Source organism: bacterium (assembly GCA_021372615.1).
Taxonomy (GTDB): Bacteria; Armatimonadota; Zipacnadia; order Zipacnadales; family UBA11051; genus JAJFUB01.
This window is the reverse complement of the sequence record JAJFUB010000028.1, coordinates 1-53,012: the sequence shown is the minus strand read 5'-3', so window position 1 is coordinate 53,012 and position 53,012 is coordinate 1. Positions and strand designations below refer to the sequence as shown.

The following is a 53,012-nucleotide window of genomic DNA, read 5'->3' as shown; positions in this document are numbered from 1 at the left end:
CCACGGCGGGGACCTGCGCCTCAAGCCCGGCACGGCGGCGCGCCTGTCGGCGTGGGTGCGGACGCACGAGCTGCAGGGCCGGGCCTACCTGCTGCTCTACAGCCTCGACGCCAAGGGTGAGGTCCTGGCCCAGCCGTCCTCGCAGTCGCTCACCGGTACGGCCGACTGGACCGAACTGCAGGTCCAGGCCACGGTGCCTGCCGGGGCCGCATACGTGATGCCATACCTGGAGGTGAAGGGCGTGGGCACGGCGGCCTTCGATGATGTGGTGCTGACGGGCGAGGCGACCGGGGAGGCGCCAGCGATTGCGGCCCCGCCCATCGTCTTCGGCCCGGAGGACTTCTGGCGTCTCCAGGGCTACGAGGTGGTCAGCCGCGACGGTCGCAGCATGCTGCAGATCCCGACCGGCGGCGGCGCGGCCGCCGGCGAGGCGCTGCTGTATGTCACGCTGCCCTCGGCCCGCTACACCGTGACCGTGGAGTATCTCGACGAGCCCGACGGCGCCGCCACGCTCGAAGTCCTCCTCAACGGCCAATCGGTCGGGCAGAGGGCCTTCGACACCACGCCGGCGACCGACAAGGACACCGTGCGCCCGTGGACGCTCCCGGCCCTGGACATCCAGCGCAACTCGCGGCTGGTGCTGCGCGGCAAGGCCGACGCGGGCGAGTACTGCCGCATTGTGTCGGTGAGCTTCCGGCCGGCGGGCGGCTTCCGGGGGACGCTTCTGCCCGCCGAGCAGCTGCCTCCGCCGCCGAGCCTGCGCGTCTGGCAGCTCCCGCCCGAGCGCAGCGCTGCCCGCGCGATGCTGTCGGCGTTCGTGTACCGTGGCGTCGCTGCCGCCAACGCCCGGCGTGAGGAGCGCCTGGCGGCCCTGCAGACCCCGGCGCAATGGCGCGCCTACCAGGACGGCATTCGCGCCCGTCTGGCCGACTTCTTCGGCCCGTTCCCGGAGAAGACCCCGCTCAACCCCAAGACCGTGGGAACGATCCACGCCGAGGGCTACGCGATCGAGAAGGTCATCTTCCAGAGCCGCCCGCGCTACTACGTCACCGCCAACTTCTACCGCCCCGTCCCGTGCCTCCGGCCTGTGCCGGGGATCGCCCTGTTCTGCGGGCACGCCGCCGAGGGCAAGGGCTACCACCTGTACCACGAGACGGCGCTGGGGCTGGTGCTGAAGGGCTACGCGGTGCTGGCCATGGACCCGCATGGCCAGGGGGAGCGCTCGGAGTACTTCGACCCGGAGACGCTGGCGCACCTCGTGCCACTCACCGTGGCCCAGCACCACCAGTTCGGCCGCCCGGCGTATCTGGTCGGGCAGACGCTGTCGGGACACCGCACCTGGGACGCCATCCGCGCGGTGGACTACCTGGCCTCGCGGCCCGAGGTAGACCCGCAGCGCCTGGGGGCGACGGGCAACTCCGGCGGCGGGCAGATGGCGCTGCTCATCACGGCTGTGGATGAGCGCATCCAGGTCTGCGCGGCCGGACATCCGGGCGGCTCGCAGGAGAACACCTACCTCGTCGGCGGCTACCGCGACCCGGACCTGCTGTGCCTCATCGCGCCGCGCCCGTGCCGCTTCATCGTCGGCAAGGACTCCGGCGAGGTCGGCCACGAGAGCCGCATGAAGGACATGCGACGCTTCTATCGCGGCCTCGGCGTGGCCGAGGACCGCTGCGACCTGGCCTGGGTGGACGGCGTGCACAACATGGAGAGACCCAAGCGCGTCGCGGCCTACGCGTGGTTCAACCGCTGGTTCGGCAAGCCCGAGGCCGGCGCCGACGAGCCCCCGCTGCACGTGCTGACCGCCCAGGAGCTGTGGTGTACCGACAGCGGCTTCACCCTCAAGTCGCTGGGGGGCGAGAGCGGCGTCAGCCTCAACACGGCGCGCCTGCACGCCATGCTGCCAACGCGGAAGCAACCGACCTCGGCGGCCGAGGCCGAGGCGCAGGTGACGGCCCTGCGGCAGGCGGTCGCGCAACGGGCGGGGGCCAGGTTGCTTCCCGACGGGGCGGTGCCGGCGGCTCAGCCGGCGGGCACGTTTGACGGCGAGGGCTTCACGGCGGAGATGCTGGTCCTGAGCACGGAGGAGGGCGTTCGTTGTCCGGCGGCGCTGTTGCGCCCGGCGCAGCCGGGCGGGCCGCTCGTGCTGCACGTGTCGGACCGCGGCAAGCCCACACGCGCGGACCAACCTTCACTGCCGCTGGAGCTGTGCCGTGCCGGCGCGACGGTGCTGTCCCTGGACGTGCGCGGTGTGGGAGAGACCGACCCGCGCGACGGGCGCTTTGCGGCAACCGCCAATGGCTATGACGCGGACAACTGGGCCCGCGACAGCCTCGCCATCACGGCGTGGGCGGCCCTGCGCCGGACGATGGCAGCCATGCGGGCCGAGGACGTGGCCGCCGCCGCCCGGTATCTGCACGCGCGCGGCGACCTGGGCTCGACGGAACTCACCGCGTTGGGCGAGGGCGAGGGGGGCCTGTGGGCGCTACTGGCGGCGGCGGGCGAGCCGCAGATTGGGCGCGCCGTCACACTCGGCACGCTCGCGTCGTATCGCACCCTCATCGAGAACCCCTACTACGAGCTGCGGGGCTACTTCTGGATTCCCGAGGCCCCGCGTGACTTCGACGTGGTCGAGCTGTCGGCGCTGGCCGCGCCGCGGCCCGTGGCGTGGCTCCAGCCCGTGGATCAGATGGCCTGCCCGCTGAGGACGGAGGCGTGGGGGAAGCTGGCCGCGTGGACTGCGAGCGCGTGCCGGGCGCGTGGGGGACGGCTCGACATGCAGTCGCAGATCGGCGACGGCCCGGCCGTGCAGGCGGCAGCGGTGTTGGCGGAGATCACGAGGGCGCGATGAGGCACGCCGCGGCGCTCAGTCGTGCCCGGGCGTCGTCGTGAGGCACACCTCGCGTAGCTGCTCCATGAAGTACCGGTAGCTGGCGAAGGCGACATTCGACAGGACGAAGTGATCCGGGCCGGGGATGAAGTGCCCCAGCTCGATGAGGCGCCGGGCGCGCGCGATCTCGGCGTCTATCGCCTCCTGTCCCCACGCCATGGCCTCCTTGTTCAGCCCCCCGACGCAGCCCATCCCCGGGAAGCGCTCGCGCACCCGCGCCACGTCATTGCCCGATTGCACCTCGTACGGGTACATCGCGTTGACGCCGGCTTCGAACATGACCTCCGACAGGTCCTCGATGTACCCGTCACTGTCCACGAGGATGATCGGGATGTTGTGGGCGTCGGCGAACTGCCGCAGCTTGCGGTAGTTGGGAGTCATGAACTCGCGGAAGGTCGCCGGCGAGATCAGCGAGCCGCTGCGGTAGGCCATGTCCTCCCAGCACTCGATGAGGTCGAAGTCCACCTCGGCCACCATCTTCTCATAGACGGCGAGGGCGAAGTCCGTGTAGTCGTCCATGATGGTGTGCATCAGCTCGGGGTCGTCGTAGAAGGCATAGGCCATGGCCTCGTCGCCCATGCGGTTGCGCGGGAAGCCGTAGACGCCCCGGTGGGTGAGCTGCAGCGGGTAGTCGCGCTGCTGGTACTGCTTGACGAGTTCGTCCCAGTTGGTCGGGAAGCGCGAGGGGTCGTCGGGCTGCATGTGGCGGGCTTTGTACTCGCGCCAGTCGGCCAGCGTCTTGATGGGCCAGCCGACATCATGCCGGCGGTAGTCGCCGGTCTTGTACACCATCTCGACGGTACCGTCGCCCCGACGGCGGATCTGCTTGTCCAGCGTGTCCTCCAACACCTCGACCGGCAGGAGTTGCGAGGGGTCCATGTTCACCGGCGTGGTGCGCCAGCCCCGATAGCCGCCCTCAAACTGCAGCAACTCATCAATGCACTGGCCGAGGCCGGGATGCTCCTGCTCCCAGTGCGGCAAGATGGCGTTGTCGCCGCCGAAGACCTTCATGAAGGGCACGCGGTCGACCGGCTTGCCGGTCAGGACATTGACGAAGCGTTCGCGGGTGGTCATGGGATGGTTCCTCACTCGGTTGTCCAATGGATGCCTTCAAGACCCCACCAGGAGGGGGGAGGGCGGAGTGGGACGGGGGCTTCCGCCCCCGCCTAGATTGAGTCGGCCCTCCGGGCCTCAACGGCAACGGCATCCGGGCGCCGGTAGATGGCAATGCAACGGCATCGGGGCACGAGCCGATGGCGACGACATTCGGACATTTGGCGATGGCAACGGCACCGGGCATGGGCCAATGACCGTGGGCGGGGGCCGTTGCCGTCAGCGCCGGAGGCGCGCCTCATGCTAGGCGGGGGGCGGAAGCCCCCGTCGCATCGCGCCCCCTCATCCTCCCCCTCCGCCAAGAGCCCCGGAGGGGCGGTACTGCCGAGGCCGGAGGAGGCCATGGGCGCCCATCGGTCGTGGGGCGCCCGACTACCGCAGGGCCCCCTCCAGCCGGCTCATCTTGTCCGCGCTCAGATACACCAGGTTGTCCCCCAGCCTCTCCCCCGCCTTCACGGCGTTGCCGAACAGGTCCGTAGCCATCACTCCGTCCGCCTTCGGCACGGCATAGGCCGCGTGGCCGGGCTTGCTCGATAGCACGGCCACCGCACGTCCATTGCCGGCGAACAGGTAGGCGTAGACGCCCGACGCGGGCTCCACGAGCTTGACGTACTGCGTGTCCTCCAGTAGCCATGCCAGGTGCGAGTGCGCCGCCGCGCACGGGTGCGGGAAGCCGTCGTCTTCCACCAACACGCGCCAGTTGGCGGCCTGTGCGGTGAAGGGGCCGTGGCCGTGCATCGTGTACAGGAAGAAGCGCGTCACGCCCCGGGACAGCATGCTCACCATGTAGCGTCCCAGGCGGTTGGCGATGTCCCAGTTGTCATCGGTCTCCTGCCCGCACACCGTCTGCCGGTAGAAGCCATTGTTCAGCGAGGTGCTGACGGGGTTGCCCTCGGTCATCCACAGCGGCTTGCCCACGCGCTGCTGCTGCTTGATGAGGGGCTCGACGGCCAGATCGAGGGCCACGCTCACATCATCGCCGGGCATGCCGTTGTAGGCGCTGGAGTAGTGGTGGTAGCACACGACATCGCATGCGGGCAAGGCGCCGAACTTGAGCAGGTCGGCGGTCCAGTCGCGCCCGCCCTGGGAGCCGTAGGTGTTGAAGCCCAGGATCGTCAGCTTCGGGTCCACGGCCTTGGCCGCCGCGAAGGCCGCCTGCTGGAGCTTCGTGTAGTCCTCCGAGGCCGTCGGGCTGCGTTTCCACTCCTTCTTCTCCTCATCCCAGCCCATGGACCAGAAGCTCGTGCCCCACGGCTCGTTCCACACGTCGTAGGTGTCAATGAGCCCCTTGTACCGCGCGGTCACCACCTTGACGTAGTTCGCGAACTGGCTGAAGTCCTTCGGCTCGATGTAGCGATCGAAGTAGCCGTTGCGTGGCTTGTCGCCATAGTTGGCCCACAACGGCGAGGTGGACAGCAGGCCCAGGATCTTGAGCCCGTACTTGCCGAAGCGCTGCAGCTCGGCGTCGCGGAAGGCCCACGTCCCCGGCTCGGGCTCCAGGTGCGCCCAGCCGATATACTGCGTGCCCGCGTCGTGCAGCCGCGTCCAGTTCGCCCCGACAGCCTTGGCCAGGAGAATGTGGCGGGTGGTGGAGTTGGTGTGGATGCCGAAGGCGGAGTTCGGGGCCGACTTGTTCCAGTAGTGCGGGCGGCGCATGCGCTGCACGACGACCTCGTCAGTCGGGCTGAGCGCCTGGCCCTGCGCGTTCGTCACGGTGGCCTCCACGCGGAAGCTGCCGAGGGGGTGCGCGGCGGGGGGCGCGAGCTGCACCGTGCCCTGACCCGCGGGGCTGTTCACGTCCGGCAGCGCCACTGTGCCGCCGTACAGGTCGTGCTGTGTGAGCTTCAGGACGCTCCCGGCCGGCGCGCCGGTGACGGCGTAGCGAATCACGGCGGGCTCGTCGCTGAACTGAATGCGCGCGGCCGAGGCGGCCGACTCGGGCACCGCCAGCACGACCTGGCAGGCCTGCTGGGGCGCGTAGTCGGTCGCGGCGCTACCGCGCTCGATCTGGAAGCCGTCCAGCCAGGCCTCGCCGGCGCCGTCAACCGTGATCTGGTGCAGCCGCCCCAGCAGCAGGGGGCTGAAGGTCAGCGTGACGCGCTGCCAGCCGTCGGGCGTCAGGTCCTGCTCGCGCGAGGCGAGCTGCCGCGCGTCGCCGAAGGCCGTCAGGCGCAGCTTGCCCGAGCCACGCGCGTACAGGCTGGCAGTGTGCGGCTCGAAGCTGCGGCCGATGAAGACGGGGGCGGTCCACAGGCGCCACTTGTCGGCGCTCTTGACGGACAGTGCGGAGCCCCCGGCGGGGCTCTGCGCCTGCGGATCGGCGGCGACCACCACCTGGTCGCCGTCCGAGCAGTCGCGGTCCAGCGACCAGCCGGTGGGCAGACCCAATGGGAAGGCCGAGACGCGCACGAGGTTATTGGGGCCGCTCTCGGGGTACCGCTCCTGCAGCTCCGCGATGATGTCCTCGCGGGTCTTGGCGATCAGCTTGAAGTGGGCGAGGTCATAGCTGGCGTTGTCGCCGAGGTTGATCCAGATGCCGACACGCTGAGACTTGCGGTCCAGGCGGAACTCGTAGGTGAAGTCCTGCCACTGCGTGGTCAGGGCGGGCTGGACGGACCAGTGGAAGCTGTATGGCGCCCCGGCATCGCGGAGGCCGACCATCACGCCCGCCTTCACGGGGCTGCGGGCAGTCAGCTCGACCCGGTAGAAGGTCTCCTGGGGGATGTCGCCGAGGTGGAACGCCAGTTGGTCGTTGCCGCCGCTGGTCTTGGTGACACGCAGGAAGCGCCGACCGTTCTCCTCGGTGGGCTGGTAGGTAACGACGATCTCCTTGTTCCAGCCGGAGTTCTCCGTCCAGCCCTCGGGGAGGCTCCCGGTCAGCTTCTTGGCGCCGTCGGGGCTGACGTCATTGACGGGGACGGTGCAGTTGCCGAAGTCCGTGTCAATGATGGTCTGGGGGGCCGCCGCCGCCATCGCGACCGCCAGAGCGAGGGTCAGGATCGTCGCGTGGAACCACATAGGATGCCTCCCTGGAGAGCCGCGCTCCCCCCTACAGCCCCTCCACCTGCTCCCACTGCTCGTATGTCTGCGCCAGCTGCGCCGACAGCTTCTCATGTTCGGCGTTGAGGGCGGCAACCCTCTGCGGCGTCTGGTAGGTCTCGGGGTCGGCCAGGATCTTCTCGACCAGGGCCAACTGCCCCTCGAGCGCGTGGATGCGCTCCTCCAGCTCCTCGGCAGTGGGCAGGGCCTGGCCATTGGCGGCGCGCAGGCGCGCGCGCTTGGCCTGCCGGGCCAGCTTCTCCTGCAGCAGCCGCTCGCGCTTCTCGGCTTCCGCCTGTTCGCGCGCCAGCCGTTCCTCCTCCTCGCGCAGGGCCCGCATCCTGGCCGCGTACGACCCGTAGTTGCCCTCGTGTACCGTCACCCCCCCGTCGTGGAACACCACCAGGCGGTTCACCACGCTGTCGAGGAAGTAGCGGTCGTGGCTGACGACGACGATCGTGCCGGCATATTCGCGCAGGGCGTTCTCGAGCGCATTGCACGAGTCGATGTCCAGATGGTTGGTCGGCTCGTCGAGCACCAGCAACGTGGGGCGCGTCATGACGAGCTTGGCCAGCGCCAGACGGCTCTTCTCGCCGCCAGACAGATCGTCCACGCGCTTGCTCACGTCATCCTCGACGAACAGGAAGCGGGCCAGGAGGCTACGCAGCTCGCCGGGCTCCGCGTCGGGCATGACCGTGGCGAACTCCTCCATCACGGTGTTGCGGGAGGTGAAGTCGAACTGCTCCTGGCGGTAGTAGCCGACTTCGACACTCGTGCCCAGACGCGCGGTGCCCTCGCTGGGCTCTTCCAGGCCCAGGGCCATGCGCAGCAGCGTCGTCTTGCCCGAGCCGTTGGGGCCGACGATGCCGACCCGCTCCTGCCGGCGGACGAACAGGTCCAGCCCGGCGAAGAGCTGCCGGTCACCGAAGCGCTTGCCTACGCCCTGCAGGTGCAGGATCTCCTGGCCGCCGCGGATGCGCGGGTGGAAGCGCAGGTTCATCTTGCGGCGCTGCCCCACGGGCGGGTCGAGGTACTCGGTCTTGGCGATGAGCTTCATCCGGCTCTTGGCGGCCCGGACGCGCTTCTCCTGCTGCGTGCCCAGGGCCCAGCGGATGAACGACATCTGCTTCTTGAGTTCCTGCTGCTGGCGCTCGTACGTGCGCTCGTAGACCAGCAGGCGCTCCTCCTTCTGCTTGACGTAGTCGGAGTAGCCGCCCCGGTACTCGGCGAGGTCGCACGCCTCCAATTCCAGAATGCGCTGGGCGATGTTGTCCAGGAAGCGCCGGTCGTGGGAGATGGCGATGACGGCCCCGGCGTAGGACTTCAGGTACTGCTCGAGCCACTCGATGCCGGCGACGTCGAGGTGATTGGTGGGCTCGTCCAGTAGCAGCAGGTCGGGCTGCTGCAGCAGCAGCCGGGCCAGAGCCGCGCGGCGTTGCTCGCCGCCGCTGAAGCTGCTGAGGGGCCGATGGAAGTCGGCCGCGGGCACGCCGACGCGGGTCAGCACGCGGGCCGCCTCGCGCTCGTACTCGTGCCCGCCCCCCGCCGCGAACTGCTCCAGGAGCGTCGCATGCTGCTGGAGCAACCCCTGCATGACCTCCTCGCTCACGTCCTCGGCCATGCGTTCGGTCAGGACGGCGATCTCGCGCTCCTGGCGACGCAGTCTCTGGTGTACCGACATGACCATGTCCCACGGCGTCAGCGACAGGTCCTGGTCCACTTCCTGCGACAGATAGCCGATGGTGGCCCCGCGCGCGATGTGGATCTCGGCGTCGTCCTCGTACGGCTCGCGCCCAAGCAGGATGCGGCACAGGGTCGTCTTGCCGGTCCCGTTGGCCCCGATGAACCCCAGGCGCTCGCGGTGGTCAATGGCAAACGCGACGTGGTCGAGGATCAGCTCGGTGCCGTAGTACTTGGTGAGGTTGTCTACAGTAAGCAGTGGCATGGGCGAGCGTGCATCATAGCACGGAACCTCGTCCGGGAGAAGCCGGGGCCCGCGTCCTTCCGGGGCAGGGACCACGTGTGGGGCGTGGGCCAGCCCTATTGTGAGCGCCAGCCTCCCGCCGCAGTCATCTCGTCCATCATCGTCCGGCGGCTGGTGGGCGCCACGTTGCCGGTCAGGGCGCTGGCGTTGGCGAAGGCCAGCATCTCCCCCTGGAACGCGGCCACGAAGAGCAGGTTGGCGTCGGGGAACACGCACAGGCTGATCGGGTCGTTGCGGCCGCGGTCGCCGGCCGGCGCCTGTAGCCCGGTCGCGTCGCCGCGGAGAGTGAGGAACGCGGCGTTGCCCTCGGCGGTTGCCGCCTGGGGAACGATGGCTACGGCATGGTTGCCGTTGGTCAAGTCCTCCCGCTGGACATACAGGATGTCCCGCTGGTAGTCATAGGCCAGACCGTAGCTGCCCCAGGCTACGCCGGTGATGGTCCGTGAGGCGGCCGCTACGCCCTGCCGCACACTGAAGCTGTCCAGTACGCCGATATGGAAGCCCTTCGTGCCGCTGAACTGCATGGTGAAGCAGCGGTCGCCCGCCCCCGGGTCTCCGGCCAGAGCGGTCACCTCCGTGGCATCGGAGACGACGATCTGCCGATCGGGGGGGCGGTTGGCGACGATCGCCGAGGCGCCCTGCCATGCCAGGATACGGTTGGTGTTCGGCTGCGTCCGGGTCAGGCGGTAGGCGGCATAGAGGATGTCGCGGCTGGTGTCCAGCCACAGGGCAGTCGGGCAGAAGGTGTCGCCGACCGCGCCCGTATGTGTCAGGGTGAGATCCGGGGCGCGGTCGCCGCCGGTGACGAAACTGCGGTAGAGACGGATGCCGGAGTTCTCGTTTGCCACCCACAGGTCACGCCCGTTGGCGCTGGTGACCATGGACTGGCCTGGATAGGCCCGGATGGGGTTGGTGGGGCCGCCCAGGCGCGGTGCGAGCGACCGGGGCGCGGTGCCTTGCACAAACGCCGTCTCGATCACGATGCCCTGGCTGGGGGTGGAACTGGCCGTCGTGGTGCCGTAGGCCGGGGTGGTAGGGCCACACGGGCTGCCGGCCTCGCCGGCAACGCCATCCCTGGCACTCTCCGTTCCCTGCGGGCTGCCCCCACCCTTGAAGGCCCATGCGTTCCCGCCCTTACCCCCCCCGCCGGGAGGGCTGCCATCGCCGCCCCTACCACCGTTGCCGCCGAGAGCGGCCGCGTTGCCACCCTTCGCCAACTGGTTGGCCAGGCCGGTATTGCCGCCCTTGGCCAGCGCTGCCCCACCGTCGCCCCCCGCGCCGCCCTGGCCGGGGGGAGTGCAGTTGGCCCCGCCAGCGCCCCCCATGCCGCCGGCGGCGTAGGCGTTCCCTCCTTCCCCGGCAATAGTGTTACCCTCTACCCAGGCGAACGCGCTGCCTCCCTCGCCCCCTTCTGCGGTGGCGTCGCCCCCCTTGCCTCCTGCCTGGCCGGGCCCGCCGGAGCCACCGTTCACCCCGATGGCGCGCGCGTTGCCGCCGCGGCCGCCCCGCGATGGAAGTAGCGCCACCAGCCCGAGTGCCTCTGCTCCGCGCACCAGGGCGCAACGCTCCAGCGCGTGTCCACCGCCCCCCCCGTCCACGATCACATTGAAGCCCTCTCGGCCGCTTCCGGCAGGCATCCCAAAGCCGCTGGGCAGTGTCACGTTGCCGCCATCGCCGCCGTACTGGCGGCCATCGCCGCCGCGAGCCCCCTCAAACCGCGCCGGCGGCAGCGTCTGAGCGGTGTCGGCCTCCGCAATGTGTTGGAGTCCCGATCGCAACAATCCGAGCGCTGTGGTGACCGGAGCGCTGCCTTCGACGTCGCCGGCATTGCCCCCCTTGCCGCCGACGATGGTATCGTCGTCCATGACCACCGTCTGCAGGGGGCGTCCCTCGTAGACCACGCCGGTGGGCTGTGGCGTGGGGCCGCTGAAGGCCCCGATCTCCCCGGTGAGCGTGCCGCCGGCACCGCCGCTGTTGGGCATCTGTTCGGGAACGCCAGGTGCGCCGCCTTCGCTGATCGGGAAGGAGCCCTGCCCGCCGGCTCCACCGTCACCCAGTTGCAGCAGTCCCGGGCTCTCATGGATAGCCAGCGTGCCCTCCGGGCAGTGGAAGGTCAGGGAGCCGCCGTTCCCGCCCGCGCCGCCGAGACGCCCGTTGCCGCCGGCCGCGCCGTTGCCTGACGAGATGGTGCAGCCTCCGGCCTGCGCCAGCCGCGCCCCGCGCCCCGCGGCGGCGGCCGCCGCCCCGAGAGTGATGCCCCCGGCCGCCGAGGCCAGCGTGATACTGCCGCCGGCGCCACCGGCGCCACCGTCGCCGGCACTGCTGCCTGCGATCCCGTCTGCGGCCACGAGGCGACCGGTCACGACGATGTCATTCTGGGCGTTGATGTTGAGGCTGCCACCAGCCGCTCCGGACCCGCTGGCATCCTGGGCTGCCAGTTGCCCGGCGATGGACGCGGTCTCGCAGTTGATCGTGACGTCTCCGCGCCACGCCACTGTCTCACCCGCCTCGACCACGAACTGAGTGACATTGACCACCCCGGAGAGCACTGGATTGCGACCCCGCCCCGACGAGCCGCCGCAGCCTGCAAGCCACAACACGATCAGGAGCACCGCCGCCACCGCCAGAAGCGTCTTCACGAACGTGCGCATCGTTCCGCCCTCCTGGGATTCTGGTCGCCCTCTTCACCATCATTGCCCACTACCGTGCCAGAATCCTGCCTCTGCGCCCGCGCTTCTCCGGGCTGTGGATGTGGGCCAAGGCCGAGTTCGGTAACGTGGCGGTGTGTGTCGGCAGGTAGAGTCTAGGCCGGGTCCTCCCACGGTTCGGCCACGGCCACCGCCTCACCGGTCTCGATGGATCGCAGCGCTGCCAGCGAGGTCTGCAGGGCCCACAGGCCGTCCTCGCCCGAGGCGGCCACGGGCCGGCCCTCGCGGATCGCGGCAGCGAAGGCGTTCAGTTGCCCCGGGTGCATGTCCGTATTCAGGTTCTCGAAGGCTTCCTTCTCCCCGCCCGCGCCCAGCCGCTCGACCTTCGCGTTCTCGATCTTCAGCAGCCCGAGCGGCCCCAGGCAATCCTCCAGCGTCTGGCCCGTCACGCCCTTGGGCAGGCCCCAGGTCATCGAGAGCACGCCGATGTCGCCGGACGCATACTCGACGGTCATCGCGAAGCTGTCCACCTGCGGGTCAATGTCCGGCTTGTCCGGCGAGTCCTGCATGATCGTCAGGCCGGAGGCCTTCACGCGCACGGGGTCGCTGCCGAAGATGACCCGCCACTGGTCGGTGTAGTGGCAACTGATGTCGAAGATTGGGCCCCCGCCGAGGTTCCGGTCCATGATCCACGGCTTGGGCCGGATTTCCCAGGCGCTGACATGGCGGTACATCACCGGCCGGCCCAGCTGGCCGCCCTGCACCAGGTCCCGCACGGTCTGCACCTGCCCCATGAAGCGCTTGCAGAAGCCGAAGGCGAGGGTCAGGCCCCGCTGCTGCGCCAGGCGGATCATCGCCCGCCCGTCGTCCAGCGACAGCGCGATGGGCTTCTCGCAGATCACATGGCAGCCGGCTTCCAGGGCCGCCACGGTGCACTGGCGATGGACCGCCGATGGTACGGCCACGGAGGCGGCGTTGACGCCGTCGACGCCCAGCGCCTCCTCAGCGCTGGCGAACCAGGGGCAGCCCAACTCCTCGCCCAGGGCGCGGGCGCGCTCCTCCCACGGGTCGGCCACCGCCACGACGCGAGCGCTCGGGACGTGCGGCCAGTTGCGGGCGTGGACCTGCCCGAGCTGCCCGCAGCCGATGACACAGACTCGGAGTTCCTCCATGCTGACCACCTCGCGCGTTATCGCTGTGCTGGGTATGTTCGCGTCCTGTCAGCGCAGCCCTCCTGCAGGTCAGGCGCCGGGCAGCGACGAAGTCGCCTGTGCCCATGTCTGAAGTCACCCGCTACGTCATCGTCGGCCTCATCGTCCTGCTTGGCAACTTCCAACAAGGTGTGACGGGGTTCGGCTCCAATGTCCTCGCTCTGCCCTTCGTGATCCTGCTGCTGGGCCTGCACCGCGCGGTGCCGCTGCTGGTGGTGCAGGCGTGGGTGCTGGCGGCGCTGATGGTGTGGGAGTCGCACCGTCACATCGACTGGCGCGAGTGCGGGAAGATACTGCTGTTGGGGGCGGCGGGGCAGCCGGTGGGGCTGTGGCTGGCGGGCACGCTGCCCGAGCACGCCCTGCGCTGGACCCTGGTGGCCTTCATGGGCAGCGTCGGCGCCGAGGGGCTGGTGCGGGAAAGCCGCCGCGCGACCGCGGAGGTCCCGGACGCACAGCGCGTGGGCGCGGACGCCCCGGACGCGCCGACCGCGGCGCGCCGCCCGGCCCGCTGGTTCACCTTCCTGGTCCCCGTGGGCGGCATCATGAACGGGGCCTTCGGCACCGGTGGCCCGCCCATTGTCGTCTATGCCGACCGCGCCATGCGCGACAAGAGCGTCTTCCGCGCCACGCTGTCCATGGTCTGGCTGGTTCTCGACACCATCCTCGTGGGGGTCTTCCTCGCCACGGGCCGCCTCGACCAGACGCAACTGTGGCTCAATCTCCTGTGTCTGCCTGCCACGCTCGTGGGCATGTGGATCGGGACGCACACACACTACCGGATGAACGAGCATGCCTTCCGCCTGTCGGTCTATGCCGTCCTCGTGATGGCCGCCGGAGTCCTGGCCTGGTCTCTGCTCAAGTAGCGGCGCGGCTCATCGCGCCCACCACACGTTCCGCGCCATGAGTGGCGCGACTACCGGAACTGCCATGTACGCACTACAGCAACACAACCTGCGCGAGATCGAGAGTCTCAACCAGCGGGGCGGACGCACCCTCAGCTTCGTGGACCTGATCTCCGCCGGCACGATGTCGGCGGAGATGGTCGCCCACTGCTGGACGGCCATCGCCCATGGCGCGTCCTTCCTGACGGCCGCCCGCCCCGGCGGGGCGGGCAAGAGCACCGTGCTGGCCAACCTGCTCATGCTCCTGCCGTGCGCCGAGCGCATCGTCACCTGGCAGCCGGGGACGGTCGGGATCCAGGGCGCGCCCCGGTGTCACCTGGCCCACGAGATCGGCGCGGGCCACTGGTACGGCTACATCTGGGGGAGCGACGTGCCGGACTTCCTGGCCCTGCGGAGCGCCGGCGACCGCGTGGCCTCGTGCCTCCATGCCGATACGCTGGAGGAGCTGCAGGACATCCTGTGCGCGCCGCCGCTGCAGGTGACGCCGGAGACGCTCAACGGTGTCGGCCTGATCCTGTTCATCCACCTCCTGCCCGGCCGGCAGCGCCGCGTGGCGTTGCTGTACGAGGCGACGGAGGAGGGCCATCGGCTGGCCTTCGCCCTCAACGGGCAGGGCACGATCGTGCGGCAGGGGCCGTCGTGCCTGCTGCCGCTGCTGGGCGTCGGAGAGGCCGAGTACGAGCAGCGCCTGGCGGCCGTCCAGCAGATCGCGCGCGAGGGTGAGAGCGACTTCGCGGCGGTGCGGGAGAGGGTGCTGGAACACAACGACATCTGAGTCCCGGAGGACCTCACGGTGAGATACCCGATGGCTCTGCTGCTCTGCGTGTGCGCCTGTAGCCCCGCCTGGTCCGCCCCGCCCGCCGGCATGTTGTGCGAGTGGCGCACGGACAACATGGCCGTGCCGGACATCTGCCCGGAGTTCTTCTGGCAGGCCCCGGGGCAGACGGCCTATCGCGTCATCGTCGCCACGACCGAGGGCCTCATCCGGCAGGGCCGCGGGGACCTGTGGGATACGGGACGGGTCGCGACGGCGCTGCCCATTGCCGAATACGCGGGGACGCCGCTGCCGCCGGGGCAGACGCTCTGGTGGGCCGTGCAGACCTGGGAGGGACAGGACGCCAGTTCCTTCTGCGTCCCGCAACGGTTTGCTCTCAAGCCGCGCGTCCTCCCCCGCAAGCGTCCCCACCTGCGCGCCTTCCTCAACTTTGGCAGCGACCTCGAGGTCGTGGCACAGCGCTATGACCTGACGTTTCTGGCGGCGGCGCGCGAGCGCGACCCGAACATCATCACGGTCAGCTACTGCCTCGTCGCCACCCTCGTCGTCCCCTCCCAGAAGGCGAAGGACCTCGAGCAGTTCTGCGTCGAGAAGGGCCTCACCCGGGCCGGCATCCCCGAGCGCATGTTCGCCCACTACGCCCAGGACACACCGTGCAAGTTGCACGTCGGGGCGGAGCGAGCCGACCGGCCCATCGAGGAGCGGATGGTCCCCGGCTGGGACCCGGCCAACGACCGCAACGGCGACGGCCGCGTGGACGACGCCGAGTTCGCCCAACGGGCCAACCCGCAGGCCAGCGCCCGCGAGCTGCGCCAGGCCCGCATCCCCATCTACTACTGGGGGCCGCCCGCGGATGACTTCGTAGTGAATGTGGCGGACCCCGACTACCAGGAGTTCATCGCCACCCGCTATGTCAGTGCGTTCCTGGAGAAGTCGAGTGGCCTCTTCATTGATACGACGCCCGCGACGGTGCCCGCCGGGCGCGGCAGCCCGCTGGTGGAGTTCTCGCTGGCGGCGCAGGCCGATGGCGCGTGGCTGCGGGCCATGCAGATGATCCTGGCGCGCATCAAGATCGCGCACCCCGATGCGCTCGTCACCGCCAACGGCTGGTCGGCTACGCCCTTCGTGATTGACGGCGTGGAATGGGAGAACTGGCTGAACATCAGTCTCAGCGAGTCGCAGTTGCTCCAGCGGCTGGAGACCGTCACCAGCCTGGACCGGCGGGGCAAGGTCCAGATGTGCCAGGTCAACGGCATCTACGACCCGGAGTTCGGGGAGTTCGGCGTCAAGGTGCCCGTCAGCCCGGAGCGCGACCAGTTGTTCGGTCTCGCGGCGTACTATCTGGCGGCTGGCGACTACACGTACTTCGGCCGCGGGCAGCACCCGTACACCAAGTCGGAGCGGCAGTGGGTCGGCGCGGCCGACACCGACCTGGGCCGGCCGCAGGGCCCCCTGCGCCTGTTCCACCACGAGGAGCCGCGCGAGGCCCCCGGCGCCAATGTGCTCACCAACGGTAGCTTCGAGCAGGACGCCGACGGCGACGGCAAGCCCGACGGCTGGGAGATCGTCGAGCCGGTGGCGCTGGATTCGCAGGTCAGGCACGGCGGCCGCCAGTCGGCGCGGATTGCCAGCGACTCCGACACGATCAACAACTTCAGCAAGCTCTGGGTGGACCTCAAGCCCCGGACGACCTACACGCTGTCGGCATGGATCAGGACCGAGGGGATCGGCGGGCAGGGGGCGCAGGTGTACCCATACGGCTTCGAGGGCATGACCGGCGGGGGCTTCATCGTCGCGACGGGGACCAGCGACTGGCGCCGCCACAGCGTGAGCTTCACCACCGGCGCCGGCACCCATGGCCGCATCAACTTCCGCCTCTACGGCACGAAGGGCACGGCCTGGTTCGACGACCTGGCGCTGGTGGAGGGGGCGGACGCCACCTGTTCGGTGTACGGGCGCGACTTCGAGCGCGGGCTGGTGCTGCTGCGGCCGTTCGCGGGGGACTGGGGCGATGACACGGCCCGGGAGGTGCCCCTGCCCGCGCCGCTCCGCCCGCTCAGCGCCGACGGGACGCCAGGGGAGGCCGTGACGACGGTGCGGTTGCGCAGCGGCGAGGCGGCGGTGCTGGTGCGGTAGGCCACACGGGCTCTCCCGGTCGGGGCGGCTACGCCTTCCGCTTCCCCACCTGCTCCCGCCGGAAGCGGCGGTACTCCTCCAGCGCCGACGGGAACGGCCCCAGCGCGCGCTCGAAGATCCCCAGGCTATACGCGATCGTGACCCCGTAGTTGGTGATCGGTACGCCCTGCTGGCGGCAGCGTAGAATGCGCGACAGCATCTCGCGCCGGTTCCACATGCATGACCCACAGTGGACGATGAGCCGATAGGGTGTCACGTCATCGGGGAAGTCGTGCCCCTGCACATTGTCGAACTCCAGCTTGCCGCCGACGTACTGGGTCAGCCAGCGCGGGATCTTGACGGTGCCGATGTCCTCGCCAATGGGGTGGTGCGAGCAGGCCTCGGCGATCAGAATGCGGTCGCCGGGCTTGAGGCGGTCTATGGTCAGCGCGCCCCGCACGAACTCGAACAGATCGCCCCGGTAGCGGGCGAAGAGGATCGAGAACGAGGTCATGGGGATCTCGGGCGGGGTGTCGCCGGCGACCTTCAGGAAGCCCTGGCTGTCGGTGACAACGATGGCCGGCGGGCGGTTGAGGCGCTCCAGCGCGTCGCGCAGCTCGCGCTCCTTGACGACCATGCAGTAGGCGTCCACATCCAGCACGTCGCGGATGGCGTTGACCTGCGGCAGAATCAGCCGGCCTTTGGGGGCCTCCAGATCAATGGGCACGACCAGCACCGCCAACTCCCCGGCCGGCAGCAGGTCGCCCATGATCGAGGGCATGTTGATGAAGTCCTCGGGCGCGTGTTTGATGAGCGCCTCGCGCAGCTCGGGGAGGCCCTGGCCCTGCACCGCGACGGTCTGCACCACCGGGATCTTGGCGGCCTTGAAGCGGTCCAGCAGGGCCTGGTCGGGCGCGCCGAGGTCCGCCTTGTTGAGCACGATGATGACGGGGATCTGGCGTTGCTGCAGCTCCTTGAGGATCTCCTCCTCGAAGGGGCCGAAGTCACTGGACCGCGGCTCTCCAGAGCCGCAGGCCGGCGAAGGCGGCTCTGGAGAGCCGCGCTCCATGCCGACGATGATGACGCCGAGGTCGCACCGGTCGAAGATCTGCTTCGTCCGCGCCACGCGCATCTCGCCGAGCGCGCCGACATCGTCAATGCCGGCGGTGTCAATGAACAGCACGGGCCCGAGCGGCAGCAGCTCCATGGGCTTCTCGACGGGGTCGGTGGTCGTGCCGGCCACGTCGGAGACGATGGAGACATCCTGCCGGGTGAGGGCATTGAGGATGGACGACTTGCCGACATTACGCCGGCCAAAGAGGCCGATGTGAAGGCGGAAGCCTTTGGGGGTGGATAGCATGGCCATTACTCCGTGTCAGCCCGGGCCCCGGGCACCTGCTCCTCTTCCGCCCGAATCGCCGCGATGATGCCGTCGGCGCGGAAGCGGCGATTGCGCCGTCGTCGCCCGGTGTACTCGATCACGAGGCCCATCCGCTCGAGACTGCGCAACGCCAACTGCGCGGTGGGGTATGTGACGTCCAGACGCTGGGCGGCCACCGGGACACTCGTGTAGGGGTTCTCGAACAGCAGATCCAGCAGTCTCATCGCCGTGGCTGAGACGCGGGCTTGTGTCAGGGCCGCCCGCAGCGAGTCGCGGAGGGCGATGAGGTTGCGGCACACCTCCACGGTGTGCTGAGCCTGCGCCGCGATGCCTCGGAGCAGGAAGCTAGTCCATCCCTGCCAGTCGGCGCGACGACTTACTGCCTGCAGCCGCGTGTAGTACTCCGCCCGGTTGCGCTCCAGGTAGCCACTCAGATAGAGCAACGGCTGGCTCAGATAGCCTCGCTGCACCAGGTACAGGCTCATGATGAGCCTCCCGGTACGGCCGTTCCCGTCGCTGAAGGGGTGGATCATCTCGAACTGCACATGCAGCAGAGCGCACTTCAGCAGCGGCGGCAGGTTGTCATCCTGCAGGAGGAACCGCTCCCAGTCCGCCAGGAGTCCGGGCAGGCGTTCAGGCGGGGGCGGGACGTAGCTCAGTCGCCCGACCCGCGGGTTCCCGATGTAGACCTGCCGCTGTCGGTACTCGCCCGGCGTGCGGTCGTGGCCGCGCGCGCTCTTCAGCAGTTCCCGGTGCAGTTCACGGACGAGGTCGAGGTTGAGCGGCCGACGGCGGAGTGCCGCCATTCCCAGTTCCAGCGCGTCGAGGTAGTTGAGGACCTCGACGGTTCCGGACGCCACGTCGGTCCTGTCGCCGCTGAGTGCTCGCAGGATCTCCTCAAGGGTCGTGACCGTGCCCTCGATCCGCGAACTGGATAGTGCCTCCAGCTGCAGCAGGGGTGACAGCAGCAGTCGAGGGCCGGGCATGTACTGCGAGAAGTCCGACACGTGGCTGAAGCCTTCCAGCACTCCCAGCGACCGCGCCGCTTCGGCCAGGTCATTCAGCAGGCCGGGCGACCAAACCAGGCGCGGCGGCAGCGCATAGGGCACAAACGCTGGCTCGCGTCCGCCGATGGAGACATACTCGCCGGCAGGCCCGCCTTCCTCACGCATGGGAAAGGTCCTTGCCCTCTGAGTTCACTACCACGGCTAGATCCATGCCTGTATTAAAGCACATGCCGCATTGCTTTATCAAGAGATAGAGGCGAGACTGGTTAGGAAACACCTGTCTCCTGTGCGGCTGCCACCCGCTTGCAGTACACCCGTGGGCCTTGCGGCGTGTCCCGATAGAAGAACCCCCACGGGCGGCAGTACGGTTCCAACTCGTGCAGGAACGCCCGCCCGGTGTCGGCATGCACAGCCGGGGGCAGGGGGGCGGTGGGCAGGCCCAGGGCCGCCAGCAGCGGGGCTGCAGCCACCGTCACACGATCGCCTGACCAGTCCGGCGCGCAACTGATCGGCCGGCCCTCGGCGCCGACCACCAGCGGCTGACGCTTCGCCTCGACAAGCAGCGCCCGCAGTGCGTCCTCGGTGCCCAGGAACCAGTCCAGGTCCAGGCCGCCGCCGATCCCCGGCCAGGTGCCGTGGTCGCTGGTCTGCCAGAACGTCGCCCGTGGCCAGCCCGCTAAGTGCGGGACCTGGCTGCCATAGCTGGCGGCCCACAGCAGCGACCGGCTGCCCAGGCGCTGCCCGACGCCGTGTTCGGCGTTGAACGACGGGTAGGTGTAGACCGCTCCCGGCCGGCCGATCTCGCGCTCCAGCAGGGCGAGCCAGTCGGCGGCCAGCTCGCAGTAGGCTGCCGAACTCATGCCGCGCAGGGCGCAGTGCTCGTCACCCTCCACGTCCAGGGCCGGGATCAGCAGCCCGCCCCAGCCGCCGCACGCTGTCACGACAGCGTGGAACCGGGTGAACTGGTCGGCGGCGGGGAGGCCCGGGTACAGGAAGTGGTACGGCATGACGGGGAGGCCCAGGCGCCGCAGGCGGTCCACATTGCGCACCGCCTGCGCGTCGGTGATCGCGTCCCCCTGGCTGAACTTGACGGCGGCCCATCTCATCCCGGCCCGGGCGGCGGCGGCCCAGTCGGGCCGCCCGTTCCAGTGACTCACGTCGCAACCTTGCAGCTTCTGCATCTGTCTGCCCTCCGGCGAACGGGTCGGGACGGCTGTCCCGTGGGCTCGGAGCGCTCTGGACGCCCCGAACGCTCCCCGTTGTACCGGGAGCGACCTCGGGGAGTCCTGTGCGGAGGCTGACAGAGGCCTGACATCCGCCTAGACGTCGGTGTGCAGGGCGTCAATGATCGCGGGGGCGCGGAAGCGCTGGTCGCGGCGCTGGCCGGTGGTCTCCTCGACCAGGCCCAGGCCCTGCAGGGCGGCGATGGCGGTCCGTGCCGTACGCGCGGAGACCTCCAGCTTGGTGGCGGCTAACTCGCGGCTGGTGTACGGGTTGTCGAGCAAGGTGTCCAGCAGGCGCAGGGCCGACGGGCCGGCGCGGCGCGCGATGAGGTGCTCGCGCGCGTCCTCGCGCAGGGCGTTCAGGCGCTGGGCCACGCGCAGGATCCGCTCGGACTCCTGCGTGACGCCGTCCAGGAAGTACATCACCCACTCCTCCCACAGCCCTCGGTGGCTTACGCCGCGCAGGGCCTGGTAGTACTCGTGTCGGGTGCGCTCGAAGTAGTGGCTCAGCAGCAGGACCGGGTAGCTCAGCCGGCCACAGGACAGCAGGAACAGGTTCATCGCCATGCGGCCGACCTTGCCGTTGCCGTCCATGAAGGGGTGGATCAGCTCGAACTGCGCGTGCAGGATGGCTGTCTGCACCAGCGGGGGCAGCTCGCGGTTCTCACGGGCGAAGCGTTCCCAGTCGGCCATCAGCTCGCCGATGTACTCCCACGGGGGCGGGACGTACGAGGCGGTGCTCAGGCGCTTGCGACGCACGCCGATGAACGTCTGCACCTCGCGGAAGCGGCCGGGCGACACGTACGCCCAGTGCGCCCCGCGCATGGCCTCGGCGTGCATGAGCGTCACCAGCTCGACGCCGAACCCCAGCTTCGGCATGCGCTCGAGGCCCAGTTGCATGGCATCGCGGCAGGCGGCGGCCTCGTCGAGTTCGCTGCCCGCGGGCGCGCACTCCAGTTCGGTCTGCACAGCTTCGGCGCAGGTGACGCCGGCGCCCTCGATGCGCGCGCTGGCGCTGGCCTCGCGCCACAGCAGCGGGGAGATCGGCGTGGCGCCAGGCGGAAACATGCTCATCGCCCCGTCCACGCGGCTGAGCGCGCTGCCGGCCTCCGCAGTGGCCTGCAGGAAGCGCGGGCCGGACTCGATCCACGGCGGGAGCTTGTGGGGCACAAAGGCCCACAGCCCTCCGGGGATGCTCACCACCTTCCCGGCGCGGTCGTCTTTGATGTCCAGTCGGTCCATAGCAGTGCCTCACCCCCAGACGGCGGTCCAGCCGCACACTCGGGGGTCACCATCCTGCCGAATCAGGCCGGGATCGTCAAGGTGTCTGCTGCTACTGCAGCATCGCCTCCGCCCAGGTGGCGTGGTCGGAGTAGTTGCTGTCGCCGGCGTTGGTCACGCGCAGGCGTAGCTGCGCCGCCCCGGTGACGTCTACGTCCACGGGCACCGGCTCCTGCCCCGCCCGCACGGTTGGGCTCTCGAACAGCTTCTCCCACTTCCCCTGCCGCATCACCTCGACGATGAACACACACGAGCCGCGCTGGTCGGCGGTATCGTCGAGGCCCACCAGCGCCTTGAAGCGCCGGGCGGCGGCCAGGCCGCCGTTGAGGGCATAGGTCACCGTCGCCCCCTCGCCCTGCGGGTCAGCCAGCGCGTGGGTGCTCAGCCCCCTGGCGTAGGTCTGGCCGTGGAGGCGGATGGGCTTGCCGGAGTAGTTCGTATCACGCTTGAGGCCCCCGTGCGCCGTCGCTTCTGTCGGCTCGAGGTCGCTCAGGTAGACCCCGTGGTCGGGCCCCAGCAGCATCACCGAGAAGACGCTCTCGGCCACGTCGGTGCTGTCCCGGGACGAGAAGCAGCGCGCCTTCACCGTGGTGGTCTTCGTCAGCTTGATCGGCTTGCTGTAGACCGGGGAGGTCGCGGTGGGGTCGCTGCCGTCGAGCGTGTAGCGGATCGTGCTGCCCGGGAAGCGCGTGCCGATGGTGACCGCCATCTCGCCGACGAAGGCCTGCGGCGTCGGGGAGATGGTCGGCACGAGCAGCGGCATGGTCTGGCGGTTCTCGTCCAGTAGCGGGCCGATCTGGGCGAAGGGGATCGGCTTGAAGTCCGGCAGTTGCCTGAACGCCGGGGCGTCGGGCTTGAGCGCGAAGTTCAGCGTTGCCGCGTTCACGAAGCCCGGGTCGTCGCTCGTCTCCAGGTTGTCCCTGAAGGTGCTCAGCTCCTGGGCTTCCTTCGCCAGGTTCATCTTGCCGCAGCGCACGATCAGGTTGTCGGCCACGTCGTTGTACTTCGGGTAGCCGGGCTGGTCTTCCAGGTATGTCGGCAAGTGCGGGTAGCGCTTGCTCCACAGTTCGCCCTGGATGGGGAGCGTGGCGAACTCGCGGGTCAGTGTGCCCCAGTTCTCATCCTTGCTGCGGGCGATGCCCACGCCCCGATTGTCAATGTGCAGGGGTATGCGGCAGTCCACGATGATGTTGTTGTGGATGGTGTTGTCGCGCCCGCCGCCGATCAGGAAGGCGCGCCCTACGCGGCAGATGACGTTGCCGTAGCACGTCGTGCCGGCCGCACAGTCGTCCAGGTAGATCGCCTGGTTGCCCACCGCCGGGCCGCCGCCGATGTCGTGCCAGAAGTTGTAGCGGATCACATTGCCCTGCACGGTCCAGTTGCGCCCGGTGTAGATCGCCCCGGCGTCGTCGGTCTCCATGCAGACGCGATAGACCTCGTTGAACTCCACCAGGTGGTCGTTGCCGCCGAAGTCCATGGCGTGGTGCGGCGCGTCGTGGATCAGGTTGTGGGTGGCCTGGCAGCCGCAGCCGTTGAGGTTGATGGCGTCGTGGTGCGTGCGGTACAGCTCGCCGAAATGGTGGATGTGGTTGTTGTGGGCGAAGTTGCCGCACGCGGTGAGCGTGGCGCGGTCGCCGCCGGACAGGGAGATGCCCCCGCCGCCGAGGCGGTACAGGTCGCACCCGGCGATGCCGTTGTGCTTCCCACCGGCGATGCGCACGGCGTCATTGGCCAGGTTGCGGATGGTGCAACCGGCGATGAGGTTCCCCTCGCCGCCGCTCAGGTTGATCGCCGCCCCGCGGGAGACCTCGAAGGTCAGCCCGCGCAACGTCACGTTCTGGGCCTCGGTGATCGTCACCAATGGGTCCTGCATGACCGACAGGCCGATGGCCTTGCCCTTCAGCTCCGCCGGCGGCCAGAAGTACAGCAGGCCGTGTGCGCGGTCCAGGAAGTACTCACCGGGACTATCGAGTTCTTCGAGCAGATTGAGCGCGAAGTACTCGCCGCCCGACGGGCCGCCGACGCCGTAGATGTGCGGGACGGTGAAGGTGATGCTCTTGTCGGCCGGGTCGATCTTGGCGACCTTGAGCACCTCGTTGTACCACTTGAAGCACCAGTAGCCGTCCAGGTAGACCTCCGGGGCCTGCAGCCAGCGCTCCGGCCGGTCGCCCTGGTACTGGAACTTGCCGGGCCTGTCGGGCTTCTCGTTCACGCGGGGCTTGGAGCCCGCGTCGAGCACCTTGCCCATGCGCGCGAAGCCCTCGTTGGGCCAGCGTGCGATCTGCATCCGCCGGCCGTCGAAGAACAGCTCATGCCAGCCGTTGTAGCCGCGGAAGCGGTCCGGCCACGCGCCGCCGAAGTCCGTCACGCCCTGCTTCGTGAGGTCGGAGACGAGGAGGTGCGACTTGGCCGCCGGGTCCAGGCGGGCGAGGACGACCGGGTCGGTCACCGGCTTGAAGCTCTCGCCGGAGAGGTTGATGCCGCCCATGAGGATAGCTCGCTCGCCGCCGAAGGCGCGCCAGGTCGTGCCGGAGTCCTCAGCGGTGAGCGCCAGGGGCTTGTCGCGGCGGAAGACGCCGCCGCGCAGCCAGACCGTTACGGGCCCTTTGGCCCGTGCCTGGCGCGCCGCCTGCTGGGCGCGCTCCAGCGTCGCAAAGGGCTTCTCCCGGGTGCCGGGGCTGGCGTCCTTGCCCTGGGTGGAGACGAAGAACTCGGTCACGGCGGCACCTCCGCTGCGCGCGAAGCTGAGCAGGCAGGCCGCGGCCAACAGGCTCAACAGCGCCAATCGCGTCATCGGGGTCCTCCTAAGGTCTCGGCGCCGCCACGGCTTCTGCCGGGCCGACGCACTTGTACTCGATACGCGTCCACGGAGCCGGGGCGTCGTTGCCCTCGTACGACAGGTCGAAGGCGCTCTCGCCCGGGGGTATCGTGCGCAGGTCGCCCGTCGCCGGCAGCGCGGAGAGCAGCCGGTAGTTGCCATCGCGGGCCTCGACGGCATCGCCGCCGCTGTAGGTCAGGTACTGCGCGCCGGGTGGGACCGGGGCCGCCAACTGCAGTTGTCTCCCACCGCACCGGAGCGCGAAGTTGGCGACACCGCTGCCCAGCTCCCGCAGCGCCATGAGCCCGCTGATCCGGCACGACACGGTCTGCCCCCGAGGCACACTGTTGAAGCCCACGGTGATCTGCTCCACGTGGCCGTAGTCGAAGCCCTTGAGGGTGTTCCACCAGGCCGCGAAGCCACCCGCGCCGCCCCAGTCGTAGGCGTAGTAGCGCTGCAGGCTCATCTCGCCGCAGGGGAACTCCACGTAGCGACGGCCGGTGAAGCTGAGGGGGACATAGTACTGGCGCTTGCTGTCGCGGGCGACCAGCTCGATGAACAGCAGCTCGCCCTGGCCATCGCCCTCGACGAACAGGCCGAGGCCGCGGTGCTGCCGCAGGTTCAGCGCCTGCGGGAAGGCAGCCAGCGAGCGAACCGAGCGGGAGCGGGGGTCGGGGCCGTGGTACGAGGCGCTCAGCGTCAGGCCCCCGCGCGTGTCGCCCTGCATCTGCAGGGCCGCGGCGCCCTCGGGCAGTTGATGATGCGGCGCGAAGGCGGCCGCCGGCACGTTGAGCGCCAGGTTCTGGTCGCTGGCATAGTCGAAGCTGTTGACGAGACGCAGCTCGAACTGCAGTGGCTGCTCGCCGAAGGGGTTGTTCACTGCGGAGGTCATCCCCCGCGTGCGGTCGTCGGCCGTGTTGAGGCTCAGAAGGCCCTCCTTGCCCGGGCAGGCCCAGAAGAAGGGCGAGTACCGGACCTCCGACAGCGTCCAGCCCCGCTCGCCCACGCGGGCGAGGTGGAAGTCGCGCCCCTTCTCGCGCAGCTTCCGCCGCTGGGCGTCGCTGAGAGCGTCGGTGGTGGAGGCCTCGGTCCAGTCGCGCACCAGTTGCAGACACTGCTCGCCATAGCCGTGCGCCGCGACGGCGCCCGGGCTGGTCTCCAGACCGTGCGTGGCCCGATAGCCGGCAGCCTTGGCCAGCAGGTACTCGACGTCCTCCAGGCGCGTCGCTTCCCAATCCAGGCCCGGGCCGCCGAAGCGCCACCAGCCCATCGCGCAGGGGAAGAGGTTCGCCTCGAAGTAGTCGCAGTTGCCCGCACGGTAGACATCCACATCGGTCTTGGCCGACTGGGTCAGTTCGCCCCAGTTCATGCGCGTGTGGATGTGCCAGTTGTAGTGCAGCAGGTTGCTGGCGTCGCTGATGACCTCGTGCTGCCAGCGGTCGTAGACATACTTGACGAAGTGAGCGCGGATGGCGTCGCCGGGGTAGCCGTAGGTGGAGATGCCTTCCAGGCCGTCGAAGGACATCTGGCGCAGGCCGTTGTCGCGGACGAACTGCGCCAGTCGCCCGGCCATCTCATCCATCATGCCGCTCTCGAGCGAGGGGTACAACGTGCGGTAGCCGTGGTCGGCCAGCTTGCCGATGTCCGCCCCGGCCGCATGGGCCGCGGTGGCCGTGCCGAAGGCCCCGCGGGTGCAGTCCAGGAGCTGCCAGGGCGCCTGCTCCGACACGCGCCCATATTGGATGATCTCCGTGCCCAGGAGCGCCGCCCCCAGCGTCTGCCGGTTGCGGAAGGCGGCCGGGTCGGCGACGCCGATTTCGGTAGCCTTCTCGTCCACCGCCGCGGTCAACGTGCTCGAGCCCATGCGCGCCAGGCGCGGATCGGGCACAGGCGTCACGTACGGGTCGTTGGTGGTGATGAAGCCGGAGAGAGTGTGGACACCGACGCGCACGCCGCGCTGTGCCGCCTTCGCCACACAGCGGCGGAGGCTGGCCTCGCCGTCGGGAAAGAGCTCGGGAATGAGTTGGAAATGGCCCCACGTCTTGAAGGGGTGGGCGTGGTAGAGGTAGCGGATGCCGGCCTTCTGCGCCAGGTCGAGGTACGCGTCGAAATCCTTCTCACCGAAGTAGCCGACCAGGTACGGCTCGCGGGCGGTGGGTGAGGTCTTGCCCCACTGACCGTCCAGCATCGGGTGGGGCAGGCCCTCGGCGATCTCGATCTTGCCGATGGTCGCCAGGGCGTCTGCGGCTGCGCACCCGAACAGGGCCACGGCCGAGCCCCTGATGCCCCCCTCGTGCTCGACGGCCTCGGCAGTCAGCAGCCCCTGCTCTCCGTTACGCCGGGCGCTACCGCGTGTCTGCACGTTGAGTGCCTGGATGCCGAGGGCGGTCTGCTCGTCGCGCAGGACACCGATGGTCCCGCCGACGCTCTGGCAGATTGTGGTCGGCCACGGCCCCCACGTGAGGCGCGTCGGCAACGGCCCTTCCCAGGCAGCGAGTTCGAGGCGCAGGTGCGTCGGCTTCGCCGCGACGGCGATGACAGCCTGTGGCCCCCCGTCACCGAAGCCCAGCCGCAACTGGCTGCCGGTGGCGTTCGGTGCTGCCGTGGTGGGCTCCACGGTCCTTCCCCCAAGCTGGCAGGTGAGCAGCGGGGGCTTCTGGCCGGGGGCCAGCACCTCGCGCCTGCCGACGGTGTCGTGCAGCCGTGTGAGGCGCCCGGTATCATCCAGCGTGATCAACAGGGCGCCGGCCTTGAGTTCCATGGCTTGCCCTCCCGTGCACAGGTAGGCTGCCGCCAGCAGGGCCAGTGCGGCCGATGCCGTCACTTTCATGGTCGCTCTCCCGAGGCCGGGTCTGGCGGAGGCGGGGGCACGACCGGCGGCGGCGACGGGGGCAACGGGCGCCGGTGCGCGGCGCGGGCCTGGCCCCACGCCCACAGGCAGACGGCAGTGGACGCTGCCACGCCACCGATGAAGAAGGGGCGTAGCCCAAAAAGCAGTGGCAGGGCGAGCAACACGGCAATGCTCGCCAGATGCAGCGCCCAGTTCTCCAGCGCCACCCAGGGGGGCAGAATCGTGCGGATGGGCAAGCCCAGTTGCGCGGCGCGCCAGGCTACGTGCACCTTGGTCACCGTCGAGATCGCCAGGGCGATCACGGGGGACACGAACGCGCCCAGGATGAACTCGAAGGCTGTGCCACGTGGCAAACCAAGCAGCCCACGCGTGCCCATCGCGTCCAGATACCCCAGCACTGTCAGGAGCGCCCCCGCCACGCACAGCAGCAGGAAACGACTCAGCCAGGTCCCGCGCAGGGACGCAGGGGCAGGCCCACTGCCGCTGGCATCGGGGGGCCCGCTGGCGGCGCGAGTGGCCTCCTGCAGCTTCGTCACCCACAGCATCATGAGCCCGAACACCGCGACGACCAGCAGGCCGCCCAGCCACGGATACCGCAGGAAGATGCTCTCGCCCATCGCGCATCACTCGTCCCTATGGGTGCTCCTGCCTCCACTGCAGCGCCTTATCAATGATCCCGAAGATGTCGTACTGCGGGTCATAGGCCAGCATCCGCCGTGCCTTGCTCACGTTGATCTCGAACGAGTGGTAGCCCGAGGCCGTGATGGTGGCGGTCTCCAGGCCCACCTTGGGGGCCAGGTATGCCGCCGCCTCGTCATAGCGGAACGCGCGCGGCGCGGCGATGTGGAAGGTCTCGCCGATGGCGGCCGGATGGCCCAGCGCCTTGTCGAAGGCCTGCACGACATCATCTAGATGCACGATGTGCCGCGTGTACGGCACGCCCTGATCGTTCACCAGGATCGGCACGCGGTTGCCACCCGCGGCGATGACGGCACGCAGCTCCTCGGTCAGGTAGTCGTCCCACCCGTGACCCTTTTCCGCGGGGTTGAGGTTGCGCAACGACAGGTGGTTGAGGATGTCGGCCCTCTCGAATATCCACGACATCCGCAGGACGCAGGTCGGCAGGCCATACTGGATGTGGTATTGGTTGAGCATGACCTCTTCCATGACCTTACTGAAGGCGTAGTAGCCCGGGTAGGCCATGAGCGGGTGGGTCTCGTCAATCGGCTCGGGGTGCGGGTAGAACCAGATGCCACAGGCCGCGTCGCCCCCGGCCAGGATCAGTTGCTTGACCGGCGTGTCGCGGCAAGCCTCCAGGACATTGAACGTGCCCTTCAGGCTCACATCGAAGAACGTGTCAGGGTCTTCCTTGGTGGTGGCCAGGCAGAGCACGGCGTCGGCGCCGTCGCAGACCCCCCGGACGTCCGCCAGGTTGCGCACATCGCCGGCGACACTCTCGACGCCCGGGAGGTCGAGCGGGGTGTGGTGGACCATGGCGCGGATGCCGAGGCCCTGGCCGAGGAAGTGCCGGATGAGCGCCTGGCCGAGCTTGCCGCTGCCGCCGAAGACGGCGAGGGTGCGGATGTTCAGTTCGTTCATGGGATGCCCTCCCGGGGAAGTCGTTGGTGAGGGAGGACATTTCGGTTCGAGGGTCGGCGCGACCTGCCGGGAACGGCGTCCTCACCCCTACCCCTCTCCCTCGCGCGATGAGGCCGCGCTCCGGAGAGGGGACCACGTGCGACCACTTCGTGGCTTCGAAGTTACAGAGCGACATTCGGCCTCCCCTCTCCGGAGCCCGCGGTCGTTCCGCGGGCGAGGGAGAGGGGCAGGGGTGAGGAGCCGTTGCCGTCCCACCGGCAGGTCAACCCCTCATGATGCCGGAACTCTACGCCAATCCCTTCGGAGGCCCCGCCATGGCTCGCCGCATCATTCTCGACACCGACATCGGCACCGACATTGACGACGCCTATGCCCTAGCGCTGATCCTGTGCTCGCCCGAGCTGGAGCTCGTCGGCGTCACCATCGCCAACAACGACACGGCCGCCCGCGCGAAGCTGGCGCTCAAGATGCTGCACGAGTGCGGCCGCAATGATGTCCCCGTGGCGGTGGGCCGCGCCACCGACACCGGCGGCGGCGTCAACCAGGCGCCGTGGGCCGAAGGCTATACGGCCACCGCGCCTGTCGCCCAGAGCGCCGCGGACTTCCTCGTCGAGCAGGTCAACGCTGCCCCGGGCGAGATCACCATCATCCCGATTGGGCCGTTCACCAACATCGGCGACGCGCTGAAGCTGGACCCCGACCTGGGCCGCAAGTGCGACTTCGTCATCATGGGCGGGTGCGTCGGCTGGCCGGAGGGCGCGACGCCGGAGATCAAGCCCGAGTACAACATCGTCACCGACGTCCCGGCCTCGCAGGCGATGCTGTCGTGTGGGGCGCCGCTGGTCATGGTACCGCTGGACGCGACGTACCGGGTGAAGCTGGAGGCCGAGAACCGCGCGCGCATCCTGGCGGCCGGCACGCCGCTGACGGACGGGCTGGTGGGGATGCTGAGCTGCTGGCCCGGACAGACGCCGGTCCTGCACGACCCGCTGGCCGTGGGCGTGGCGATTGATGAGACGATATGCGGGATGGCCGACCTGTGCCTCGTGTGCGACGACGAAGGCCACACGCGGCCGGTCAAGGGCGAGCCGAACATGCGCGTGGCCGTGACGCCCCATGTCGGTCGCTTCCTGATGCTGTTCATGGAGCGGCTCCTGGGGCAGCGGCTGGGGCGGTGACGGGGGCGGTCGCGGTCGGTGACCGCTCCTACACCGGTTCAGAAAGGGTGGTGCCGCAATGAGAACTCTGGCCATTGCACTCATGATGGTCACCATCACGGCGGCGGCCCTCGCCGCCGACTTCCCCGCCCTGAACCCGCGGGTGCAGTGGCTGGAGACCGAGCGCCTGCGCGGGGTGCTCTTCCATGACCCCACCGTCGAGCCCCTCCGGCCGCGCTTCGTGCTGCCGCCCCAGGAGGGCGGGGCGCGCAACGCGCCTCCCCTGACCGTGGTCGGTGAGAGCCTCTTCATGCTGCTGCCCGACCGGGACAGGAGCGTCGCCTGCGAGATCACCGGCGTCTCCGGGCAGTCGGTCTGGCCGCACACGCTCTATGCGCTCTTCGATGGCGCAGGGCAGGAACTGGCGACGGGCGTCGTCGCGCCGGGCAAGACGACGCGGGTGGCGGTGGCGAAGCAGCCCGGGGTCTGCACGTTGCTGGTCAACTCCGGCCCTGGGAGCCGCAACACCGCGCGGGTCAAGCCGCTGGTGTCGTGCTGGTGCCTCGATGGCGGTCCACACAGTGCGTATGATCGCACGCCCCTGCACCTGCACTTCCTGCGCGACCTGAAGCTGGGGGGCTTCAACGTGGCGATGATTGACTTCGAGCGCTACGCCGATGACTTCCTGACCCCGGCAGGGCTGAAGGACTGGACGGCCAAGGTCAAGCGCTGGTGCGACTACGCGAAGAAGGTCAACCTGCGCGTCATGCCGACGGTGAACCTCGGCGGCAGCGGAGCCGAGGTGAGGGCCTGGGAGGGCTGTCGGCCGGGGCTGTATATCGAGCACTTGGAGAAGCTGCCGCTGGCGCCGTGTCCGCTGGACCGGAGGATGTGGGAGCAGGTCTACCTGTCGCGGGCGCGGGTGGCGGCCGAGCTGTCACGCAGCAACCCCTGCGTTGTCGGCTTCGGCCTGGACCCCGAGATGTACGCTGCCTGGAAGTACGGCCACTACATGATGAGCGGCACGTGCTTCTGTGACACCTGCCTCGGCGGGTTCCTCAAGGCCAAGCAGCAGGACATGGGGCTGCTCACGCAGCTCACGACCGGCCAGGCGCGCTACGACTGGCTCCAGGCGCAGAAGCTGTACCCCGAGTACGACAGGTATCTTGAGAACGAGATGGCGGCCATCGCGGGCTGGTGCCGGAACGAGTTGCACAAGATCAACCCCGACTTCCTGACCGACATGTTCGTCACCGAGATCGGCAACTGGTTCTGCCGGGGCATCGCCCGGGGCTTCGGCCAGCCGGGCGTGCCGACGGTGAACTTCGCCGAGCACACCTACTACGGCGTGGGCTTCGACCCCCAGTGGCTCGGGAAGATCACGCAGGCGTACCGGGACTGGGGCGCGGAGGTGTTGCAGGGCAGCGCCGTGTGGGATGTGTACTTCCCGGCCACCGAGCCCCGGTTCTTCGCCGCCCATGCCTACAACCTGGTCACCAAGGGCCAGGGCTACTGGCACTGGCCCGGGGACAACCTGTACCGCGACTGGGGCTGCCGCTTCGCCTACCTGGGCAAGCCCTCGTGGCATGACGACTTCTGGCCCGCGGCGGTGTGGGCGCACCAGGAAGCGGACAGGTGGCTCAAGGACCGGAACTACCGCAGCCCGCTGGACCAGTGGGAGCCGGTGCCGTGGAAGGGCAAGTACAAGGAGAGCGAGGGCGGTTGGCAGACCGAGCCCGACGTGCTCCGCCCCGAGCGCATCCCGGCCTATCCCGTCCACGTTCCGGCGCCGGCGGAGCTGTACTTCCGCGTGCGGCCGGACAGTGACAGCCTCGCCCTCCTGGCCCGTTGCCGCAACGCCGGCGAGAGTGCGCTGCTGAAGCTGTATGACCCGCAGGGCGCCGAGGTGGCGTCCGCCGAGGTGGCGGCAACGGAGGAGAGCGCGGTGGAGGCCGGGCAGCCCGTGGCCGGCGTCTGGCGCCTGGGGGTCGCGCCGCTGGGCGGGGCCAAGACGGCGGAGGTCATGCTGACGCTCAAAGGTCCACGCCCGCTGCTGGCCAGTGACCCGCGGGTCCTGCCTGAAGCGATCGCCAAACCCAGGGGGCTGATCGGGTACTGGAAGCTGGACGAGGGCAAGGGCGAGAGCTTCGCCGACAGCAGCCCGCCGCCGCCCTATCCGGGTGCGGTGCGCACCGCCACCTGGACGACCGGCAAGCAGGGCAGCGCGCTGGCCTTCGACGGGCGCTCGTCCGAGGCGGTCATCATCGCCGACGAGCCCTTCCACAAACTCAAGAGCTTCAGCCTGTGCGCGTGGGTCAAGCTCAACTCGCTCAGCCAGCCGGGCAACGGCCGCACGATCGTCAACAAGGGCCCCGAGAGCCCGGTGCAGCACTTCTGGTGGTGGATCGGCTATCCGCCGAACTATCAGCTCACGCTGGAGATGGGCAACGAGAAGCACCAGTGGGGCACGAGCTTCGCGACCGGTGCGCTGCAGTGGGAGACCGGCCGGTGGTATCACCTCGCGGTGACGTGCCAGCGTGACGGCGACAGGGTGATCGTCTGCCACTATCGCGACGGGAAGCTGCTGGCGCGGAGTGAGAAGCAGGACGACCTGCATTCGGGGGCCTATGACCTGCGGCTGGGGAGCTACGGCGGGCTGCACTTCATGGACGGGGTCATTGACGAGATCAGGCTCTTCAGCACGACGCTGACGGCCGAGCAGGTGGCCGCCGAGGCGAAGTAGCGGCGCGTTCCATCGCGCCTGCCAGGGGAATGCAGACCGGCCCGGCATGTCACAGCCGGGCCGGCGGGACGATACGCAGGCTGTCGGCTAGGGCGAGGCGCTGATCGTGCCGAGGGCGGTCTGCTTGCTCAGCCACTTGGAGTGGCCGTCGCAGAAACTGCAGTTGAACCCGTCGTTGTGGCGGATGCCCAGGTAGTTGGCTACCCACCAGCCCTCGCAGTTGGTGTTGGCGCTGTCCCACTGCAGCGGACAGGTGGCCGGCGAGGTGATCGTTCCCAGTGAGGCTGGCCGATAGTTGTTGGGCGTGCCGAGGGGCTCATTGCCCAGATAGACATTCTGCTGGTAGCTGGCCGGGTTGTACGAGGTGGTGCCGGCGTACTTCGCGTACCCGCTGGAGGGGCAGTCGAAGACCTGGTTGTTCTTGACATACGGCATGAGGAGATACGGGAAGTCCTGGAAAAAGCTCGAGACCGAGCCGGAGCACGTGGACGAGACACGACACACGGCAACCTTCTCATCGTAGTCCTGCGCGTACTGCAGCCAGGCCAGGCCCATCTGCTTGAGGTTGCTCAGGCAGCTCGTCTGGCGGGCCTTCTCTCGGGCCTTGGCGAAGACCGGGAAGAGGATGGCCGCCAGGATGGCGATGATGGCGATCACGACCAACAGTTCTATCAGTGTGAAACCGCGCCGCATAGACAACTCCTCGTGACAGGATGTGCGGCCCCAGGCCGCGCGGCGCATCATACCACAGACGGGCCGGTTCCGGGCAGTCAACATGAGCACGAAATGCGACCGGATCAGTTCGGGCGCTCTGAAGGAGGCGACTCATGCAGTACCGACATCTGGGCAAGTGGGGCGTACAGATCAGCACCGTCGGCCTCGGAAGCTGGCTGACCATCGGCATGCACGTGGCGGACGATCTGGCCGCCGAGCATGTGAAGCTGTGCTTCGACCACGGCGTCAACTGGTTTGACACGGCCAATGCCTACAACCGCGGGCAGGCCGAGATTGCCTTCGGCAAGATACTCAAGGACTACCCCCGCGAGTCCTTCGTCCTGGCCACGAAGGTCTGGGCGCCGATGGGCGACGGGCCCAACGACCGAGGACTGTCGGCCAAGCACATCCGCGAGCAGTGCCATGCCAGCCTGCAGCGGCTGCAGATGGACTACGTGGACCTGTACCAGTGCCACCGGCCCGACCCAGGCACGCCGGTGCAGGAGACGGTGCGCGTGATGGACGACCTGGCCCGGGCGGGCAAGATCATCTACTGGGGCGTGTCCGAGTGGCCTGCGGCGCTGATTCAGGAGGCCGTGGGCACAGCCGAGCGCCTCGGGTGCCGGCCGCCGGTGTCCAACCAGCCGCGCTACTCGATGCTCTGGCGCAACCCGGAGCCGGAGGTCTTTCCGACCACGCTCAAGCTGGGCCTGGGCAATGTGGTGTTCTCGCCGCTGGCGCACGGAGTGCTGACGGGCAAGTACGAGCCCGGCCAGCCGCCCCCGGCCGGCAGCCGCGCGGCCGACGAGAGCACCAACAAGATCATGATGGACCTGTACTACGCCGACGAGAACCTGCGCAAGGCGCAGGAGTTGAAGACCATGGCCGGCGACCTGGGGCTGACCACGGCGCAGTTGGCGCTGGCCTGGTGCCTGAAGCACCCGGCGGTCACGTCGGTGATCCTCGGGGCGACGAAGACCGAGCAACTGCAGGGCAACCTGGCGGCGGCGGAGGCGGAGTTGCCCGACGACGTGTACCGGCGCTGCGGGGAGCTGTTCCCGCTGCCGGCGTCGCTGGCGCCGTGAGGCGGGACGCAGGCCCTGTCGGGCCTGTGTTATGGTGACATAATGTGGCTTAACAGGGCATTAACGGGCCTCGGCTATAATCGCGGGTGACACTGCGGTCGCCGGAGCGTGCACATCTGCCATGGCGGAACACATTCTGATCGTTGAGGACGAGGCGAGTCTGGCCGAGGCGGTGGCCTATGCGCTGGGGCAGGAGGGCCTGGCCGTGACTGTGGCGGGCGACGGCCACCAGGCGCTGGACCAGTTCGAGCAGGGCCGCCCCGACCTGGTCGTGCTGGACCTGATGCTGCCGGGCATCAACGGCTGGGACCTGTTCCGCGCCTTCCGCAAGCAGCGGCCCGGCGTGCCCGTCATCATGCTCACTGCCCGCGCCGACGAGGCCGACCGCGTGGCCGGCCTGGAGATGGGCGCGGATGACTACGTCACCAAGCCCTTCAGCATGCGCGAGTTGGTGGCCCGGGTGCGCACCGTGCTGCGGCGGGCGGGCAGTGGCGCCGAGGCCGCGCCTCTGACGCTCAGCCGGGGCGGCATCGTGGTGGATCGCGCGCGCCATGAGGTGACCGCGGACGGAGCGCCGGTGCGACTCACCCCCCGCGAGTTCGACCTGCTCGCCTACCTGATGGAGCACGCCGGCCGCGTCCGCACCCGCGAGCAGATACTGGCCGCCGTCTGGGCGCAGGAGGAGTACCTCGACGAGCGCACCGTGGACGTGCACATCCGCTGGCTGCGCACCAAGATCGAGACGGACCCCTCCCATCCCCGGCATCTCCTCACCGTGCGCGGCGTGGGCTACAAGTTCGCGGAGGGCGCATGAAGCTGGCTCTGCGCTGGAAGATCACCATCGCCGTCACGCTCGGGTCGGCGGCCATCCTCGCGGTGCTATACGCGTACCTGCATGCGGCGGTGCGTGTGGTCGAGACCCGGCAGCTTACCGAGAGCCTGCTGACCCAGGCCCACCTGGCCGCCGACCAACTCCCGCCCCTCACGCCACATGCCACCGGGTTGCAGGCCTGGTCGCAAGCCCTCGATGCGCGGATTGGCGCGCGCGTGACAATCATCGCCGCGGACGGCGTCGTGCTCGCCGACAGCCGCGAGGAGCCCGGTGCCATGGAGAACCACGCGGACCGGCCCGAGCGCCTGCAAGCCCTGGCCTACGGCCACGGCAGCAGCATCCGCTTCAGCCACACCCTGCGCATGGACATGCTCTATGTGGCAATCCCCGTGGGGACCCCGGAGGCTGCGGCAGGGCCGGTGCTGCGGCTGGCCCGGCCGCTGGTGGAGGTCTACGCGGCCCAGGCCGGCTTGCAGCGAGCGCTGCTGGCGACCCTCGCGGCGGCGCTGGCGGCCATCTGGCTGCTGGGGCTGCTGCTGGCGCGCCACCTGACCGCACCGGTGGAGCACCTGGTGCGCGTGGCCCGGCGGGTGAGCAAGGGCGACCTGACCGCGCGCGCGGAGAGACTGGCCGAGCCGGAGCTGGCGGAGCTGGGCACGGTGCTCAACTCGGCCCTGGATGAGCTGGCGCGGCTGCTCCAGTCGTCGCAGCGCGAATCCCGGTACTATGCGGCCATACTCCAGCAGATGAGCGATGCCGTGGTGATCGTGGACCGCACCGGACGCGCCCAGTTCGTCAATGCGGCGTTCGCCCGCCTGTTCCGCACCGATGAGGCGGCGGCCGAAGGCCGCTCATCCGAGCAACTCGCCCTCAACTACGACCTGAGCGCCCTGCTCAAGCGGGCCGTCGAGCAGGGGGCCGTGCTGCATGACGAGGTGCGCGTGCTCTACCCCGAACCCCGTAGCCTCGCCGCCGTCGTCACCCCGTTGCACGATGACCAGGGCCAGACGCTGGGGGCCGTCGGACTGCTGCACGACGTGACAGACCTGCGGCGGCTGGATGAGGTGCGGCGGGAGTTCGTCGCCAACGCCAGCCACGAACTGCGAACCCCGGCCGCCGGGGTCAAGGCGCTGGCCGAGGCCCTGCAGATGGGGGCGCTGCGCGACCCGGAGCGCGGCCCGCGCTTCGTCGGGCAGATCGTCGAGGCGGCGGACCGACTGACCAGCATCCTGGATGACATGCTGGTGCTTACGCGCGTGGAGCGCGGCCAGCAACTGCTGAAGCCTGAGCCGGTGGCGGTGGCCCCCGCCGTGGCCGAGGTGGTCGAGGAACTCCGTCTGAGGGCCGAAGAGAAGGGGCTGGCGTTGGAGACGCGCGTTGGCGCCGAGGACATCGTGCGGGCCGACCCCCATGGCCTGCACACGGTACTGCTCAACCTGGCCGACAACGCCCTCAAGTACACGCCCCGGGGCGGCCTGGTCACGATCACCGGGCGCGCGGCGCCCGAAGGGTACGAACTGGCCGTCAGCGACACGGGCGTCGGCATCCCCCCCGAGCACCAGGGGCGCATCTTCGAGCGCTTCTACCGCGTGGACAAGGCCCGCGACCGCGCCACCGGCGGCACCGGCCTGGGCCTGTCCATTGTCAGGCACATCATGGAGTCGCACGGCGGGCGGGTGACGGTGCACAGCGTGCCGGGGGAGGGCTCGACCTTCAGCGTATTCTTCCCTGCGGCGGCGGGGGATGGGGACGCGGCGACGAAGTAGACAGCACAGGTGAGGCAGTGTGATAGAGCCCGTGGGCACCTGGCCCACGGGCTCAAACGACTCGTCACCCTACCAGGCGGCTCACTGGTCGTTCCAGTTGTACTGGGTCCCCAGCAGCCCCCCGTAGTTCTGGTTGTTCGCGCTGCCGTGGTACCACTTCACGTGGCCGTCCGTGAAGGCCACGTTGGCCCCATCATTGTGGCGCGAGGAGATCAGGGAGAATTGCTGGCCGGTCAGGGGATTGCCCGAGCCGCAGCAGTTGGGCGCTCGGATGTAGCCGCCGCTGTACGACGGCGACTCACCCGGAGCGATGTGGTCGGCGACCATGATCGTCTCGGCCGGATGGGCGAACTGCCCCAGGGAGCGCTGGTCGCAGCCCCGGATGTTCCAGCCGTAGTTGCCGGCGGTCGCCGTGTTGGCCGACGCCGAGGGGCAGATGAACACCTGCGTGTTCTTGATGTAAGGCTGGACCACCTTGCCCCAGCAGTCATCGCTCGCGGACGCCCCCGCGTTGTCGCAGTGCCTGGGCGTGCGCTCGTCGTAGTCCTGGGCGTACTGCATGACAGCCAGACCGATCTGCTTGCAGTTGCTTTGGCAGCTTGACTGGCGGGCCTTCTCGCGGGCTTTGGCGAAGACAGGGAACAGGATCGCCGCGAGAATGGCGATGATGGCAATCACGACGAGAAGCTCGATGAGTGTGAAGCCGCGGGTTCTCATAGCGTACCTCCTGTGAGGATGTCGCACAGACTTACCGTTGAGTTTACCCATTTTCTACCATGTTGTAACTGCGGCCCCCATGTAATGCCAGCGCCGCGCGCGAGATCACAGCCATGGCTCTGGGCAGGTAGCCGCCCCGCCCCGGCGAATAGCCTCAGTCACCTGGAGATACTTGGTGACGAGAGAGGGAACCGAGCCATGCCATCACTGCAGGAGCAGAGGAATCTGGCGGCCGCGGAGCTGACGCAACTGGCCGAGGAGGGCGCCCGCACCGTGGAGCTGGCTCGGGCCCTGAAGCTGGCCGGGGAGCAGGACGAGGCGATGCAGGCGGAGGCCCTCGAGGTCTTCTGGCGCGAGGCCGTCGTCGCGCAGGAGGAGCTGCAGACGCCCTACGTGGAGCCCTCGACCCTCCCCGAGATCCAGGCCGAGCGTCCGGCCGGGCCGCGACGGCTGCCGCTGGCCGACGGGGATATGCTGCAGGACCGGATGCTGGGCGCGTGGCTGGGCCGCTGCGCCGGCTGCATGTTGGGCAAGCCGGTGGAGGGCTGGCCGCGCGCGAACATCGAGAAGCTGCTGCAGGCGGCCGACGCCCTGCCGCTGGACAACTACTTCCCGCCCGTCGAGGACCTCCCCGAAGGGCTCAAGTGGCATCCGAGCTACCATGAGTGCCTGCGAGGCAACATCACCCACGGCGTGCGCGACGACGACACCGACTACACCGTGCTGGGGCTGCACATCCTGGAGGCCCACGGCCCGCAGTTCGGGCCGCGGCACGTGGCCCAGGAGTGGCTGCTGCGCCTGCCGTACCACAAGACCTACACCGCCGAGCGCGTGGCCTACCGCAACCTGGTGAACGACGTGTGGCCGCCGGATTCGGCGGTCGTGATGAACCCGTACCGCGAGTGGATCGGAGCGCAGATCCGGGCTGACGGCTTCGGCTATGGCGCCGCCGGGTGGCCGGAGCGGGCCGCCGACTTCGCCTGGCGCGACGCCTCGATCTCCCACACCAAGAATGGCATCTATGGCGAGATGTTCTTCGCGGCGCTGATTGCGGCATGTCTGGCGATGGACGACCTCCACGCGGCGATCGAGGTGGCGCTGAGCGAGATCCCGGCCCGGTGCCGCCTGGCCGAGGCGGTGCGCGACATGCTCGCCTGGTGCGGTGAGGGCCCGTGGGAGGCGACCTGGGACCAGGTGATGGCCAAGTATGGCCACTACCACCCGGTCCACACGATCAACAACGCCTGCCTGGTGCTGATGGGCCTGCTGCACAGCGGCGGGGACTTCACGAAGGCCATCTGCATCGCGGTGACGGGGGGCCTGGACACCGACTGCAACGGCGCGACGGCGGGGTCGGTGATGGGGGCGCTGCTGGGGGCGCGGGCGCTGCCGGCGAAGTGGACAGAGCCGCTGGGCGACACGCTGCACAGCGCCATAGACGGCTTCAATGTCAACCGCATCAGCGACCTGGCGCAGCGTTCCGTGGAGATGGCGGAGAAGGTGCTGAGTTAGGGACCGGCGATTGGGGACGGACTGCGGGAGTGACGCCCGGCGGTAGGGGGACGCCGGGCGTTTGACCGTCCACGGGAATGACTATACATACAATGAGGATGACGATGGCGTCCTCAGGTGAGGACCATGCTCGACAAGCTGGTGCTGTCAGACCAGGAATGGGAGATCGTGCTGGACCTGCTGGAGCGTGAGCGGCGCGAGTTGCCGGCCGAGGTGCGCCACACCGACAAGCGGGCCTACCGGCACAGGCTGGAAGAGCGCCTGGATACGGTGGAGGACCTCATTCGCCGCCTCCGCGAGGCGCTGGCTACGGCGCCGGCGGCGCCGGTGGGATAGCCGGCTCTTCCAGATAGATCTCCTCCTCGGTGGTAGTCGCCTCCAGATGGCGCCTGCGCAGTGACTGCAGCAGCGCCCCCAGATCGTACCCGCCGAAGATGATGACCAGGATGGACAGGATACTGAACACGCCCAGGCTGATGAACCAGATGTAGGTCCAAAGTGACATCCAGAAGTCAGTCACGGTCAGGCCACCTCCTCGTCATCCGGTACGGCAGGGGCGGAGTCGTCAGGCACAAGCAGCGATACCACCACCATCAGTATCAGCGCCAGGGCCCCGACGACCAGCCCCAGGATCTCGATCTTGGGGACGGGCACGCCGGCCCCGGTGAGAGCCGACTTGATCGGCCCCAGCTCCAGCAGCATCAGGAAGCCGCTGGCGAAGGCCGCATAGGCTCCGGCGCGACTGGCCTTCTTCCAGTAGATCCCACACACCAGCACGGCGAAGGCGCCGGTGAAGTAGACCGCCCCCGTGAGCGCCATGTAGTCCCACAGGCGCTCGGCTAGCGGGTACCACAGCCCCCAGACGAGCAGGAAGAACGCGATCAGGCACATGATGGCGCGGGCGATGTTGATCCGGGCCCGGCTGCCGAGGCGGTTGCCGCACAGGGGGGCGACGAAGTCCTGCGTGAGCACCGCGCTCCAAGTGTGCAGGTACGTGTTGTAGGTGGACATGGCCGCCGCCAGCATGCCGGCGGTCAGCAAGCCGATGAACCCCACCGGCATGATGGTGCTCAGCGCGATGGGCATGGCCCGCAACTGGAAGGTGCCCAACTCGCCCGCCGCCTTCGTGTTCTCCGGATCGGCGGCGACGGCGGCCTTGAGGCCCAGCAGGATCTCGCGCAGCTGCGGGTTGCTGAAGACGAAGACCAGGGCGCAGATGCCCCAGAAGTACGGGACGATGAAGCGTACCAGGAAGCCGATGGAGCCCCACGAGTAGGTGTTGCGCACGACCTTCTCCGTCTCGGCCGACGTCGCCCGCATGACGGAAGTCTGCCAGACGCAGGCGCTGATGAAGCCCAGGAACAGCATCCAGACGAGGTACGTCGGACCGATGCCATCGGCAGTCAGGGGGTTGAAACCCTTGTCGCCGGTGATCTGCTGCACGTTGACCAGGATGCCGTTCCAGCCGAAATGCATCATCAGGATGACGCTGGTGACGATCATGCCTATGGACATCACGGTGTACTGCAGGTAGTCGGTGAAGACGACGGAGATCATGCCCCCGACGGTGGTGTACATCAGCACCAGGAGCAGGATCAGAGTCATGGCCCACTTGAGCGTGTTGTCGTCGTTCATGCCGACGACGCTGGTGACGAACATGGCGTCGGCCTTGAGGAACATGCCCATGTTCAGGATGCCCGAGGCCGCCAGGATGAGGCCGCCGAAGATGCGCAGGCCGCGGCTGAAGCGCCGCTCATAGAACTCGGGGATGGTCATGATGCCCAGGCGGCGCAGGGGCACCACGATGAAGCCGGTCTGTCCGACAATCAGCCCGGCGATTGCCGCCAACACCGCCACCGAGAAGGCGGCGAAGGCGCTGGTGAAACCCATCTGGGCCGAGTACATGACCGTGACGAGGCCCAGTTCGGCGGCGATCATCGAGGCCACACCCAGGTAGGTGCGCACCGAGCGCCCGGCCACCACATAGTCATCCATGTCGCGGATGTACTTCATCGCCCACATGCCGGCGATGGTGGAGGCCACCAGGAAGGCGATGACGATTGCCCAGTCGGCGACGCTGAAGTTGGTGTGGACCTGCAGTTGCTGAAGGGCGTCCATGTGCGAAGCTCCGAAGCAGCGGGGGTTGGAGCGCAGAGGCACACACAGTAAACGGAAAACGGGGAGGGCCTGTCAACCCCGAATCGCGCGATCAGGCGCGCCGCTAGGGCTGCCGGGCCGCGAGCGCCAGTTGCACCTTGCTGACCAGCTCACTGAGATTGGCGCGCTTTTGCAGCAGGCCGGAGATGCCCAGGTCGGCGCAGGTCTCCGGGGGGACCTCGTCAATGTTCCCGGTGATGATGAGCTTGGCGGGCCGCCGGTCGGCCGGGATCGCGTTGATGCGCCGGATCAGCTCCAGCCCCTCCATGTCCGGCATCTGCAGGTCCACCAGCACCAGGTCAAAGGGGCTGCCGATCAGCAGCTGCAGCGCCTCGGCGCCGCCGGCCGCCTCGGCCACCTCGTAGCCAAGGCGCTCGAGCAACTCCCGACACACTTCCCGTACCGGCTCCTCGTCATCGGCGATGAGGATGCGCCCGCTCTCGGGCCGCCGGAAGGGCTTGTCGGCGACGGGGAGGGTCTCCGACAGGCCCGGCGCCGGCAGGTAGACCGTGAACTTGGTGCCGCAGCCGACCTCGCTCTCCACCTCGATGTCCCCGCCGTGCTCGTGGACGATGGTCTGAGCCACGCTCAGACCCAGGCCGCGCCCGGGCAGGAAGGCGTCCGCAGCGGCGCGCCCCTCCAGCCACGACCCGGCGGCGCCCTTGGTGGTGAAGAAGGGATCGAACAGCCGGGGGAGGTTCTCGGGGGCCACGCCGTGGCCGGTGTCCGCGACGCTGATGAAGATGCGCCCATCGTCGTCCAGGCCGGTAGCGATCGTCAGGCGCTTGGTGGGGCGGTCGTGCATGGCTTGCTGGGCGTTGATGACCAGGTTGATAAGTGCTTGGCCCAACTCCGCGCGGTTGCCGTGCACGCGCAGCGGCAGCGGCGACTGCATGATCTCGACCTGAATGCCCATGGTGCTGAACTCGCGCTCGACCAGGGTGAGCGCGGAGTCCACCAGTTCGGACACGTCGAGGTCCTCACGCCCGCCACTGCCCCCCCGGGCGAAGGCGACGAGCTTGGTGGTGATCTCCGAGGCACGCTCGGCAGCCTCGCGGACGCGGTTGATGTGCTGGCGCGTCCCTGCATCCAGGTCGTCCCGCATCAGCAGCAGGTCCAGCGTGCCCAGGATCGCGAAGTGCAGGTTGTTGTACTCATGGGCGATGCCGCCCGCGAGCATCCCCACGGCGGAGAGCCGGTCGGCCCGCCGCACCTTCTCCTCCAGCCGCACGTGGTCGGTCACGTCCGTGGTCAGACCGTAGAACCGCAGCGCGTCACCCTCGCGCACGATGTGCCCGCGGGTGTGGGCCCAGCGGATCTCGCCGTCCTGGCGCACGATGCGCACCCGCTGGTGCAGCTCGGAATCGCCGTCGGCGATGGCGCGCCGCCACTCGGTGAGTGCCTGGGGCCGGTCATCGGGGTAGATGATCTCGCCCCACAACTCCGGCCTGTCAGCGAAGTCCTGCGGGGTGTAGCCGGTCAGGCCGACCACGCCGCCCGAGACCAGCACCGTGCGCTGCTCCGGCTCCAGCTCCAGCGTCCAGATGGTGTCGCGCAGGTGGTCGGCAAGCTGCTCATATTCGCGGCGCTCGGTGGTGACCTGCTGGAGCAGGAAGTGTCGCAGGACGAGTTCGGCGATGTGATGGGCCACCAGCCCCAGCACGACGTCGGCCCCGGGGGCCAGTCGCCCCTGCCGCGAGAAACACCACAGCGCTCCCAGCACCACATCATCCGCACGCAGGGGCTCGGCGGCAAAGACGTGGTGGCTGCTCTCCCACACGGCAGCGGCCGGCTCGTCGGCATCGTCGGCGCACCGCGTGACGGACGTCCGGCTACACACACAGTGGCCGACGAGACTGCCTTCGAGGGGGGCCAGGGCTGCCTGGCGCTCTTCCTGGGTAGACAGGCCCTGCTGCGCGCACAGGCGCAACGGCGGGGCCACATCGTCCTCAACCAGGTGTACTCCGGCCGCATCGGCCCCCACAGACCCCACCAGCTGCCCCAACTCGGTCTCCAGCACGTCCAGCAGCGAGGTCAGGTGCGTCGGCAGGTCGGGCTGGTACCGCGCAGCGGCTGCTGCCGGGCTGCAGACAGAGCGGGGGAGTTGCGGCTCGTCGGGGGCGACATCGCGCATGGTGTTCACATTCCTGGCACGACCGGGTCCGAGACGTAATCATACAGTATTCGTCTCGTTGGGCGCATTGTCCTTCCCCTGCATCAAGTTGGCTTCAAGCCGCAGTCATTCGTCCCGGATGTAGCCTCAAGGCGAGTACGCCGGCAGCGACGTGCAGGAGAGGAGCCGCCGGGGAAGGAACTGTGCCGGCCAGCGGCACCTGCAAGGGAGGCCAGAGGCATGGCAAGCCAGCGCCGAGACCCTCGGTGGCCTGAGATGCGCCTTCTGCTGGTCGCGTGCGTCACGCTCGCGGCCCCGGCGCGCCTGTGCGCCCAGGGGGAGGCGGTGCGCGAACTGGCGCGCACCGACCAGGCCGTGACCCTCGGCACGTCCCAGTTCCGGGTCAGCGTCGAGCGCACGGGCACCCTCCGCAACGTGCGCGTGGGCGAGACGCAACTCGTCTCCTTCATTGCCCTGTACACGACCCCTACCTCGCCTGAGACGGGCAAGGGTGTGCGCGGCTGCCAGGCCGAGACGCCCGGCCTCGGCGACCGCGCCCCACAGATGGACGTGACTTGCGCCGAGGGCGGCGCGCAGGTTGCCGTCACCCGTGTCTGCTCCCACCCCCAGGTGCTGGACAATGCCCCCCTGTGGCGGCTACGCGAGACCGTGCGTGTCAGCCCCGGGGGCGAACTGGATCTGCGCTACGAGTGCCACTTCGACCGGCTCTTGCGCTGGGGAGGCTTCGACCTGGTCACGGCGCTGACCATGGAAGCCGTACGCGGCAAGCCCTTCCAGACGTTCCTGCCGGGCCTGACGATCCCGGGCGAGGCGCCGGGCAACCTGCCCGACCGGGACCATTCCCAGGGCCTCATGGGCGCCCGGGTCGAGAGCACCGCCGGGCCCCTGGCGTTGTGGTTCGGGGGCACCAGCCGCGTACAGATGCAGGACTGGACCCAGTACCTGAGCTTCCTGGCGGGCCCCGCCCAGATGCCCCACGGAGGGCTGTACACCTACCGCGACACTGAGACGTGCTTCACGGTGGCCCTGCGGCTGCCGGTGAACTGAGGGAGGCTTCCTGATGCGAATGCTCACTGTGTGCACAATCCTGCTGGCCTTGCCGGCGGCGCTCTTCGCCGCGTGTACCGTGCAGCAGCAGACGGTCGGCGGCGAGCCGGTGGTCGTGCTGGACAACGACCTCGTGCGCGTCACCGTGGCCCCGATGCGGGGCGGGCAGATCAGCGACATCGTGCTCAAGGCCACCGGCAAGCACCTGTGTGCCGAGGAGACGGGGCTGTTCGTGGACCGCGTGTGGAACTACGACGACCCGCAGATCTACCAGCAGTGGGAGAAGCTCCCGTATGAGTTCAAGCTCAAGGGCGGCGGCACTGATGCCGCCGTCGAGCTGACGCGCCGCGGCAACGGTGACGTCGCCGGGCGCATGATCGTGCACAAGACCTTCAGCCTCACCGACGGCAGTGCCGCCATCCGGGCCGACTACCGCTTCGAGATCGCCCAGGAGGCCATGACGCCGATGCGCATCGGCATGTGGTTCCACGGCCGCCCCGGGGTGCGCGGGGAGAAGAACACGTTCGTCCTGCCCAGCGACGGGAAGATCCAGGAGATCGCCTACGGCGCCGGGGCCAAGGGCGAGTACTGGTGGTACCAGCCGGAGCGCGGCTGGCTCGCGGCCCGCGGCGAGAGCGGCGACGGCCTGGCCATCTGCATGGAGTACAAGCGCCTCATGCTGTTCTACCAGTGGCTGCATGATGCCATGCCCGGCCTGGAATGGGCCTTCCGCTCCTTCGACATCCAGAACGGCGAGTCGCTCGACACGACGGTGTGGCTGGTGCCGTTCCAGGGGCTGCCCAATGTGACCGGAGCCGCGCCGGAGGTCGTGGGGGCGCTGGAGATCGCGCCGCAAGTGGCAGCCGACGCGAAGGAGGTGCCGTTCAAGGTCACCTTGAGTGGGTCCGGGCCCGCGGAGTGTACGCTGCGGACCTACATCAAGGGGCCAGACGGACAGGAGAGCAAGAGAACCGAAAGCCAGCTCACGCTCAAACCGTTGCCGACCTTCAGTGCCTCGACCGACACCTTCGTCAAGCCTGCGGGCCCGGGCACGTACGTCGTGCGGGCGGTTGTGGAGATCGGCGGCAAGAGCGTGCTCGAGTTCGAGCGGCCCTGCATCGTGAGGCAGGCCACCGGCCAGTACGCGCTGCAGCCGCTGGAGCAGCGCCTGGGGCGCGAGGGCGAGAAGTTCGGGGACAAGATGGCGACCGCCGGCAACGCTCCTCCCGACCTGAAGCTGTCCGGGGAGATCGTCACCCCGCACACGCCCTGGGCCCGGCCGTACGCCAGGGGCAAGACCCGGGCGCTCATCATCAACAGCTACCTCACGGGCCGCGAGACGATCGAGCTGGCCCAGCGTCTCGATCTGGACTACGTCGCGCCGACGGTCGGCTCGTCCTATGAGTTGGGCTACACCATCGGCCTGCTGCCGCGCGAGATCAACCTCAAGCAGTCGCAGGGCTACGTCCGTGCGGCGCTCAAGCAGGACTACGACGTGATCCTCATCGGCGGGCTGACCGGTGCGTTCTTCGACCAGGAGTTGCTGGACGCGATCTTCGCCAAGGTCCGCAACGGCACGGGCCTGGTCTGGGTGCAGCCCAACAAGCTGCCCGCCGAGGCCGAGGCGCTCCTGCCGCTGACGCAGTTCAAGCCGACGAACCTGCCCCAACTGACCTGGAAGAAGACGGCCGACCATGCGCTGACGGCGGGACTGCCGTGGGAAGCGCTGCCGCAAACGGGCTGCTCGGCCTACAAGGCCAACGGCGAGTTGCTGGCGCTGGCCGGAGACCGGCCGCTGCTGGCGGTGCGCGAGGAGGGCAAGGGGCGCATCGTGGGGCTGGGCTACAACACCTCGTGGCAGGGCCCTGGGAGCTACAGCAACGGGATCACCCCGTGGGTGCGCAACGCCACGCAGCAGTTCCCATACTGGGACTACCACTACGGCCTGCTGGCGCGGGCGATGCTCTGGGCGGCACGGCGCGAGCCGGAGCTGCGCGTCAAGGAAGTCAGCGGGCAGTTGCCCGGCGACCCGATCAGCAGCAGCACCGAGGGCGTCATCGGGGTGACGGTGGACAACCCCGGCCCGGCCCGCCAGGTCGAGGCCTGGGTGGGGATCCGCGATGAGTTCGGGCAGGTTGAGGCCCAGAGCACCCTCAAGTGCCAGGTCCCCACAGGCGTCGGGGCGATCTACCCCAAGTGGCCGGGGCGCATGACCTGCGGGCTGCACCTGGTGGACGTCATCCTGCGCGAGGGCGGCAAGGTGGTGGCCTGGGGGAGCGGGGCGGTCAAGCCCTCGATGCAGTGGGTCGCGACACTCAAAGACCTGAAGACGGACAAAGAGTGCTACGGCGGCGGTGACACGCTCGCGGCGACGGTGGGCCTGACCGGCGCGGCCCCGGGGCGCAAGCTGACTCTGCAGTGGTTGCTGACCGACGCTCTCGGGCGTCTCCTGGCCACCCAGACGGTGCCGGTCGAGGCCGGCAAGAGCGAGGCCACGGGCACGCTCGCCGTCCCCGAGCCGCTGGCCCAGGCGGGCGTGGTGCGCGCCGTGCTGCTCGACGAGGGCAAGCCGCTTTCGGTGCAGCAGGCGCAGGTCTTGCTCATGCCCACGCGCACTGCCCGCCGCGACTGGAACCCGATGACGTGGACGCTGTGGGGCAATCCCGCTGGCGCGTACAGCGTGGACTCCCTGCACCAGGTCGCCTCCGACCAGTGCCGCCGGATGGGCCTGGACACCGTGCAGGTCAGCAGCAGCTGGCTCCAGCCCGAGGAGAACCGCTCCAACTACGAGGCCGGCTTCCGGCTCATGCCCTACGGCATTGGCGGCAACCCCCTGCGCCTGCCGGAACGCCAGGGGCGCGACGGCAAGCCGGGCTTCCACGACCTGCAGGAGCAGTACGTCAAGACCCACGACAAGCAGTACCTCGTGCGCCCTGTGTCCCTGGAGGACCCGGCCATGCGCGCGGAGCAGGCCAAGCAGATTGCCGAGCGGGTGAAGGTGCTCGCGCCCTTCAAGCCGATGGGCTACTGCCTGGGCGATGAGCTGGGCACGACGTACTACACCACCCCCTTCGACTTTGACTTCAGCCCCGTCAGCCTCGCCGCCTTCCGCCAGTGGCTGCAGACGCAGTACGCCGACCTGGCGGCCCTGAACCGCGAGTGGGAGACCCAGTTCGCCACCTGGGATGAGGTCATGCCGATGACGGCGCTGGAGGTGGCCAAGCGCGGCAACTACGCCCCCTGGGCCGACCACCGCACCTACATGGAGTTCGCCTTCGCCGACTACATGAAGTTCGTGCGCGACGAAGTGCGCAAGACCGACCCGGAGGGGCGCATCGGCATCTCCGGGACGCAGGCGGCCGAGGCGTATGGCGGCTTCGACTGGTGGCGGCTGGCCCACACGCTGGACTTCATCCAGGCCTACGACCACCAGAACACCGGCGAGATGCACCGTAGCTTCGGGATGGTCAGCCTGCCCTGGTGGGGCTATGCCAGCCTGAACCCCGACCTGTCCTACACGATGTGGAACCGCTTCCTCAACCAGGCGCGGGGCGGCAGCTTCTTCGTCTACAACTATATGCTCAACCCCGACATGACGCTGCCCAAGTCGGCGGCGGACGGCCTGAGCGACATCCGCGACCAGCAGGCCGGGCTGGGGCTGCTGCTGGCCCTCTGTGCCCGCCCGCCCGATGTCCTGGTGCACTACTCGCAGGCCAGCATCCATGCGGCGTACATCTGCGACAATGACGACCTGTTCCGCAACAACCGCGACGGCTGGATGCGGGCGATTGACGACTGCGGCATGCAGGCGGACTTCATCTCGTACGCGGAGATCGAGAACGGGAAGCTGGCCACGTTCAAGGCAGCCGGCACCCGGCCGAGGGTGCTGATCCTGCCGTACTCGCAAGCGCTCTCCGCGAAGGAAGTCGAGGCGATTCGGGCCTTCGTGCAGGCAGGGGGTGTCGTCATCGCCGATGGACGCCCGGGGCTGATGGATGAGCACTGCCGGACGCTGCCGCAGGGCGCGCTGGATGAGGTCTTCGGCATCGCGAGCAAGCCGGATGGCGTGGAGAAGATGCTGCAGGGAGACTTAGCCCTCAGGGGACTGAAGGTGGACGACTACTGCGCCAGCCCGTCGCTGACACTGACCACGGGCAAGGCGCGGGCGGACATCGCCGGTAAGCCAGCCTACATCCTCAACCAGTACGGCAAGGGTGGGGCCATCCTGCTCAACATGTTCCTCAACAGCTACCCGCGCCGGCAGGAATTGGGTGCAGAGAACGTCCTGTCTGCGTTCGTGCACACGGTCTTCGACTCCATCGGGGCAGAATCATACTGCGAGGTCAGCGTATCGAGCGGCCACAGGGTCAAAGTGCGGCACTTCGTGAACGGGGCGGCGCACTACGTTGGCTTCTTGCGGGACACGAAGCCCGGCGGGTGCACCGTAAGCACGGTGCAGAAGCTCGGGATGCAGGTCTATGATGCTCGCCAGGGCAAGTACGTGGGAACGGGCCGGCTCAGCTTCGAGATGACCGCCGGCGAGGCGCGGCTGCTGACGCTGCTGCCCGAGCAGGTAGCCGCGGTGCGGGTGCAGGCGTCAGCGACGAAGCTGGCCCCCGGGGCGCAGGTGCAGTACACCGTGGCAGCGCTCGGCCAGAAGACGAAGCTGCCCCGCGCCTTCGGCGTCGAGGTCACCGACCCGGCGGGGACGCTACGGAGCTACTACGGCGCGCAACTGGCGGCGACGCAGGATGTCGCGCGGGGGAGCTTCCAGCTCGCGCTCAACGACACGCCCGGCAAGTGGCAGATCGTGGCGACCGACCTGGCGACGGGAACGAAGGGCGCGGCGTCATTCACGGTGACGCCGTAATGTTGCGCAGGACAGGACACGAGCCGGAGGGAACCATCCGGCACATCATCTCGTCTCAGGAGCCCATCCCATGGCCCGCTTCATCCGCGTCACCACCGTCGCCTACCAGGGCGTCGAGCAGGGGGCGGATTTCCATGCCCGCACCCGCGACAAGATGGCCGACTACCTGGAGCAGGCCGCGTTGGCCAAACCCGACCTGGTGGTCTTCCCCGAGACCTTCAACATGGGCGGCATCCCGTGGGAACAGTGGCCCGAGAACGCCGAGGCCATTCCCGGGCCGCTGACCGACCGGGCCGCTGAGATCGCCGCCAGGCACAAGATGGTTGTCTGCGTGCCACTGCTGGAGCGCGATGGCGATACGCTCTACAACACCGCCTGCTTCCTGGACCGCGAGGGACAGATTCTGGGCAAGTACCACAAGTTCCAGCCGACCATCGGCGAGATGGAGGCGGGGATTGTGCCGGGGACCGACGCCCCGACCTTCGACACCGACTTCGGCAAGCTCGGCGCCGCCATCTGCTTCGACCTCAAGTTCGTCGAGGTCGGCCAGCGGCTCGCGGCCCACGAAGCGCGCGTTGTGTGCTTCGTGTCGGCCTTCATCGGCGGGGAGCGGCTGCTGCACTGGGCGCGGGACTTCGGCTTCTACATCGTGTCGAGTTGCTCAGCGCGTAGCTACATCGTGGACATGGCCGGCCGCTTCCTGGGCAGCTCCGGCTGGGAAGACAACCAGGTCCGCGCCGGGCTGCTGCCGCCACTGCTCTCGACGGTCATCAACGCCGACCGGATGCTCTTCCACCTGGACTACAACCAGAACAAGTTCCCGGAGATTCTCAAGAAGTACGGGCCGGGCGTCGAGATCGAGAACCACTACCCCGAGGCCCACTTCACGCTGGCTTCCCTGATGGATGAGGTCACGGTGGAGGACATCGTGGCGGAGTTCGAGCTGGAGACCTGGACCCAGTACCTGGCCCGCGCGCGCCGGGAGCGGGAGCGGTATCTCAAGCAGGCGGGGCTGTAGACCGGACCCTCAGCACGCCCTGGAGGCGCCCCATGGCAGACACGATCACGCTGCGCGGCGAGCATCTCATCAACCTGTACCGGTATGCCCACGAGCACAACTACCGGCTGATGTTCGGCGTCCGGCAGGGCTACACGCCCGAGTTCGCCGAGCGCCACGACGAGCTGCTCCAGCGCATCGTGGACCACCCCCAGCAGCCCGTGCGCGTGGTCATGGGTTGTGATGACCTGTGCCTGAAGGTCCCCTGCCCGAAGCGCTCGGACGAGTGCGAGGCCGTGGACCTGCTGGCCAAGGACCGCGCCACGGCCCAGGCCTTCGGGGTGGAGCTGGACGTCACCTATAGCGCCGAGGAGCTGCTGCGCGCCCTGGACCGCATGCCGCCGGACAAGGCGCCGCGGTAGACGCCCGGGCCGTGGGCGCTGCGTCGCGGGCTAGCCCTTCAGCGCCATCTCCAGCGCCTCTTGCTCCTCTTCGGTCAGCGGCATCTCGGCCTTGCCGCTGACGATCCCCCGCAGGAAGACACGGCAGGACTGCAGGCTGTACATCGAGGTAATCATCATCCCGTGGTTGCGGGCGTCGAGCAGGGCCAGGGCGAAGCTGAGGTTGCCGCCGACGCCCTCCTCGGAGTTGAAGCGCTTGAGCCCGACGCGCTGGACGGCCCCGCGTAGCTGGTTGCGAATCTGCTCGCGGGCTGACTCCAGCTCGCGCAGCCGCCCCTCCTGTGCCTGCACCTGGGAGAGCAGTTGGGCCAGCAATTGCTGCCCCGCGGGTTCAGCCAGGTGCGCCTCCAGGCGCTGCATCTCCGGGGTGGGGGTAGCCAGGGCCTTGGCCTGCTTGGCCTGCCACAGCGCCAGCCCGGCGGCAGCCAGGGCGATGAGCGAGACGGCTAGCGGCACCCACATCAGCAGTCCCGACATGGCCTACCCCTTCTCCTCGGCCCGGCGGCGAATGGCGCGGCGGTCGAACTTCATCCGCACGTTCGGCGCCACCTCGACCTCTACCCAGTCGTCGCGCAGCTTGACGATCTTGCCGTAGATGCCGCCGGCGGTGATGATCTCATCCCCCTCCTTGATGGAGGTCACGAGGTCCTGGTGGCGCTTCTGGTTGCGCTTGGCGGGCATGATGATCATGTAGTAGAACAGCACAAACATGGCCACCATGAAGATGATGAGTGGCAGCAGGTCCTTCAGGTTGGTGGTATGCTCCACGACGGACTCCTCTCGGTAACGGCGCAGCGAAGGGTAAGGCAATTCGCCGCCGCGGTTCGCCGGTCCTTCCCGGGCGGCGAGAGCCTTCCGGACCCGGGAAGGCGTTGCAGCAGCGGGGGAGGTGTCTTCGCCGCTGCCGCCGAACTGCCCTGCTCCACCCGAAGGAGACATGCACCGTGAATGTGGCGCTGATTGGCCTGAAGGGCCACTATGGGACGGTCCTCGAGGGGCTCAAGGAGACGGGCAGCCGTCTGGTGGCCGTCTGCGACGACAACCCGGAGGTGCTGGCCGGGGTCCCCAAGTGGCCCACTGCCGACGCCGAGACGAAGACCTACACGGACTACCGCGAGTTGCTCGACCGCGAGCAGGTGGACGTCGTGGGCGAGTCGGGCGTGGACAGCCAGCGCGGCGAGATCATCCGAGCGTGCGCCGAGCGCGGCGTGCATGTCCTGGCCGAGAAGCCCCTGGCCTTCGACCTGGAGGAACTGGCGGCCGTGCGGCAGGCCGCGGTGCAGGGCGGCATCCAGGTGAGCATGTTGCTCACCATGCGCTTCGAGCCGGCTTACCGGCTGCTGCGGCAGTGCGTGCAGGAGGGGCTGATCGGCGACATCTGCCAGGGCGCGATGCAGAAGTCATACCGCCTGGGCAATCGCCCCGCCTGGCAGCGCGACCGGCGCACCTTCAGCGGCATCATCCCCTTCATCGGGATCCACGCGCTGGACTTGATCTCCTGGACGTCGGGCCGACAGTTCGTGCGCGGGGCGGCCTTCTGCGCCAACACGGGGCACCCGGAGATCCGGGACCTGGAGGACAACGCCTGCCTGGCGCTGGAGCTGGACAACGGGGCCTCGGCCGGCGCCCGGCTGGACTACTGCCGCCCGGCGGCCGCGCCGACCCACGGCGACGACCGCCTGCGCCTGGCCGGCAACAAGGGGGTCATCGAGTCCCTGGCCGCCGGAACGCAGGTGACGCTGATCACTGCGGACGAGGGCCCGCGCGAGCTGCCCTTGCCCCCGGCGGGCCGCCAGTTCGCCAACTTCGTCAAGTCCATCCAGGGCGACGAGGCCTGTGAGGTCCCGGCCGACGACTGTTTCCGCATGACCGAGGTCGTGCTCAAGCTGCGTGAAGCAGCCCGCACACACCAGGTCGTCCAGTTGTGATATGATTACTGAGGTTTGTAGAAGGAACAGGCCGTGGGTGCCGCGTCGTGTGCGG

36 protein-coding genes are annotated in these 53,012 nt (G+C 68.8%); 16 read left to right on the top strand and 20 right to left on the bottom strand.

The genetic code is table 11. The features are described 5' to 3' along the window. The coding region (locus tag LLH23_04830) for an acetylxylan esterase (protein ID MCE5237800.1) at positions 1-2,851 on the top strand (2,851 nt) is incomplete at its 5' end. Between the two features lie 15 nt (positions 2,852-2,866). On the opposite strand, the gene LLH23_04825 is transcribed toward LLH23_04830, so the two are convergent. The 5 genes from LLH23_04825 to LLH23_04805 all read right to left on the bottom strand — a co-directional run bounded on the left by LLH23_04825 (position 2,867) and on the right by LLH23_04805 (position 12,846). Next, positions 2,867-3,964: a hypothetical protein gene (locus tag LLH23_04825; protein ID MCE5237799.1), complete on the bottom strand. Its 1,098-nt coding sequence runs from the start codon at positions 3,962-3,964 to the stop codon at positions 2,867-2,869. A gap of 411 nt (positions 3,965-4,375) precedes the next feature. Then, the gene (locus LLH23_04820) at positions 4,376-7,021 is read right to left on the bottom strand and encodes a hypothetical protein (GenBank protein ID MCE5237798.1); all 2,646 of its coding nucleotides are present in this window, start codon (positions 7,019-7,021) and stop codon (positions 4,376-4,378) included. Between the two features lie 31 nt (positions 7,022-7,052). Next, a complete protein-coding gene (locus LLH23_04815; protein MCE5237797.1) occupies positions 7,053-8,987 on the bottom strand; it encodes an ABC-F family ATP-binding cassette domain-containing protein in 1,935 nt (644 codons plus the stop codon). 95 nt (positions 8,988-9,082) lie between these two features. Next, positions 9,083-11,677 carry a hypothetical protein gene (locus LLH23_04810; protein MCE5237796.1) on the bottom strand — a complete coding sequence of 865 codons (2,595 nt, stop codon included), beginning with the start codon at positions 11,675-11,677 and terminating at the stop codon, positions 9,083-9,085. A 152-nt stretch (positions 11,678-11,829) separates the two neighbouring features. After that, positions 11,830-12,846 (bottom strand): Gfo/Idh/MocA family oxidoreductase, encoded by a 1,017-nt coding sequence (locus LLH23_04805; protein MCE5237795.1) that lies wholly within the window; start codon positions 12,844-12,846, stop codon positions 11,830-11,832. A 104-nt stretch (positions 12,847-12,950) separates the two neighbouring features. On the opposite strand from LLH23_04805, the gene LLH23_04800 reads away from it, so the two are divergent. The 3 genes from LLH23_04800 to LLH23_04790 all read left to right on the top strand — a co-directional run bounded on the left by LLH23_04800 (position 12,951) and on the right by LLH23_04790 (position 16,698). Continuing rightward, entirely contained in the window at positions 12,951-13,748 is a 798-nt protein-coding gene (locus tag LLH23_04800; protein ID MCE5237794.1) for a sulfite exporter TauE/SafE family protein, read from the top strand. Positions 13,749-13,812: 64 nt separating this feature from the next. Beyond that, entirely contained in the window at positions 13,813-14,562 is a 750-nt protein-coding gene (locus tag LLH23_04795; GenBank protein ID MCE5237793.1) for a hypothetical protein, read from the top strand. Positions 14,563-14,592: 30 nt separating this feature from the next. After that, positions 14,593-16,698, top strand: coding sequence for a putative glycoside hydrolase (locus LLH23_04790; GenBank protein MCE5237792.1), 2,106 nt, complete (start codon positions 14,593-14,595; stop codon positions 16,696-16,698). A gap of 28 nt (positions 16,699-16,726) precedes the next feature. Here the strand turns inward: LLH23_04790 and hydF are convergent, their stop codons facing one another. The 8 genes from hydF to LLH23_04750 all read right to left on the bottom strand — a co-directional run bounded on the left by hydF (position 16,727) and on the right by LLH23_04750 (position 28,837). After that, a complete protein-coding gene (hydF, locus tag LLH23_04785) occupies positions 16,727-18,037 on the bottom strand; it encodes a [FeFe] hydrogenase H-cluster maturation GTPase HydF (GenBank protein MCE5237791.1) in 1,311 nt (436 codons plus the stop codon). Between the two features lie 5 nt (positions 18,038-18,042). Beyond that, positions 18,043-19,230, bottom strand: coding sequence for a Fic family protein (locus LLH23_04780; protein MCE5237790.1), 1,188 nt, complete (start codon positions 19,228-19,230; stop codon positions 18,043-18,045). Positions 19,231-19,331: 101 nt separating this feature from the next. After that, positions 19,332-20,246 (bottom strand): glycoside hydrolase family 25 protein, encoded by a 915-nt coding sequence (locus tag LLH23_04775; GenBank protein ID MCE5237789.1) that lies wholly within the window; start codon positions 20,244-20,246, stop codon positions 19,332-19,334. Between the two features lie 138 nt (positions 20,247-20,384). Beyond that, on the bottom strand, positions 20,385-21,530 hold the full coding sequence (locus LLH23_04770) for a Fic family protein (protein ID MCE5237788.1): 1,146 nt from the start codon (positions 21,528-21,530) through the stop codon (positions 20,385-20,387). Between the two features lie 91 nt (positions 21,531-21,621). Further along, positions 21,622-24,363 carry an NPCBM/NEW2 domain-containing protein gene (locus LLH23_04765; protein ID MCE5237787.1) on the bottom strand — a complete coding sequence of 914 codons (2,742 nt, stop codon included), beginning with the start codon at positions 24,361-24,363 and terminating at the stop codon, positions 21,622-21,624. A 10-nt stretch (positions 24,364-24,373) separates the two neighbouring features. Further along, a complete protein-coding gene (locus LLH23_04760; GenBank protein ID MCE5237786.1) occupies positions 24,374-27,217 on the bottom strand; it encodes a hypothetical protein in 2,844 nt (947 codons plus the stop codon). Further along, positions 27,214-27,855, bottom strand: a complete 642-nt coding sequence (locus LLH23_04755) for a hypothetical protein (GenBank protein ID MCE5237785.1) — start codon at positions 27,853-27,855, stop codon at positions 27,214-27,216. The genes LLH23_04760 and LLH23_04755 overlap by 4 nt, the downstream gene beginning before the upstream one ends. Positions 27,856-27,871: 16 nt before the next feature. Beyond that, positions 27,872-28,837, bottom strand: coding sequence for an NAD(P)-dependent oxidoreductase (locus LLH23_04750; GenBank protein ID MCE5237784.1), 966 nt, complete (start codon positions 28,835-28,837; stop codon positions 27,872-27,874). Positions 28,838-29,151: 314 nt separating this feature from the next. Here LLH23_04750 and LLH23_04745 point away from each other — a divergent pair, with 314 nt between their 5' ends. Together LLH23_04745 and LLH23_04740 are read left to right on the top strand one after the other, a co-directional pair. Next, a complete protein-coding gene (locus LLH23_04745; protein MCE5237783.1) occupies positions 29,152-30,015 on the top strand; it encodes a nucleoside hydrolase in 864 nt (287 codons plus the stop codon). Positions 30,016-30,073: 58 nt separating this feature from the next. After that, complete coding sequence (locus LLH23_04740; protein MCE5237782.1) at positions 30,074-32,737, top strand: LamG domain-containing protein; 2,664 nt, start codon at positions 30,074-30,076, stop codon at positions 32,735-32,737. Positions 32,738-32,824: 87 nt separating this feature from the next. On the opposite strand, the gene LLH23_04735 is transcribed toward LLH23_04740, so the two are convergent. Next, positions 32,825-33,430 carry a DUF1559 domain-containing protein gene (locus tag LLH23_04735; GenBank protein ID MCE5237781.1) on the bottom strand — a complete coding sequence of 202 codons (606 nt, stop codon included), beginning with the start codon at positions 33,428-33,430 and terminating at the stop codon, positions 32,825-32,827. Positions 33,431-33,564: 134 nt separating this feature from the next. On the opposite strand from LLH23_04735, the gene LLH23_04730 reads away from it, so the two are divergent. From LLH23_04730 to LLH23_04720, 3 genes are all read left to right on the top strand, one after another. Beyond that, positions 33,565-34,536, top strand: a complete 972-nt coding sequence (locus LLH23_04730) for an aldo/keto reductase family protein (GenBank protein MCE5237780.1) — start codon at positions 33,565-33,567, stop codon at positions 34,534-34,536. A 121-nt stretch (positions 34,537-34,657) separates the two neighbouring features. Further along, positions 34,658-35,350, top strand: a complete 693-nt coding sequence (locus LLH23_04725; protein MCE5237779.1) for a response regulator transcription factor — start codon at positions 34,658-34,660, stop codon at positions 35,348-35,350. After that, entirely contained in the window at positions 35,347-37,134 is a 1,788-nt protein-coding gene (locus LLH23_04720; GenBank protein ID MCE5237778.1) for a PAS domain-containing protein, read from the top strand. The genes LLH23_04725 and LLH23_04720 overlap by 4 nt, the downstream gene beginning before the upstream one ends. Before the next feature lie 81 nt (positions 37,135-37,215). Here LLH23_04720 and LLH23_04715 read toward each other — a convergent pair whose 3' ends face one another. After that, positions 37,216-37,851, bottom strand: coding sequence for a DUF1559 domain-containing protein (locus LLH23_04715; GenBank protein MCE5237777.1), 636 nt, complete (start codon positions 37,849-37,851; stop codon positions 37,216-37,218). A 198-nt stretch (positions 37,852-38,049) separates the two neighbouring features. Here LLH23_04715 and LLH23_04710 point away from each other — a divergent pair, with 198 nt between their 5' ends. Beyond that, positions 38,050-39,363: an ADP-ribosylglycohydrolase family protein gene (locus LLH23_04710; protein ID MCE5237776.1), complete on the top strand. Its 1,314-nt coding sequence runs from the start codon at positions 38,050-38,052 to the stop codon at positions 39,361-39,363. A 126-nt stretch (positions 39,364-39,489) separates the two neighbouring features. Next, positions 39,490-39,699, top strand: coding sequence for a hypothetical protein (locus LLH23_04705; GenBank protein MCE5237775.1), 210 nt, complete (start codon positions 39,490-39,492; stop codon positions 39,697-39,699). Here LLH23_04705 and LLH23_04700 read toward each other — a convergent pair. From LLH23_04700 to LLH23_04690, 3 genes are all read right to left on the bottom strand, one after another. Further along, positions 39,671-39,883: a hypothetical protein gene (locus LLH23_04700; GenBank protein MCE5237774.1), complete on the bottom strand. Its 213-nt coding sequence runs from the start codon at positions 39,881-39,883 to the stop codon at positions 39,671-39,673. The two genes, LLH23_04705 and LLH23_04700, sit on opposite strands and share 29 nt — an antisense overlap. Before the next feature lie 2 nt (positions 39,884-39,885). Continuing rightward, positions 39,886-41,481 (bottom strand): sodium:solute symporter family protein, encoded by a 1,596-nt coding sequence (locus LLH23_04695; GenBank protein ID MCE5237773.1) that lies wholly within the window; start codon positions 41,479-41,481, stop codon positions 39,886-39,888. A 103-nt stretch (positions 41,482-41,584) separates the two neighbouring features. Then, on the bottom strand, positions 41,585-43,654 hold the full coding sequence (locus LLH23_04690) for a response regulator (protein ID MCE5237772.1): 2,070 nt from the start codon (positions 43,652-43,654) through the stop codon (positions 41,585-41,587). 255 nt (positions 43,655-43,909) lie between these two features. Between LLH23_04690 and LLH23_04685 the strand changes: the two genes are divergently transcribed. From LLH23_04685 to LLH23_04670, 4 genes are all read left to right on the top strand, one after another. After that, entirely contained in the window at positions 43,910-44,701 is a 792-nt protein-coding gene (locus LLH23_04685; protein MCE5237771.1) for a hypothetical protein, read from the top strand. Between the two features lie 13 nt (positions 44,702-44,714). Then, positions 44,715-49,571: a beta-galactosidase gene (locus LLH23_04680; GenBank protein MCE5237770.1), complete on the top strand. Its 4,857-nt coding sequence runs from the start codon at positions 44,715-44,717 to the stop codon at positions 49,569-49,571. A 70-nt stretch (positions 49,572-49,641) separates the two neighbouring features. Further along, positions 49,642-50,589: a carbon-nitrogen hydrolase family protein gene (locus LLH23_04675; GenBank protein ID MCE5237769.1), complete on the top strand. Its 948-nt coding sequence runs from the start codon at positions 49,642-49,644 to the stop codon at positions 50,587-50,589. 32 nt (positions 50,590-50,621) lie between these two features. After that, complete coding sequence (locus LLH23_04670) at positions 50,622-50,990, top strand: DUF1284 domain-containing protein (GenBank protein MCE5237768.1); 369 nt, start codon at positions 50,622-50,624, stop codon at positions 50,988-50,990. A gap of 30 nt (positions 50,991-51,020) precedes the next feature. Here the strand turns inward: LLH23_04670 and LLH23_04665 are convergent, their stop codons facing one another. Together LLH23_04665 and yajC are read right to left on the bottom strand one after the other, a co-directional pair. Then, positions 51,021-51,506 (bottom strand): DUF4446 family protein, encoded by a 486-nt coding sequence (locus LLH23_04665; protein MCE5237767.1) that lies wholly within the window; start codon positions 51,504-51,506, stop codon positions 51,021-51,023. A gap of 3 nt (positions 51,507-51,509) precedes the next feature. Beyond that, entirely contained in the window at positions 51,510-51,797 is a 288-nt protein-coding gene (yajC, locus tag LLH23_04660; protein ID MCE5237766.1) for a preprotein translocase subunit YajC, read from the bottom strand. Positions 51,798-51,973: 176 nt separating this feature from the next. On the opposite strand from yajC, the gene LLH23_04655 reads away from it, so the two are divergent. Then, positions 51,974-52,957, top strand: a complete 984-nt coding sequence (locus tag LLH23_04655; GenBank protein MCE5237765.1) for a Gfo/Idh/MocA family oxidoreductase — start codon at positions 51,974-51,976, stop codon at positions 52,955-52,957. The last annotated feature ends 55 nt before the right edge of the window (positions 52,958-53,012 follow it).

Coding starts and splice junctions, on each gene's coding strand:
- LLH23_04825 (MCE5237799.1), bottom strand. CDS start 3,964: ATGACCACCCGCGAACGCTTCGTCAATGTCCTGACCGGCAAGCCGGTC.
- LLH23_04820 (MCE5237798.1), bottom strand. CDS start 7,021: ATGTGGTTCCACGCGACGATCCTGACCCTCGCTCTGGCGGTCGCGATG.
- LLH23_04815 (MCE5237797.1), bottom strand. CDS start 8,987: ATGCCACTGCTTACTGTAGACAACCTCACCAAGTACTACGGCACCGAG.
- LLH23_04810 (MCE5237796.1), bottom strand. CDS start 11,677: ATGCGCACGTTCGTGAAGACGCTTCTGGCGGTGGCGGCGGTGCTCCTG.
- LLH23_04805 (MCE5237795.1), bottom strand. CDS start 12,846: ATGGAGGAACTCCGAGTCTGTGTCATCGGCTGCGGGCAGCTCGGGCAG.
- LLH23_04800 (MCE5237794.1), top strand. CDS start 12,951: ATGTCTGAAGTCACCCGCTACGTCATCGTCGGCCTCATCGTCCTGCTT.
- LLH23_04795 (MCE5237793.1), top strand. CDS start 13,813: ATGTACGCACTACAGCAACACAACCTGCGCGAGATCGAGAGTCTCAAC.
- LLH23_04790 (MCE5237792.1), top strand. CDS start 14,593: ATGGCTCTGCTGCTCTGCGTGTGCGCCTGTAGCCCCGCCTGGTCCGCC.
- hydF (MCE5237791.1), bottom strand. CDS start 18,037: ATGCTATCCACCCCCAAAGGCTTCCGCCTTCACATCGGCCTCTTTGGC.
- LLH23_04780 (MCE5237790.1), bottom strand. CDS start 19,230: ATGCGTGAGGAAGGCGGGCCTGCCGGCGAGTATGTCTCCATCGGCGGA.
- LLH23_04775 (MCE5237789.1), bottom strand. CDS start 20,246: ATGCAGAAGCTGCAAGGTTGCGACGTGAGTCACTGGAACGGGCGGCCC.
- LLH23_04770 (MCE5237788.1), bottom strand. CDS start 21,530: ATGGACCGACTGGACATCAAAGACGACCGCGCCGGGAAGGTGGTGAGC.
- LLH23_04765 (MCE5237787.1), bottom strand. CDS start 24,363: ATGACGCGATTGGCGCTGTTGAGCCTGTTGGCCGCGGCCTGCCTGCTC.
- LLH23_04760 (MCE5237786.1), bottom strand. CDS start 27,217: ATGAAAGTGACGGCATCGGCCGCACTGGCCCTGCTGGCGGCAGCCTAC.
- LLH23_04755 (MCE5237785.1), bottom strand. CDS start 27,855: ATGGGCGAGAGCATCTTCCTGCGGTATCCGTGGCTGGGCGGCCTGCTG.
- LLH23_04750 (MCE5237784.1), bottom strand. CDS start 28,837: ATGAACGAACTGAACATCCGCACCCTCGCCGTCTTCGGCGGCAGCGGC.
- LLH23_04745 (MCE5237783.1), top strand. CDS start 29,152: ATGGCTCGCCGCATCATTCTCGACACCGACATCGGCACCGACATTGAC.
- LLH23_04740 (MCE5237782.1), top strand. CDS start 30,074: ATGAGAACTCTGGCCATTGCACTCATGATGGTCACCATCACGGCGGCG.
- LLH23_04735 (MCE5237781.1), bottom strand. CDS start 33,430: ATGCGGCGCGGTTTCACACTGATAGAACTGTTGGTCGTGATCGCCATC.
- LLH23_04730 (MCE5237780.1), top strand. CDS start 33,565: ATGCAGTACCGACATCTGGGCAAGTGGGGCGTACAGATCAGCACCGTC.
- LLH23_04725 (MCE5237779.1), top strand. CDS start 34,658: ATGGCGGAACACATTCTGATCGTTGAGGACGAGGCGAGTCTGGCCGAG.
- LLH23_04720 (MCE5237778.1), top strand. CDS start 35,347: ATGAAGCTGGCTCTGCGCTGGAAGATCACCATCGCCGTCACGCTCGGG.
- LLH23_04715 (MCE5237777.1), bottom strand. CDS start 37,851: ATGAGAACCCGCGGCTTCACACTCATCGAGCTTCTCGTCGTGATTGCC.
- LLH23_04710 (MCE5237776.1), top strand. CDS start 38,050: ATGCCATCACTGCAGGAGCAGAGGAATCTGGCGGCCGCGGAGCTGACG.
- LLH23_04705 (MCE5237775.1), top strand. CDS start 39,490: ATGCTCGACAAGCTGGTGCTGTCAGACCAGGAATGGGAGATCGTGCTG.
- LLH23_04695 (MCE5237773.1), bottom strand. CDS start 41,481: ATGGACGCCCTTCAGCAACTGCAGGTCCACACCAACTTCAGCGTCGCC.
- LLH23_04690 (MCE5237772.1), bottom strand. CDS start 43,654: ATGCGCGATGTCGCCCCCGACGAGCCGCAACTCCCCCGCTCTGTCTGC.
- LLH23_04685 (MCE5237771.1), top strand. CDS start 43,910: ATGCGCCTTCTGCTGGTCGCGTGCGTCACGCTCGCGGCCCCGGCGCGC.
- LLH23_04680 (MCE5237770.1), top strand. CDS start 44,715: ATGCGAATGCTCACTGTGTGCACAATCCTGCTGGCCTTGCCGGCGGCG.
- LLH23_04675 (MCE5237769.1), top strand. CDS start 49,642: ATGGCCCGCTTCATCCGCGTCACCACCGTCGCCTACCAGGGCGTCGAG.
- LLH23_04670 (MCE5237768.1), top strand. CDS start 50,622: ATGGCAGACACGATCACGCTGCGCGGCGAGCATCTCATCAACCTGTAC.
- LLH23_04665 (MCE5237767.1), bottom strand. CDS start 51,506: ATGTCGGGACTGCTGATGTGGGTGCCGCTAGCCGTCTCGCTCATCGCC.